This is a genomic window from Ruminococcus sp. BSD2780120874_150323_B10, from assembly GCF_015553695.1.
Classification (GTDB): domain Bacteria; phylum Bacillota; class Clostridia; order Oscillospirales; family Acutalibacteraceae; genus Ruminococcoides; species Ruminococcoides intestinale_A.
In genome coordinates this window covers 1-57,671 of record NZ_JADNHD010000003.1, presented here as the reverse complement: position 1 = coordinate 57,671, position 57,671 = coordinate 1, and the positions used below count along the sequence as shown (strand labels likewise).

The 57,671-nt window shown below is 42.1% G+C and carries 51 protein-coding genes, 1 pseudogene and 1 other annotated feature (1 of these 53 running past the window's edge); of the genes and pseudogenes, 34 read left to right on the top strand and 18 right to left on the bottom strand.

Annotated elements, in window-relative coordinates; translation table 11 throughout:
- From I2E21_RS02860 to ppdK, 9 genes are all read right to left on the bottom strand, one after another.
- A protein-coding gene (locus tag I2E21_RS02860; protein ID WP_044996211.1) for a hypothetical protein crosses the window boundary here: on the bottom strand, positions 1-453 show its 5' portion. Its footprint begins 255 nt before the window's first position; only the first 453 of its 708 coding nucleotides appear in the window; the start codon lies at positions 451-453; its stop codon lies off the left edge, out of view.
- Complete coding sequence (locus tag I2E21_RS02855; RefSeq protein ID WP_226840188.1) at positions 446-592, bottom strand: hypothetical protein; 147 nt, start codon at positions 590-592, stop codon at positions 446-448. The genes I2E21_RS02860 and I2E21_RS02855 overlap by 8 nt, the downstream gene beginning before the upstream one ends.
- Complete coding sequence (locus I2E21_RS02850) at positions 582-878, bottom strand: hypothetical protein (protein WP_330575006.1); 297 nt, start codon at positions 876-878, stop codon at positions 582-584. Before I2E21_RS02850 ends, I2E21_RS02855 begins: the two co-directional genes overlap by 11 nt.
- Positions 865-1,167: a hypothetical protein gene (locus I2E21_RS02845; RefSeq protein ID WP_025577646.1), complete on the bottom strand. Its 303-nt coding sequence runs from the start codon at positions 1,165-1,167 to the stop codon at positions 865-867. The genes I2E21_RS02850 and I2E21_RS02845 overlap by 14 nt, the downstream gene beginning before the upstream one ends.
- Before the next feature lie 145 nt (positions 1,168-1,312).
- Positions 1,313-5,455, bottom strand: coding sequence for a SpaA isopeptide-forming pilin-related protein (locus I2E21_RS02840; RefSeq protein WP_195410362.1), 4,143 nt, complete (start codon positions 5,453-5,455; stop codon positions 1,313-1,315).
- A gap of 189 nt (positions 5,456-5,644) precedes the next feature.
- Positions 5,645-6,592 (bottom strand): ParB/RepB/Spo0J family partition protein, encoded by a 948-nt coding sequence (locus tag I2E21_RS02835; RefSeq protein ID WP_025577642.1) that lies wholly within the window; start codon positions 6,590-6,592, stop codon positions 5,645-5,647.
- Complete coding sequence (locus tag I2E21_RS02830; protein ID WP_025577641.1) at positions 6,546-7,373, bottom strand: AAA family ATPase; 828 nt, start codon at positions 7,371-7,373, stop codon at positions 6,546-6,548. The genes I2E21_RS02835 and I2E21_RS02830 overlap by 47 nt, the downstream gene beginning before the upstream one ends.
- Positions 7,374-7,498: 125 nt before the next feature.
- Positions 7,499-7,678: a hypothetical protein gene (locus I2E21_RS02825; RefSeq protein WP_025577639.1), complete on the bottom strand. Its 180-nt coding sequence runs from the start codon at positions 7,676-7,678 to the stop codon at positions 7,499-7,501.
- Positions 7,679-7,929: 251 nt separating this feature from the next.
- Positions 7,930-10,557, bottom strand: coding sequence for a pyruvate, phosphate dikinase (gene ppdK / locus I2E21_RS02820; protein WP_195410361.1), 2,628 nt, complete (start codon positions 10,555-10,557; stop codon positions 7,930-7,932).
- Positions 10,558-10,873: 316 nt separating this feature from the next.
- Between ppdK and I2E21_RS02815 the strand changes: the two genes are divergently transcribed.
- The 8 genes from I2E21_RS02815 (at position 10,874) to I2E21_RS02780 (ending at position 21,178) form a co-directional block, all read left to right on the top strand.
- The gene (locus tag I2E21_RS02815) at positions 10,874-11,626 is read left to right on the top strand and encodes a sugar phosphate nucleotidyltransferase (protein WP_186936042.1); all 753 of its coding nucleotides are present in this window, start codon (positions 10,874-10,876) and stop codon (positions 11,624-11,626) included.
- A gap of 45 nt (positions 11,627-11,671) precedes the next feature.
- Positions 11,672-12,631 carry a ribose-phosphate pyrophosphokinase gene (locus I2E21_RS02810; protein ID WP_195410360.1) on the top strand — a complete coding sequence of 320 codons (960 nt, stop codon included), beginning with the start codon at positions 11,672-11,674 and terminating at the stop codon, positions 12,629-12,631.
- Positions 12,632-12,795: 164 nt separating this feature from the next.
- Positions 12,796-14,082 carry a hypothetical protein gene (locus I2E21_RS02805; protein WP_195410359.1) on the top strand — a complete coding sequence of 429 codons (1,287 nt, stop codon included), beginning with the start codon at positions 12,796-12,798 and terminating at the stop codon, positions 14,080-14,082.
- Positions 14,083-14,106: 24 nt separating this feature from the next.
- On the top strand, positions 14,107-14,703 hold the full coding sequence (gene pth / locus I2E21_RS02800) for an aminoacyl-tRNA hydrolase (protein ID WP_195410358.1): 597 nt from the start codon (positions 14,107-14,109) through the stop codon (positions 14,701-14,703).
- Between the two features lie 89 nt (positions 14,704-14,792).
- Positions 14,793-18,239 carry a transcription-repair coupling factor gene (gene mfd, locus I2E21_RS02795; RefSeq protein ID WP_195410357.1) on the top strand — a complete coding sequence of 1,149 codons (3,447 nt, stop codon included), beginning with the start codon at positions 14,793-14,795 and terminating at the stop codon, positions 18,237-18,239.
- Positions 18,240-18,379: 140 nt separating this feature from the next.
- Entirely contained in the window at positions 18,380-19,579 is a 1,200-nt protein-coding gene (locus I2E21_RS02790) for a hypothetical protein (protein ID WP_195410356.1), read from the top strand.
- 101 nt (positions 19,580-19,680) lie between these two features.
- Positions 19,681-20,427, top strand: coding sequence for a hypothetical protein (locus I2E21_RS02785; protein WP_195410355.1), 747 nt, complete (start codon positions 19,681-19,683; stop codon positions 20,425-20,427).
- A gap of 517 nt (positions 20,428-20,944) precedes the next feature.
- Positions 20,945-21,178: a hypothetical protein gene (locus I2E21_RS02780; protein WP_195410354.1), complete on the top strand. Its 234-nt coding sequence runs from the start codon at positions 20,945-20,947 to the stop codon at positions 21,176-21,178.
- Here I2E21_RS02780 and I2E21_RS12525 read toward each other — a convergent pair.
- Positions 21,123-21,911 carry a YdcF family protein gene (locus I2E21_RS12525; RefSeq protein WP_195410353.1) on the bottom strand — a complete coding sequence of 263 codons (789 nt, stop codon included), beginning with the start codon at positions 21,909-21,911 and terminating at the stop codon, positions 21,123-21,125. The genes I2E21_RS02780 and I2E21_RS12525 overlap by 56 nt on opposite strands.
- A gap of 147 nt (positions 21,912-22,058) precedes the next feature.
- On the opposite strand from I2E21_RS12525, the gene I2E21_RS02770 reads away from it, so the two are divergent.
- Complete coding sequence (locus I2E21_RS02770) at positions 22,059-22,736, top strand: DUF1361 domain-containing protein (protein ID WP_195410352.1); 678 nt, start codon at positions 22,059-22,061, stop codon at positions 22,734-22,736.
- Between the two features lie 604 nt (positions 22,737-23,340).
- On the opposite strand, the gene I2E21_RS02765 is transcribed toward I2E21_RS02770, so the two are convergent.
- The gene (locus I2E21_RS02765) at positions 23,341-24,882 is read right to left on the bottom strand and encodes a 4Fe-4S dicluster domain-containing protein (RefSeq protein WP_195410351.1); all 1,542 of its coding nucleotides are present in this window, start codon (positions 24,880-24,882) and stop codon (positions 23,341-23,343) included.
- Between the two features lie 223 nt (positions 24,883-25,105).
- On the opposite strand from I2E21_RS02765, the gene I2E21_RS02760 reads away from it, so the two are divergent.
- From I2E21_RS02760 to I2E21_RS12430, 6 genes are all read left to right on the top strand, one after another.
- Positions 25,106-26,584 carry a DUF1720 domain-containing protein gene (locus I2E21_RS02760; protein WP_195410350.1) on the top strand — a complete coding sequence of 493 codons (1,479 nt, stop codon included), beginning with the start codon at positions 25,106-25,108 and terminating at the stop codon, positions 26,582-26,584.
- Positions 26,585-26,936: 352 nt separating this feature from the next.
- The gene (locus I2E21_RS02755; protein ID WP_186936027.1) at positions 26,937-27,719 is read left to right on the top strand and encodes a polysaccharide ABC transporter; all 783 of its coding nucleotides are present in this window, start codon (positions 26,937-26,939) and stop codon (positions 27,717-27,719) included.
- 2 nt (positions 27,720-27,721) lie between these two features.
- Positions 27,722-28,453, top strand: coding sequence for an ABC transporter ATP-binding protein (locus tag I2E21_RS02750; RefSeq protein WP_022235570.1), 732 nt, complete (start codon positions 27,722-27,724; stop codon positions 28,451-28,453).
- A gap of 10 nt (positions 28,454-28,463) precedes the next feature.
- The gene (locus tag I2E21_RS02745) at positions 28,464-29,666 is read left to right on the top strand and encodes a CDP-glycerol glycerophosphotransferase family protein (protein WP_195410349.1); all 1,203 of its coding nucleotides are present in this window, start codon (positions 28,464-28,466) and stop codon (positions 29,664-29,666) included.
- A gap of 7 nt (positions 29,667-29,673) precedes the next feature.
- Complete coding sequence (locus I2E21_RS02740; protein WP_195410348.1) at positions 29,674-30,684, top strand: stealth family protein; 1,011 nt, start codon at positions 29,674-29,676, stop codon at positions 30,682-30,684.
- 78 nt (positions 30,685-30,762) lie between these two features.
- Entirely contained in the window at positions 30,763-33,063 is a 2,301-nt protein-coding gene (locus I2E21_RS12430) for a CDP-glycerol glycerophosphotransferase family protein (protein ID WP_195410347.1), read from the top strand.
- A 566-nt stretch (positions 33,064-33,629) separates the two neighbouring features.
- Here I2E21_RS12430 and I2E21_RS02730 read toward each other — a convergent pair.
- Positions 33,630-34,583 carry a DUF6591 domain-containing protein gene (locus I2E21_RS02730; protein WP_195410346.1) on the bottom strand — a complete coding sequence of 318 codons (954 nt, stop codon included), beginning with the start codon at positions 34,581-34,583 and terminating at the stop codon, positions 33,630-33,632.
- Positions 34,584-34,877: 294 nt separating this feature from the next.
- Between I2E21_RS02730 and I2E21_RS02725 the strand changes: the two are divergent.
- Positions 34,878-35,369 (top strand): annotated as a pseudogene (locus I2E21_RS02725) (transposase); the annotation flags it as partial.
- Between the two features lie 340 nt (positions 35,370-35,709).
- On the opposite strand, the gene argS reads toward I2E21_RS02725, so the two are convergent.
- From argS to murI, 3 genes are read right to left on the bottom strand one after another with little or no spacing between them, the layout of a single operon-like run.
- The gene (argS, locus tag I2E21_RS02720; protein ID WP_195410345.1) at positions 35,710-37,446 is read right to left on the bottom strand and encodes an arginine--tRNA ligase; all 1,737 of its coding nucleotides are present in this window, start codon (positions 37,444-37,446) and stop codon (positions 35,710-35,712) included.
- A complete protein-coding gene (locus I2E21_RS02715) occupies positions 37,430-37,891 on the bottom strand; it encodes a DUF1934 domain-containing protein (protein WP_195410344.1) in 462 nt (153 codons plus the stop codon). The genes argS and I2E21_RS02715 overlap by 17 nt, the downstream gene beginning before the upstream one ends.
- A 15-nt stretch (positions 37,892-37,906) precedes the next feature.
- Positions 37,907-38,725 carry a glutamate racemase gene (gene murI, locus I2E21_RS02710; RefSeq protein WP_195410343.1) on the bottom strand — a complete coding sequence of 273 codons (819 nt, stop codon included), beginning with the start codon at positions 38,723-38,725 and terminating at the stop codon, positions 37,907-37,909.
- Positions 38,726-38,904: 179 nt separating this feature from the next.
- On the opposite strand from murI, the gene I2E21_RS02705 reads away from it, so the two are divergent.
- The 8 genes from I2E21_RS02705 to rplL all read left to right on the top strand — a co-directional run bounded on the left by I2E21_RS02705 (position 38,905) and on the right by rplL (position 43,337).
- On the top strand, positions 38,905-39,690 hold the full coding sequence (locus I2E21_RS02705) for a hypothetical protein (RefSeq protein WP_195410342.1): 786 nt from the start codon (positions 38,905-38,907) through the stop codon (positions 39,688-39,690).
- Between the two features lie 156 nt (positions 39,691-39,846).
- On the top strand, positions 39,847-39,996 hold the full coding sequence (gene rpmG, locus I2E21_RS02700; RefSeq protein WP_022235557.1) for a 50S ribosomal protein L33: 150 nt from the start codon (positions 39,847-39,849) through the stop codon (positions 39,994-39,996).
- Between the two features lie 12 nt (positions 39,997-40,008).
- Entirely contained in the window at positions 40,009-40,287 is a 279-nt protein-coding gene (gene secE, locus I2E21_RS02695; RefSeq protein ID WP_022235556.1) for a preprotein translocase subunit SecE, read from the top strand.
- A gap of 37 nt (positions 40,288-40,324) precedes the next feature.
- Complete coding sequence (gene nusG / locus I2E21_RS02690) at positions 40,325-40,852, top strand: transcription termination/antitermination protein NusG (RefSeq protein ID WP_195410341.1); 528 nt, start codon at positions 40,325-40,327, stop codon at positions 40,850-40,852.
- Between the two features lie 112 nt (positions 40,853-40,964).
- On the top strand, positions 40,965-41,390 hold the full coding sequence (gene rplK / locus I2E21_RS02685) for a 50S ribosomal protein L11 (RefSeq protein WP_022235554.1): 426 nt from the start codon (positions 40,965-40,967) through the stop codon (positions 41,388-41,390).
- 54 nt (positions 41,391-41,444) lie between these two features.
- On the top strand, positions 41,445-42,140 hold the full coding sequence (gene rplA / locus I2E21_RS02680; RefSeq protein WP_022235553.1) for a 50S ribosomal protein L1: 696 nt from the start codon (positions 41,445-41,447) through the stop codon (positions 42,138-42,140).
- 33 nt (positions 42,141-42,173) lie between these two features.
- Positions 42,174-42,316 (top strand) — a sequence feature (ribosomal protein L10 leader region).
- A 39-nt stretch (positions 42,317-42,355) separates the two neighbouring features.
- Positions 42,356-42,910 (top strand): 50S ribosomal protein L10, encoded by a 555-nt coding sequence (gene rplJ / locus I2E21_RS02675; RefSeq protein ID WP_022235552.1) that lies wholly within the window; start codon positions 42,356-42,358, stop codon positions 42,908-42,910.
- 52 nt (positions 42,911-42,962) lie between these two features.
- Positions 42,963-43,337 (top strand): 50S ribosomal protein L7/L12, encoded by a 375-nt coding sequence (gene rplL, locus I2E21_RS02670; protein WP_186936003.1) that lies wholly within the window; start codon positions 42,963-42,965, stop codon positions 43,335-43,337.
- Positions 43,338-43,983: 646 nt separating this feature from the next.
- Here rplL and I2E21_RS02665 read toward each other — a convergent pair.
- From I2E21_RS02665 to I2E21_RS02655, 3 genes are all read right to left on the bottom strand, one after another.
- Entirely contained in the window at positions 43,984-45,189 is a 1,206-nt protein-coding gene (locus tag I2E21_RS02665; RefSeq protein WP_195410340.1) for an aspartate kinase, read from the bottom strand.
- Positions 45,190-45,210: 21 nt separating this feature from the next.
- Complete coding sequence (locus I2E21_RS02660; protein WP_195410339.1) at positions 45,211-46,440, bottom strand: homoserine dehydrogenase; 1,230 nt, start codon at positions 46,438-46,440, stop codon at positions 45,211-45,213.
- A gap of 97 nt (positions 46,441-46,537) precedes the next feature.
- On the bottom strand, positions 46,538-48,946 hold the full coding sequence (locus I2E21_RS02655; RefSeq protein ID WP_022235548.1) for a transglycosylase domain-containing protein: 2,409 nt from the start codon (positions 48,944-48,946) through the stop codon (positions 46,538-46,540).
- 287 nt (positions 48,947-49,233) lie between these two features.
- Here I2E21_RS02655 and I2E21_RS02650 point away from each other — a divergent pair, with 287 nt between their 5' ends.
- The 10 genes from I2E21_RS02650 (at position 49,234) to I2E21_RS02605 (ending at position 57,577) form a co-directional block, all read left to right on the top strand.
- Positions 49,234-49,554, top strand: a complete 321-nt coding sequence (locus I2E21_RS02650) for a hypothetical protein (RefSeq protein WP_022235547.1) — start codon at positions 49,234-49,236, stop codon at positions 49,552-49,554.
- A 232-nt stretch (positions 49,555-49,786) separates the two neighbouring features.
- Positions 49,787-50,737 (top strand): enoyl-[acyl-carrier-protein] reductase FabK, encoded by a 951-nt coding sequence (gene fabK, locus I2E21_RS02645; protein ID WP_022235546.1) that lies wholly within the window; start codon positions 49,787-49,789, stop codon positions 50,735-50,737.
- Positions 50,725-51,627: an ACP S-malonyltransferase gene (gene fabD / locus I2E21_RS02640; protein ID WP_195410338.1), complete on the top strand. Its 903-nt coding sequence runs from the start codon at positions 50,725-50,727 to the stop codon at positions 51,625-51,627. Before fabK ends, fabD begins: the two co-directional genes overlap by 13 nt.
- 14 nt (positions 51,628-51,641) lie before the next feature.
- Entirely contained in the window at positions 51,642-52,385 is a 744-nt protein-coding gene (fabG, locus tag I2E21_RS02635) for a 3-oxoacyl-[acyl-carrier-protein] reductase (protein WP_022235544.1), read from the top strand.
- A 14-nt stretch (positions 52,386-52,399) separates the two neighbouring features.
- The gene (gene fabF / locus I2E21_RS02630) at positions 52,400-53,626 is read left to right on the top strand and encodes a beta-ketoacyl-ACP synthase II (protein WP_195410337.1); all 1,227 of its coding nucleotides are present in this window, start codon (positions 52,400-52,402) and stop codon (positions 53,624-53,626) included.
- Between the two features lie 17 nt (positions 53,627-53,643).
- A complete protein-coding gene (gene accB / locus I2E21_RS02625; RefSeq protein WP_186935991.1) occupies positions 53,644-54,102 on the top strand; it encodes an acetyl-CoA carboxylase biotin carboxyl carrier protein in 459 nt (152 codons plus the stop codon).
- Positions 54,103-54,111: 9 nt separating this feature from the next.
- Positions 54,112-54,534: a 3-hydroxyacyl-ACP dehydratase FabZ family protein gene (locus tag I2E21_RS02620; RefSeq protein WP_022234170.1), complete on the top strand. Its 423-nt coding sequence runs from the start codon at positions 54,112-54,114 to the stop codon at positions 54,532-54,534.
- Between the two features lie 32 nt (positions 54,535-54,566).
- Positions 54,567-55,925, top strand: a complete 1,359-nt coding sequence (gene accC, locus I2E21_RS02615; protein ID WP_022234171.1) for an acetyl-CoA carboxylase biotin carboxylase subunit — start codon at positions 54,567-54,569, stop codon at positions 55,923-55,925.
- A gap of 6 nt (positions 55,926-55,931) precedes the next feature.
- The gene (gene accD / locus I2E21_RS02610; RefSeq protein ID WP_178587006.1) at positions 55,932-56,795 is read left to right on the top strand and encodes an acetyl-CoA carboxylase, carboxyltransferase subunit beta; all 864 of its coding nucleotides are present in this window, start codon (positions 55,932-55,934) and stop codon (positions 56,793-56,795) included.
- On the top strand, positions 56,795-57,577 hold the full coding sequence (locus tag I2E21_RS02605; protein WP_022234173.1) for an acetyl-CoA carboxylase carboxyltransferase subunit alpha: 783 nt from the start codon (positions 56,795-56,797) through the stop codon (positions 57,575-57,577). The genes accD and I2E21_RS02605 overlap by 1 nt, the downstream gene beginning before the upstream one ends.
- Positions 57,578-57,671: the final 94 nt, after the last annotated feature.

Sequence of the window (57,671 nt, the reverse complement as noted above, 5' to 3'; positions counted from 1 at the left end):
GATACCTTGTTCTGCTTTCTGGATATGCTTATTAAGCCATTCCTTCACATAGCAATAGCAGTAAAAATTATAGTCGCCTTTGGTGGGATTGCACCGAAGCAGAAAAGCGTGTTTCTCCGTATCCACACGGAAACCGTACTCCGTACAATAGTTACCCTTGATAGCACTTTCGGGAAAATGCCTTGCAAACGCACTCATATCATAGCGGTTATGCAAAAGCCCTTTATCCTCCCGTAAAGCATTGATGACCGTATCAAGGTCTGCCTTAAATTCGTCAGATTTCCATTGTGGTCTGGTATCAAACCAAGTGGTGTAAAAGCCATAGCCCGTCGTGGCAAAGTCACCACGCAGATGCCCGATAGTGCCTGTCTGCCCCTCAAGCTGCATACTTTGGGCATAGGTGTATTTCTGTTCTGTCGGGGTTAAAGGTCTTGTCTTTATTTCATTACTCATTCGGCTGCTCCTTTCTTTCCTTTTTCTCTTTCTGCTCGTCTAAAATCTTGCGAATACAGACATCGCAGAAAATAACTGACCCATCCTTATATCGGGGATAAGGACAGGTCGTGCAGTCATATTTTATTTTATCGCTCACGGTCATCACCGTTTTTCTGCTTCTGGGCAGGCTGATTATAGGGCATACGGCACTCTGACTGGTATCGTTCATTCAGCTTTTGCCGTGCATCATCAAGCTCATTCGTGTAATAACCCCAGAAATAATTTGAGCCTCCCTTGCAGTACCAACACACATAAGGGTTGGGTGAGTTGGGATTGTGACCGATGACAAGCTCTGTACTCCCGATAGTACAGCTCTCAATGATTTCATAGTTCTGATTGGAGCGTTTTTCTTCGTCCATAAGCACCTCTCTATTCTTTGGCATAACGCCGATAGGCTTTCTCGCCCGTGGCTCTCATTTTTTGAACAGGGCGGCTCCCTACAAGCTCTGGATACCGTGCCTGCAGCTTGCGGCGTGTCCTGCTGACGCTCTCAAAGCTCGGCAGACCGAGATATTTGTGCTGCGTCATTATCTCCGCAAGCGGCATTGCTCCTGCATCCTTCAAACAAGCATTACAAAGTGCAAGATACAGTACCATATCGTCATTTCTGGCATCTTCATTCTTTTCCAGAACAGCCCTGACTTTCTTTTCAATGGTTTTTAGGTTTCTCATCTTTACCTCCATAAAGGAAAGGGCGGCATCTTTCAGCCGCCCAAACAACTTACTTATTCTTTCTGTTACGGATATTCAGCCATACCGCCGCACCCACAATGAACACGACAAGCACGATTGCGATAATGGTTTTAGCGTCCATCAATTAGTCCTCCTTTTTCTTCTTTCTGTTCTTATAACCGACAAATCCGAGAACGCCCGCACCGACAACAGACAACGCCGCAAGGCTTACCCATAAGCCCAGATTGAAGTCATCGCCTGTTTTCGGGGTATCCCTGAACTCATTGTGCATCTGCACGATAGCCGTAGCGTTCACCTTTACCGTTGCCTGTTTATCGGCAGGAAGGATATATCCTGCGGAAGCCTTGTCGCTTACTTCGGATACGGTATAGTCGCCAATCCGCAAGCCCTCAATCACGATTTCCCCGTTCTTATCTGTCTTAAAGGTCTGGTCATAGTCCACGCCTGTCACACGGAAAGAGAAGCCCTCCACCTTGCCGTCAGAGGAAGTCTTTACGATTTTAAGAGAGCCTTTCTGTGCTGCATTGATAAAGCCAACACCCGCCTTGTTTTCCACTGTGTAGGTCTTTCCGTTCTCCTCGATGGATACGGCATAAACATCTTCATCAAGCACAAAGCCTGTCGGAGCTTTGGTTTCCTTTACCAGATATTTGCCGTAGCGGAGTTCACTCATCTGGTAAACGCCGCCGTCAAGTTCCTTCATTTCGCCAAGCAGCGTATCGTCTTTATCCAGTTTCCCATCGCCATTGGTATCGGAGTAAACCTCAAATACCGCACCAGACAGCTTGTTGTCGGGATAATCCTCATCAACCTTTGTCAAAGCGATATTGCCCTTAATGAAGTAGTTGACAAGTTCGATTTCCACAACTTCGTCCACCTTGCCAATAGTCACGGCGATTTCTTCCTCGGAGAGTACATATCCCTTCGGGCTTTCGATTTCACGGATTATCCAAGTTCCATACGGCACTTTGGCAAAAGAAAAACTACCATCATCTTTTGATGTGGTAGCGGCAATCGCATTTTCCTTTGTAAACTCGGTAGTTCCTGTCTTGAAGATACCGATAACTGCACCGCCCAGAGTTTTTCCGTCCTCATCAGATTTCTTACCGCTTACAGAGCCGTAAATAATGTCATTTGTGATAGCTTCGCCCTCGTTGGCTGTAATGCGGACAGTTTCGGTATCCTGTCCTGCGTATTCAAAAGTAACAGGGTATTTTGCATCGCTGACAATATATGCGGAGTTGGTCGAGATTTCCTGCACATAATAGCTGCCCATCGGCAGGTCGCTGATTGCTTTCCCGTGACCGCTTTCATCAAGGGAAATGACCTCAATCAGACCGTCCGCAGGAATGGTCTTTCCATCTGCGGCTGTGAGTTCCTCCGCCGCATACAAGCCAAAGGTCACATCAAAGATTTCCCCGTTCTTGCCAATGCCGTAGGCTTCATCAATGGCAAGGCTCTTGATGAGGTCGATTTCAACACGCTGTCTTTCATTATAGAAAGAAGTAGCCGTTTCCGTTACATCAACATTCTGTCCTGCATACACAAGCTCAACAGAATGGACTTTCTCGTTCAGCACCATTCCATACGGAGCTGTGATTTCCTTAACCTCATATTTTCCGAGATACAGTTCTTTGGATTTTACTGTACCGTCTTTTCCTGTCGTAACGGTATCCACAACCTCGCCCTTGTTTGCTCTGACCGTCCCGTCCAGAGTGACAATATCCTCGGCTGCGGTAATCTCATAGACTGCACCCTCAAGACCGCTGACAGAGAAAATCGGCTGATACAATCCCTTATCGCCTGCCACGGAGCTGAATACCTCGCCAGACTTTTCTACTGTAATTGTACCTTTCTGTGCCATATTGGAGCGTACTACCTCAATAACGGTAATGCCGCTTTCTTCCTCGGAATTTTCCTGCACCACATCAAAATAAACAGGCTCGGAATTTAAGACATACCCATACGGGGCTTGTACTTCCACAAGGGAATAGCCTTTGCCGTATTCCAATGTCTGCGGTGTGATTAGGTCGCCGTCTGCCGTAGTATAGAAGGTGTCAATGGTCGTCACTTCGGGATAAGTGAAAGTCATAGTCACAAGATTTCCATTCGGGTCGTAAATCTGGAAGCCTGCACCTGCATACGGGATTGTATTGCCTGTTTCTGCATCTTTCTTTACGATTTTGATATAGCTCTCAAAGTTAGCGTTGTTGATAAGGTAGCGGTAGGTCTGACCGTCCTTGCTGATAAACACATCAAAGTCTTTCATCAGTTCACGCCCCTCCCAACCAAAGGTCTGGCGGACGGTATAAATGCCATACGGCATATCCTTTGTCTGGGCAAAACCGTTCTCGTCACAGGTCAGCACATCACGCTCGGTTTCCTTTGCATTTTCATAGCTGCCTGCGGATTTGAGGAACACTTCAAATACCGCACCTTCTTCGGGTGTTTCAATCTGGGTTTCCCCGTTATCCGTATGCTTGATGAGTGCGATATTGCCTTTGATGACCTGTTCATTCACATCGTTTGCGGTACTGTTCAGCTCTACCGTGTATAGCTCTGGTTCTGCACCTACCTTGTGGATTGCGGTATCCAGAAGATACCCCTCGGACGGGCTGATTTCACGGACAGTCCAATCATTATCACAGATATAATACTTGGTCGTAAACTGACCGTTTTCATCAGTCGTGTAGGTGTCAATCAGTTCCTCACCTTTATAGATGCCGTAAACCGCACCTGCAAGGGAAGCGTCGCCCTGCGGAGAACCTGTTTCTGCATCGGTCTTTGTCACAGTCACTTGGAATTTCTTCAACACATTGTCGAAGCTGCGTTTTGTGACCTTGTTCCATTCAATCGGAGCTGTCTGGGAAGCAGGAACGACATAGCGGACTGCGGTATCCACTTCCTCAACCACATACGGGGTATCGCCACTGATAAGGACATTTTCAAACTTAGCCAGTCCGTTTTTATCAGTCACGGCATACTCGTCAACAGGCAAGCCGCTTAAAGATGTGCCATAAAGGTGGAATTTCATTCCCTCCACCAGATTGTCCTCGGAAGTCTTGACGATTTCCAGACTGCCACGCTTCAAAGTATTGCTGAAGGTCACAGTAGAGGTTTTTCCTCCGATAAGTGTGACGGTCTGGGTTTTCTGCGGCTCATAACGGTCAATAGACTGTTCTGTGACCGTATAAGTGCCAGGGAATAATCCCTCCACGGAGACAGAGCCGTCCTTTCCTGTCTTAACTGTTTTATTGAAGTTATCACCTTTGATTGTAAAAGAGATGCCCTCCACAACTCCGTCCTCAGAAGTCTTTTTGAGGGCAATCGTGCCTGTCGGCGTTTCGATATTGATATATGCAGACACGGTATCAGCATTCTCCACACCTGTTACCAAATCCTGCAAGTTCGGGTCGCCATAGGCAATGAGCTTTGCACTGCTGCTGACAGTCGGCACATTGTTCCTCTTTGCCGTAATGCGGACAGAACCGCTGATAGCTACGGTGGAGCTGATTGTCAGCTTATTTTCAGACTTCGATACACTCACATTGCTGTCAGAGCTTGAAAAGCTGTAATCGGAAAGGACGCCGTTGCTGTCCGTCAATGTGATGCTGTACTTTCCGTCCTTGTAGGCAAGCTCCTTTGTGATGTCATTCTTACCGCCCGACATAAAGCTCGGAATGGTGTTATGCTCACGCAGCATTGCAACAATCTGGTCATACACTGCCCTTGCTCCGCTGTTGGCATAATTTGAACCGAAGTGCAGGCTGTAAACGGTGGTGCTTGTCTGGTTATATGAGCCTGTGGCTTCACGGCAGCCTGTGACAAACTCCCATACGAGGGTCTGCGTGGCAAGCCATTTTTCATCATCACTTCCCGACAGATTATTTCGGTTGCCCTGATACCCATAGAGCAGGGCAAGCCCAACCGCCTTTTTCTGATTGGCTGAAAGGGCGTTCCAAGTATCAGAGGAAGCCTTTTTCAAGGTGTTTCCTGTTTTCAGCGGTACTCCCGGCTGAATACAAAACGCATTCTCACCGTCCACAAACATACGGTACTTATAATTTCCCGTTCCGCCTGCGGTATAGCCGCCGATATTCGCACTGGAATTGTACCTCATCGCATTGCCGTTGCTGTCATAGGTGTGGGAAAAGAAAATCGTCCCGATGTCACCCGCAGCAAACGCCGTCGCAGGCATTATGGATAATGCCGTGACCGCAGCCATTACAAAAGCCGCAGCCTTTTTGAATAATTTAGGGATTTTCATAGTTACCTCCTGTAATTTGGATTGAATATTTTGCCTTACTGACCGAAAAAAGCTGCCCGTTATGGACAGCCTAAAGTATTTCTTTTCTCGGATAGTTACTGGCAGTAGTTAGGGGGTGAGGTGTGGAGAGGGGGAAGCCGAAATAATGGCTATCCACTCAAATGGGCAGACCTCGCCCTCGATGTGTGGCTATCTCTCGTGAGCCTTGTTCCGCTGCAAGTGTCGGTTATAAAACTCTAACGCCTTGACAACAAAATCCGTTTCCTGCCCTCTGGGAACAGTCTTGGGAATGAGCTTGGTTATCCTCTCGTCACGGAAAGCAGGTTTTTCCTTCTGGTTGGGCTTTTCTTCCTCCATAATGGACTGGATAACCTCGGAAGTGAGCTTGCCGTCTTGGTTATACTTCTTCATTTTGATAGCCTGTGCCAATGACGGGGTAGCATCGTTGTACTCCATTGCTTCAAGCAGGGTGTATTGCTGTTCCTCGGTCAGATAGGAAATTTCAACCGCAGGACGAAAAGCAATCTGCCTTTCATCTACCATTTGCAGGATTTCGGGAACAAGCTCCGTTAGACGGATATAGCGGCGTATCTGGTCTTTGCTTTCTCCAACAAGTTCTCCTAATTCCTCATCAGAACGCCCTTTTGATAAATTAGTCGCCAATGGCGACGCATTTTCTTTTGGGGGTCTGCCTGCCTGTCGTTTCATAGCTTCCAACCGCATTTTATACGCAAACGCTTTCTCACTCGGCAAAATAACAGAGCGTTGGAGATTACTTTCCACCATGACAATAATGGCTTCATCACGGGTAAGCTCTTTGACCTCGCATTTCAGCGTTTCAAGTCCTGCAAGTTCACAAGCCTTTTTTCGCCTGTGACCACTGATAAGCTCATACCGTCCGTCCTCTTTTAAGCGAACTGTCGCAGGGGTCATTACACCGTTTCGCTTGATACTCTCAACAAGTTGTTCCATATCTTCGTCCATCAAAACCTTGAACGGGTGGTCTGGAAACTCGTCAATCTCCGATATGGGAATATCCCGTATCTTGCTTAGCTTTGCTTCCTCACGGCTTTCGTCCGTCTGAAAAAGGTCATCGTATGCGGTCAGCTCGATTTTGGTTTCTCTGCTTCTCGCCAATCTCTGCCACCTCCTTTCCTAACTGCTCATAGGCTGCGGCAACCTTGCCGCTTTTGTCGTAAGCAAAAATACTTTTGCCTTCTGCGGTAGCTTCCACCGCACGGATAGAATGAGGTATCTCGGTATCAAATACCTTGATTTTCTTACCGTATGCACTTTTGACCGTTGCCGTAATTTCCTTAGAAATGTTGGTACGGGGCATTACCATAGTCATTAAGATACCGTCTATCCGCAGCTTTGGGTTGATTTGCCGCTTGACCATTGATACGGAGCGAAGCAAAAGCTCCAGACCTTTAGCCGAGAGATAGTGGGGCTGTGTCGGGATAATCACGCTGTCAGCCGCCGCCAGAGCATTGATGGTTATCATGCCTAAGCTCGGCATACAATCAATAAGCACATAGTCGTAATTCTTTTTAACCTCATTGACATAGGTTTTCAGCACACGCTCACGGCTCATTGCATTGATTAGCCTTACTTCAAAGCCCGACATCTCAATGTTTGACGGAAGCAGGTCGACGCCCTCGCTATGGTGGATAATACCCTGTGAAACATCAAGCGTTTTATCGTCTATGATGTTCTGCATCACAGTAGAAAGCGTTATGGGAATATCGTCTGGTCTGTTATAACCCAGAGCCATCGTGAGATTTGCCTGTGCATCGGCATCAATCAGCAGGACTTTTTTACCCTGCTGCACCAGACTTACACCCAGATTGACCGCTGTGGTTGTTTTTCCGACACCGCCTTTCTGGTTAGTCAGAGCAATCACTTTGCAATTTGACATAGATGCGTCCTCCTTTCGCATAGATTTAGCCACTTTGTCAAGGTGGCTATGTAAACAGTACCAGAGAACGCAAAAAAGCCGCCTACTCTTAAAATCAATAAGAATAAGCGGCTTTGTAATTTGCCTTAGACATATTCAATTTTCATTCTCTTGGTCGGTGCATTTATGACCTTAAAAATAAGCTCGTCAACACAATCCGTATATCTGCCTTGCTGAATGAGCTGATTTTTTAACTCTACAAGGCTATGTATCAAAAGTTTTCTTTCGTGGCTATCCAAATACAGATGATTAAATTTCTCTCTCATAAGCACACCTCCACTTCTTTAGCTTCATTATATTGGAAAGTAGGGGAAAGGACAAATCTGCAAAAAGGGACAAAAAATAAGCGTACCACTATTTCTAATGATACGCTTATCTATTTAACTGTTAATCAAGGTCTATGAATACCCTTACAGTGGTATCTCTCCACTGATTTTTCCTTACATACTGTCCGTTAGCCTTTCGATAGGCTGCTGCCTGCTCGAAACTAAGCGGCAATTCAAAGGAAAGAGAACTCCTACCTATTTGCAATAGCAGCCTGAGCAGCAGCAAGTCTTGCGATCGGCACACGGAATGGTGAACATGATACATAGTCAAGACCAATCTTATGACAGAACTCAACTGATGATGGGTCACCGCCGTGCTCACCGCAGATACCTACGTGGAGCTTGTTGTTTACAGGCTTACCGAGCTTAATAGCTGTTTCCATAAGCTTGCCAACACCTGTCTGGTCGAGCTTAGCGAATGGATCGTTCTCGAAGATCTTAGCATCGTAGTAAGCGTTGAGGAACTTACCTGCGTCATCTCTTGAGAAGCCGAATGTCATCTGTGTAAGGTCGTTTGTACCGAAGCAGAAGAAGTCAGCCTCTGTAGCGATCTCGTCAGCTGTAAGAGCAGCTCTTGGGATCTCGATCATTGTACCAACTTCGTACTCAAGCTCGATGCCTGCAGCTGCGATTTCAGCGTCAGCTGTTTCAACAACCATCTTCTTAACATACTTAAGTTCCTTAACCTCGCATACGAGCGGAATCATAATTTCAGGCTTAACTGTCCAATCAGGATGAGCCTTCTTAACATTGATAGCTGCACGGATAACAGCCTTTGTCTGCATCTTAGCAATTTCAGGATATGTTACTGCAAGACGGCAGCCACGGTGACCCATCATTGGGTTGAACTCGTGGAGTGAAGCAATGATAGCCTTGATTGCTTCAACGCTCTTGCCCTGAGCAGCAGCAAGCTTCTCAATGTCAGCTTCCTCTGTAGGAACGAACTCGTGGAGTGGCGGATCAAGGAATCTGATTGTAACCGGGTTACCCTCAAGAGCCTCATAAAGAGCCTCGAAGTCGCCCTGCTGGTAAGGAAGAATCTTATCAAGAGCAGCTTCTCTCTCTTCTACTGTATCAGAGCAGATCATCTCTCTGAATGCAGCGATTCTGTCCTCTTCAAAGAACATATGCTCTGTACGGCAAAGACCGATACCCTCGGCACCGAGCTCACGAGCCTTTTTAGCATCAGCAGGTGTATCAGCGTTTGTTCTAACCTTAAGCTTTCTGTACTTGTCAGCCCAGCTCATAATTCTGCCAAACTCGCCTGCGATAGTAGCGTCAACAGTTGGAATAACACCGTCATAGATGTTACCTGTTGAACCGTCGATTGAAATGTAGTCACCCTCGTGGAACTCTTTGCCTGCGAGTGTGAACTTCTTGTTAGCTTCGTCCATGTTGATGTCGCCGCAACCTGATACGCAGCAAGTACCCATACCACGAGCAACAACAGCAGCGTGTGATGTCATACCGCCACGAACTGTGAGGATACCCTGTGAAGCCTTCATACCTGTGATGTCCTCAGGTGAAGTCTCAAGACGAACGAGAACAACCTTCTCGCCCTTTGCGTTCCAAGCCTCAGCATCTTCAGCTGTGAATACAACCTTACCGCAAGCAGCACCCGGTGAAGCACCAAGACCCTTGCCGATTGGTGTAGCAGCCTTAAGAGCAGCAGCATCAAACTGTGGGTGGAGAAGTGTGTCGAGGTTACGAGGGTCGATCATAGCAACTGCCTCTGCCTCTGTTCTCATGCCCTCGTCAACGAGGTCACAAGCAATCTTAAGAGCAGCCTGAGCTGTTCTCTTACCGTTTCTTGTCTGGAGCATATAGAGCTTCTTGTTCTCAACAGTGAACTCCATATCCTGCATATCTCTGTAGTGATCCTCAAGAGTTTTGCAAACAGTCTGGAACTGAGCAAATGCCTCAGGGAATGTTTCAGCCATCTGAGCGATTGGCATTGGTGTACGAACACCTGCAACTACGTCTTCGCCCTGTGCGTTTGTAAGGAACTCACCCATGAGCTTCTTTTCACCTGTAGCAGGATCTCTTGTAAATGCAACACCTGTACCGCAATCGTCACCCATGTTACCGAATGCCATTGACTGTACGTTTACTGCAGTACCCCATGAATAAGGAATATCGTTATCACGACGATATACGTTAGCTCTTGGGTTATCCCATGAACGGAATACAGCCTTGATAGCGCCCATAAGCTGCTCCTTAGGATCGTCAGGGAAGTCAACGCCGATTTTAGCCTTGTACTCTGCCTTGAACTGTGAAGCGAGCTCCTTAAGATCGTCAGCGTCAAGCTCAACGTCCTGTGTAACGCCCTTCTTAGCCTTCATTTCGTCGATAAGCTCTTCAAAGTACTTCTTACCAACTTCCATAACTACATCAGAATACATCTGAATAAATCTTCTGTAGCAGTCCCAAGCCCAACGAGGGTTGTTAGACTTCTTTGCAATAACTTCAACAACTTCTTCGTTAAGACCGAGGTTGAGGATTGTATCCATCATACCTGGCATTGATGCTCTGGCACCTGAACGAACCGAAACGAGGAGCGGATTCTCTAAGTCACCGAACTTCTTGCCTGTGATCTCTTCCATCTTGCCGATGTACTCGTTGATCTGACCCTGAATTTCTTCGTTAATCTCTCTGCCGTCCTCATAGTACTGAGTACAAGCCTCTGTTGTAATTGTAAAGCCCTGTGGTACAGGAAGTCCTAAACTTGTCATTTCTGCAAGGTTAGCACCCTTACCGCCGAGAAGCTCACGCATGTTAGCATTACCTTCTGAGAAAAGGTATACCCATTTGTTTGCCATTTTGGTAATCCTCCTAAAATAATAAATTATACGGCTGTGGCGAAAATTGTGTCAAAATTCGCCCGCTTGTATAAGCCTACACATAATTATAACAAAGTTTGTTCAAAATAGCTATAGATTTTTTAAAATTTTTTCCTATAAAATTCAATTTTATACTTCATCAATATTGTATAAATCGTTTAAATTTACCCCTAATGTTGTTTTTTTGTAAAATACTCTTGAAATTTGTATTTTTTATGCGATAATATTAATATGTCTTGTTGTGTGTACATATTAAAGTAAACACACAAATTACAGAATACCAAGGAGATTACATATGAGTAATTGTGCGATTATTCTTGCGGGCGGCGAAGGCAAGCGTATGAAAAGCGACAAGCCGAAAACACTTTCGCTCGTACTTGGCAAGCCTATGCTTGAGTGGGTTATTTCTTCACTTAAAAAGGCAGGCGTTAATGACATCTGCATTGTAAAGGGCTTTAAAAAAGAATGTATAGACGAATTTGTGTCAACACTTGATTTTAAGGTTGAAACGGTTTATCAGGCAGAGCGACTCGGTACAGGCCACGCAGTAATGATGGCTAAAGACTTTCTTGAAAGTCACAAAGGCGACAGCGTGGTGATTTTAAACGGCGACGCACCTTTTATGGACAGCAAAACCATTGAAAAGTCACTTGAACAGCACATAAACACTCAATCAAGTGCAACTGTAATTTCCGCAATGGTTGACGACCCTACAGGCTATGGCAGAATTGTCCGTGACGAAAACGGCGACGTAAAGTCAATCGTAGAACAGAAAGACGGCAGTGAAGAAATCCTTAAGATTAAGGAAGTAAATTCGGGCGGTTTCTGGTTTGACGCAGAAAAGCTTTTGTCTGTGCTCGGCAGAATTTCATCCGATAATAATGCAAAGGAATATTATTTGCCCGACGCATTAAAACTTTTGCTTTCGGACGGCTGTAAGGTAGGCGCTTATACCGCAGAGTGCAGCGACACAGTGCTCGGCGCAAATGATCCCGCACAGCTTGAGGAGCTTAACAATATTGCAAAAGACAGGGGATATACCTGTTAAGATAATAGTAGAATACAAACTATAGAGTAAAAAGGAGCGATTACAATGAATTTTCACGGAAAAGACATTAAAATCTTTACCGGAAGCTCAAATGTAAATGTAGCCAAAGGAATTGCAGGCAGCCTTGGAGTTCCGCTTGGTAAGAGCGAATGTACTCAGTTTTCTGACGGTGAAATAGCGGTTTCTCTTCAGGAATCTGTAAGAGGCAGCGATTGCTTTATCGTTCAGTCAACTTGCACTCCGGTAAATGACAATTTAATGGAAATGCTTATTATGATTGACGCCATGAAGCGTGCTTCCGCTGCAAGAATTACAGCAGTTATGCCTTACTTCGGCTATGCAAGACAGGACAGAAAAGCTAAGGCAAGAGATCCGATTTCGGCAAAACTTTGTGCTGACATCATCACATCAGCAGGTGCCGATCGTGTGCTTACAATGGATCTTCACGCAAACCAGATTCAGGGCTTCTTTAATATCCCTGTTGACCACCTCTATGGTTCTCCTATCCTTGCTAACTATATGAGAGAGAAAATCGGCGGAAACTTTGATGAATACATCGTTGTTTCTCCTGACCTCGGTTCGGTTACCCGTTCAAGAAACTTTGCGTCTAAGATTGGCACAGGTCTTGCTATTATTGATAAGAGAAGACCAAAGGCTAATGTTTGCGAAGTTATGAACATCATCGGTGACGCAAGAGGCAAAAAGGTTATCCTTGTTGACGATATGATTGACACAGCAGGCACACTTTGCAACGCAGCAAACGCTATAGTTGAAAAGGGCGGTGCTACTGAAGTTTATGCTTGTGCTACACACGCAGTTCTTTCAGGTCCTGCTATCGAGAGAATTAAGAACAGCGCAATCAAAGAGGTTGTTCTTCTTGATACAATCCCTGTACCACAGGAGAAGATGATTGACAAGTTCACAATTCTTCCTACTGCTCCTACATTTGCAGAGGCTATCGCAAGAATTTACAATGACAAGCCATTTACACCTGCATTTGGTTAATGAAATAAAAATTAAATAGCGATTATACAGGCGGGTTTCAAATAACCCGCCATTTCGCCGTTAAAAAGGTTTTGGGTTGTAACGACAAACAAACTAAATTTATATATAAACACAAACCATAGTTTATTAGCAGTTATTCAGACTGCACGAGGTATAATAAGAAAATGAGTTTTTTTAATTTAACATTTAACAATAACGAAAATACAGAAATCGTTGATAAATTTATTGACGAATACGCTCAATGGCACAATACGGGAAAAACTCCCGATATGGGCTCTCTTGATGTAAACTACACTCTTGAACTTCAGAAAAAAAGACTTGATGAAAATAATGTCAGAAAAGAAGTTGTGTTTGATACAAAAGAAAGCTCGTTTAAGCAGGCGCTCAAGTGCTTTACCGTCACCGACAGAGGCGACTACAAAAGTGATGTTGCCTGTAAAGACTATAAGGTGACAGAAACCTTTTTTGTAAATAATAAAAAGAAAAAGAAAAGAAAGAATAAACGCAACTTTTATGCTACCATCACAAGACTTTTAAATCAAAATGCAGGCGGTGCGGTTGCGTGCCCAAACTGCGGGGCTATCAGTGATGTGCAGGACTTACTTACAGGCTGTAAAAGCTGCGGAACAAGATTTATTATTGACGACTTATTTCCTAAGGTTACAAACTTTTATCACATTAAAGACGAGGCAGACCTAATCAGAAAAATACTAAAGCCGTCAATGCTTATATGCGTTCTTGGTATGATAGCCACCGTTATGAGCTATTCTTTGATTTCTAATATTAATAACGGAAACATAGTGCAGGGCAGCGATGACTTTGTATTTCAGATTGTGCAGTGCGTAATTGTAGGATTGATTTATGGCGCTGTTTCGGGTTATATTTTGTGGGCGGCTTTTATACTCATATGGATGATGATTGGCGCAATAAAAAGCCTGTTTTTGCTCGGTCCTCATGTAAGGGCAAAAACTCAACTGCCAAAGGTTATGCGACAGATTGACCCTAACTTTTCGTATGAGTTTTTCATAGGTAAGGTTATAAATCTTATGAAACTTATGATATTCAGCGATGACTACACCAACCTTGCGGCTTATGACGGCAAGCCTATGCAAAACACCTTTAAAGACATTGTGGACATTAGCTATGACGGTACGGTAAGGTATAATACGCTGAAAACAGACGGTAACTACTGCTATGTAGATATTACCGTATATACAACAGTAACAAAGGTTGACGGCGGTGCTCTCAAAAGTTCAAAGGAAAAATTCAGGGTTGTCGTTTGCAAAAATATACACGCAATAGCAAATGCAGGTTTTTCTATAAAGAATGTAAACTGTCGCAGTTGTGGCGGCAGCTTTGATGCCACAAGAGAGCATAATTGCCCATATTGCGGCACACCGTATCACCTTGGCAATGACGATTGGGTTGTTGTTGATTTTAAGCGAGAATAATAATTTTATATAAGGAAGGTATTTATGTTTGGTAAGAAAAAGAGTTTTGGCGGCGGAGTTGAGCTTTTAGTAGTAGGACTCGGGAATCCCGACAAAAAGTATGAAAATACCCGTCACAATGCAGGTTGGCTTGCGATTGAAGCAATAGCCGAGAGCCTTGACTGCAAGGTTGACAGAGTAAAATTTAAAAGCTATGTCGGCGAATGTAATATAGCAGGCAGAAAAGCAATGCTTATGAAACCTACCACATATATGAACAACAGCGGTCAGGCAGTGGTAGAGGCGATGAATTTCTACAAAATTTCGCCTGAAAATGTGATAGTATTATTTGACGATATATCCCTCGATGTAGGCAAAATGCGTATCCGTTCAAAGGGCAGTGACGGCGGTCAGCGAGGTATGAAAAGCATTATTTACCTCAGCGGAAGTGATATGTTCCCACGCATCAAAATAGGAATCGGTGCAAAACCTACACCGGAGTGGGATTTAGCGGATTGGGTGCTTTCAAGATTTTCCGACGATGAACAGAAGAAACTTGCGCAGGTATTTGAAAATGCCGCAAAAGCCGTTGAACTTATGGCAGACGGAAAAATCGACAGAGCAATGAATTTGTTTAATTAACATTTTTATAAAACAATGTTGAAAAAATCGGTAATTATCCCAATTTTTGATAAATAAAAAGTGAACAAAAAATTAAAGCAAGATGAATTATGAAATTTTTAGTTGATGTTTTTAAAAACAGTGAGGTTTTTAACTCACTCGAAAAAGCTGTTGTGCGTGGCGGCAGTGTTTGCGCTACGGGACTTTCCGCCGTTCACAAGGCACATATTATCTATTCGCTGTGTTGCCGCAAGAGCACCACAGCCTTTTGTGTTGCCTCCGACGAGCGAGAGGCGCAGACAATCTGCAATGACCTTGCAAGTATGGGTATGCGTGCTTATTTTTACCCCGAGCGTGATTTTAATTTCAGAGATATTCAGAGCGCCTCAAGAGAGTACGAACACGCAAGACTTAAGGTACTGCTCAAACTCATTGACGGCGAATGTGATGTAGTTGTCAGCTGTATTGATGCAGCGTCGCAGTTCACAGTGCCAAAGGAATTTTTGAGGGATTGTGTTCTGACTTTAAAAGAAGGCCTTGAAATCAGTATAGAAAAAGCCGTACGAACACTTACCCTGCTCGGATACGAGCGTTTTGATGCGGTAGAGGGCAGCGGTCAGTTTTCTGTAAGAGGCGGTATTCTCGATTTCTTTATGCCTGATGCCGAAAATCCTGTTCGTGCGGAATTTTGGGGTGATGAAATCACCGACCTTTCTTTCTTTGATATTGATACACAGCGAAGAGGGGAAAAGGCAGGCGAAATCCGTCTTTCGCCGTCTGCGGAGGTAATTATTGAGGACAGAACGGCGCTTGCCGACAAAATAGAAAATCTTGCAAAAGGCGTGCGAGGCAAAAAAGCTCCGCAGGTTAAGGAAACACTGCTTTCGGAGGCGGACAGCATCAGGTCGGGCGCAATGCTTTCAAATACCGACAAGTTTATTCCGCTTTTATATGATAAAGCCGAAACCTTATTTGATTATCTCGACAGAGATACTTTGATTTTCACTTCGGAGTTTAACAATATTTCAGAGCGTGGCAGAGCAATGGACTTCAGAAATGAAGAAACCGTAAAATCCGCCTTTGAGGACGGCATTCTTTGCAGAGGTCTTGACAAGTATTCACTCACTTTTGCGGAATGTGTTGATATTTTTACTTCTCACGGCATTGTTATGCTTGAGGGCTTTGTGCACGGTTCAACAACAATTCCGCTTAGAAAAATAGTATCGTTTTCCGCAAAACAGCTTTCTGTATGGAACGGTTCATACAAACAGCTTGAGGAGGACTTAAACGGTATGCTCACTGCAGAAAGCTGCGGTGTTGTGCTTGCGGGAACGGACAAGGCGGCAAAAAACCTTTGTGATTCGCTTAGAAATGACGGTATTCCCGCACAGTATGCCGATAAGTTGTCGGAAATAAAGAAAAACGCATTATTTGTATTGCCCGGTACTTTGAGCGCAGGCTTTGAATATCCGCTCGAAAAATTCTTTATTATCACACAGGGGCATATTTCGTATGTGCCGAAAAAGAAAGCAAGAAAGAAAATATCAAAGGACAGCCGGGAGGTTTACAGCCTTTCGGAGCTTTCGCAGGGCGATTATGTGGTACACAGCGTTCACGGTATAGGTATTTTCGGCGGTATCCGTAAAATTGATACCCACGGAATTGTAAAAGACTATATCAAGATTGAGTATGCAAAGGGCGATGTTCTTTATGTGCCCGTAACTCAACTTGATATGGTTGCAAAATATATCGGCCCGTCCGAAAACAGTCGTGTAAGGCTTAATAAGCTCGGCTCGCAGGATTGGCAGAAAGCAAAGTCAAGAGTAAAAGCATCTGTAAAGGACATTGCAAAGGAGCTTATTGCACTTTATTCCGCAAGAATGAAAGCAAAGGGCTATGCTTTTTCACAAGATAACGAATGGCAGCACGATTTTGAGGCTAAGTTTGAATACGAAGAAACTCCCGACCAGCTTAGGTGCTGTGATGAAATCAAGACGGATATGCAGAAAACCTCACCGATGGACAGACTTTTGTGCGGTGATGTAGGTTTTGGCAAAACAGAGGTGGCACTGCGAGCGGCATTTAAGTGCGTTGCGGATTCAAAACAATGCGCATTGCTTTGCCCGACAACAATTCTTGCGTGGCAGCATTACCAGACTGTGTGCAAGCGCTTTGAGGGCTATCCGATAAGAATTGAATTGCTGTCACGATTCAGAACGGCAAAACAACAGAAAGAAACTATAGAAAAGCTAAAGCGTGGAGAGGTAGATTTGGTGGTCGGCACGCACAGACTTGTGCAAAAAGATGTGGAGTTCCGTGACCTCGGACTTGCAATCATTGACGAGGAACAGCGCTTTGGCGTGGCACAAAAGGAACGCTTTAAGGAGCTTTGCAAAAATGTTGATGTTCTTACTCTTTCGGCTACACCTATTCCAAGAACTCTCAATATGGCAATGAGCGGTTTAAGAGATATGAGTGTAATCGAGGAAGCGCCACGAAACCGTCAGCCTGTACAGACTTATGTTCTTGAACATGACGATGCGGTAATTAACGAGGCTATCCGCAAGGAACTGAGAAGAGGCGGACAGGTTTTCTACCTGCATAACGATGTTGCGACTATTGAATCCTGTGCCTCAAGAATTCTTGAGGCTGTGCCCGAGGCAAAAATAGCCATAGGTCACGGCAAAATGAAAGAGCACGAACTTAGCGAAGTATGGCGAATGATGATTGAACAGGAAGTAAATGTATTAGTATGCACCACTATAATAGAAACGGGTGTTGACCTGCCGAACGCAAATACGCTAATTATAGAAAATGCGGACAGAATGGGACTTTCACAGCTGCATCAGCTAAGAGGACGAGTAGGCAGAAGCAACCGCAGAGCCTATGCTTATCTTACATTCCGCAAAAACAAAGTGCTTACAGAAATTCAGCAAAAGCGCCTTGCCGCTATCAGAGAATTTACCGAATTTGGCAGCGGATTTAAAATCGCAATGCGAGATCTTGAATTAAGAGGCGCAGGAAACATTATGGGTGCTCAACAGCACGGACATATGGAATCTGTCGGATACGATATGTATCTTAAGCTGTTGGGCGAGGCAGTAAGCGAAGAAAAGGGCGAAGCCGCACAGTCTGCCGACCTTGATTGTCTTATTGATATTTCGGTAAATGCGCACATTCCGGAGAGCTATGTAGAAAGCCTTACTCTCCGACTTGATGTATATCGCAGAATCGCCGATATACGCAACAAAGAGGACAGCCTTGATGTTAAGGACGAACTCAAAGACCGTTTCGGCGAAATTCCCGAATCCGTGCTCGGACTTATTGATATTGCGCTTATAAGAAACTGTGCAAACGCAATGGGTATTTACGAAATCAGGCAGACGGATACCAATGTTTTACTGTTTGTCAAAGAGATAAAATCGCCGAAGGTTATAGAACTTCTTTCAAGGCTCAACGGCAGAGCAATGCTGTCTGCGGGCAACAAACCGTACATTACAATAAGATGTGGCGGCGGTTCTTCGCTTGATATGCTCAAAAAAGTATTTAAAATCTGATAGTTGTCTGAAAATTTTGCCGAAAAAGCAATAAATTTTAGAAAATATATAGACAATACAAATTTTTTTGTGTATAATCATAAAGTACGCACCCTGTCATTTTACGGGTGAAATAGAATTTTTTAAGGACGGTAAATATTATGAAACCATATGCAAAGATCGGTTCATTGTTGCTTGCACTGATTATTGCTGTTGCAGCGGTTGGCTGCACTCCAATCAGCCTTAATGCAGAATGGGCTTACAGGACAGATAAAGTAGAATTGCCAATCGGCGTTTACAGCTACTCGCTTAAAACAGCTTACTCACAAGCTCAAAATTATGCGTCGAAACTTGCTTCATATGACGAGGCTTCCGATTCATGGCTTGACCTTGAGATTACAGACGATGACGGCGACAAGGCGATTGCAAGAGATTGGATCAAAAACGAGGCAGAAACAATGTGTCTTAATTACATTGTGACTGACAACCTCGTTGAGGAGCTCGGCATTGATATGAGCGGCGCTACCGCAGATTCGGCTAAAAAAACAGCCGAGGAATATTGGACAGTAGGTCCTTACGCTTCATACGGCTACTATATGCCTTATAAAGACCAGTACGAGCCTTACGGTGTTTCTTTTGAAAGCTTTGAATATTGCACAACACTTTATAACACAAAATACACAGCAGTATTTGAAAAGCTTTACGGTGAGGGCGGTTCAAAAGAGGTAAAGGATGACGAATTTATTTCATACTTTACAGAAAACTATACAGACTATAAGTACATAAAAGCAAATCTTTATGAGTCAACAACCGACGAGTCAAACAACAGCAAAGATGCAGCGCTTTCCGACGAAGACGCAAAGAAGATTACAGACGAGTTTGACGGTTACGCAAAGGAACTTAATAACGGTACTTCTTTTGACGATATTGTAAATAAGTACAAGACAGCTAACTCACTTACAGACGATCCGTCAACATCAGCTGTAGAAAACCTTAAAAGCAGTTCACTCGGCGATGAGCTTAAGACAGCTCTCGGCGAAATGAAAGCGAACGAGGCTAAGACAGTTAAGGTAGGTTCAGGCAATACAGCGGTTTACTACCTTATCTATAAGGGTGACATCAACTCAGACATTGACAGCTATGTTTACGATTCAACACAGCGCAACAAATTGCTTGCAGATATGAAAAAAGACGAGTTTGCAAAGTATGTTGATGACCTTGCTCAAAAGACAGATTGCGAAAAGAACCAGTCTGTACTCGACCAGTACAAGCCTGAGCTTTACTTTGTAAAGCCTGAAAGCTCATCAGCAAGCTCAAGTTCTTCAAGCTCAAGTTCTTCAAGTTCATCTTCTTCAAAGTAAAAGTTTAAAAATCAAAATGCCACACAGCCTTTGTGTGGCATTTAGTGCAGATATTTTCAACCGATTAATAACCTTTTAAATATATGAAAGGAGTCAACAGTATGAAAAGAAAAATAATTGCTTTAATTTCCGTACTTGCACTCAGTTTTTCTGTATTTGCTTTTTCGGTAAGTGCGGTTGAAGGCGAAGAAAGCGGCGGAGAAATTATTGAAACCGAGCCTGCTCCCGAGCCGGAACCGACATATGAGCCGGAACCCGAGCCGGAGCCGACATACGAACCGGAACCCGAACCGACATATGCTCCCGAGCCGGAACCGACATATGCTCCCGAGCCCGAACCGGAGCCTACAGAACCTTATTATGAAGAGCCTACTTACAGTTATGATGATAAGCCATACTACAGCGACGGCGACGATGTATATGTAGGCGGCGGTCAGTCAACATATACTGTACCCGAAACCACTGCGCCTCCTGCACAGATGTATTCTGTAAGCAAAGATACTATTGACGATAAAACGCTTTCACAGAGCGATTGGAACGATATTTCCGCAAATCTCAAAAACGCATCTCTTACCGACAGCGACGGCGATGATTTCAACTTTATCAAGAAAAACACAAGTAAATCCGATAACGGACATTGGATGCTTTATGCAGGTATTGTGTGCTTGATTTTAAGTGTTGCAGGTATTGTTTACTTTATTATTGCTACAGTAAAGAGCCGTGGCAGATACAAATTTGCTCTAGCAACAGGTAAAGCAGGCAAAACCAAAAAGAGAAAATTTGACACCGCAGATGTAGAACTTCCAAAGCAGGATGTATCAAAAGGCGGTACAAAATTTAAGCATTAATTAAAATTTTATCCCGATAAAGTGCGACTTTATCGGGATTTTTGCTTTAATTTGGGTAAAATAACAGTTGAGAGATAGACTTAAAAATTTAGGTCAAGCCTTTTTAAAGGCTTGCGGGTTTGGGCAGCGCCCATAAAATTTTTCAATATAACAATTTCTCGGACGCAAACAGCTTGACTGTTTGCGTGCTGAAACTAAGTTTGTTAAAACAGGCGGTAGCCATTAAAAAAACCTATATTTTTTAATGAAATAACGAATTTCTTTTATTATTGCTATCGCTTTTAAAGACTAACGCCGTTGTGTTCAAGCCGCCAAACAGTGAGCTGTTCGGCTATCGTTAGCTTGCATAAGCGGAAAGTATTTGTGGGCTTTGCCCACACCCACGACCTTTGAAAAGGTCGACCAAATTTTTATAATTTTTAAATTTAATTTTCATCTCAACATAAAAAATAGAACTGTGAGCATAAAATACAAAAATCCGCAAAAAATATAACCACCCGGAAAGGTGGTTAATTTTATGAATAAAAAAGAAAGCAAACGCAACGAGCGGTATCCTATTGAACTGCCGTCACGCAACAACGGTTTTGAACATTCACCGATTGTAGATGTTACCGATAACGAAATTTATCCGTATGAACTCAATTCAAGGCGAAATGCGGTATATCAGCCCAATGAAAATATTTCAGAGGTTGTGGCTACCGAAATAGAACCTGATTCGGCAGTGCAAACCATTCACGGACGGCAAATGTAGGAATAAAAACGGGGAAAGTGTCGGCATTTACCGAGCCGACACTTCCGCTCAGTCCCTGTTTTTTTGTAATTATCTGCGCCCTCAACTGGTGAAAGCCGTCTGTAACTATAGCTTTGTTTTCGTTAAGTCCGTTTGCTTTAATTATTTCTTCGGAAAATGCAATATTTTCGCCTGTATTTACCGCTTTGTCTTCTATATAAAGCCTGTCCGGAGAAATCCCTGCCTCGACAATGCAGTTGTACATAGCCTGTGCCTCACTCATCGGTTCATTACTGCCCTGTCCGCCTGTAAGTACAGCTTTTGCATCAGGATTTTCCTGCAAATATCTAACGGCGCTGTTTATTCTGCCTGTAAGCATCATACTCGGGCCGTTCTCGGTAACTTGAGCGCCAAGTACGATTGCGGTTGCATTTTGTTTTGGCTGTTGTATGCAGGCAAATGTCATCAGACCCGTAACAATCAAACCGTAGCAAAGAAGTGCGGTAAAGCAAAAATTGATGCCGTACAGAACAATTTTGCCGAATATATTTTTCTTGAGTTTTTCTTTTAATGATTTGTATTTATTGCGTGTGCCGAATGCAAAAATCAGCCACACACACAGCAATCCGCCTACAAGATTGCCGATATTGACAATTCCCCACAGAGCGCCCGATACAAACAACAATAAAAATACAATGGCAATTAAGGTAATTATAACTCTGAATATTTTAAAAGCTTTGTTTTCTTTTTTCACAGCTTATCAACTCTTTTCGTAAATAATTATAATTATTTTAGCATATAAAGCACAAAAAGGCAATAACTTTTAACTTTGCTTGCAAAATTTTATTGATACCGCAGTGAAAGCGTGATATAATAACTTATTATGCAAGGCGGTGACAATATGAAGTCTGTATTTGCGGGAAACAAAGCGAAGTTTGCTTATTTTTCCTTTATATTTATAATAATTTCAACGGCTATGTATACATTTTATGCCAAAGAACCGCATTGGTGGTATATTGTATGGAATGATATTCTTGCTGTAATTCCGCTGTTTGCGGCAATGCTGTGCGAACATTATTTCAGTAAGAAAAAAGCTGTTCCTGCTGTAATATTTGGATTTTTGTGGTTATTATTCTTTCCAAATTCGCCGTATATGATGACGGATTTAAAATATACAAGCTATTTTAAAGAGTCCGCTTATCTTGAATATGAAAAAATCGGAACGAATGTGACCGCTTGGCTTATGGTGCTGAACTTGACGGTTACGGTTATACTCGGGCTGCTGTTCGGAATGATGTCAATGCGAATAATTCATAAAATAATAAATAAGCGTTTCGGAAAGGCGACGGGTGTTGCTTTTTGTACAATTACGATTTTACTCAGTTCGTTTGCAATTTATATCGGTAGATATGCAAGAGTAAATTCGTGGGATATTGTTCGCCCGATTTTCTTAATTGAAAAATCGTTCAACTCACTGTCGGAATTTTCACCGATTTTTATAGCTTTATTCTGTATAGCCACGGCGATGCTGTATGTGCTTTATTATGCATTTGATAAATTTGTAATAAAACACGATTGATAGACGGTTTTTTGAGAATTTTTAAAAACTACGGTTAATTATATTTATTAAAATAACCGACAAAAACTGCTGTTTGAGTGACAAACCCAAACAGCAGTTTTTATGTTATGTTCTGAATATTTGATATATTGATAAATTGTGGTTTAGCGGAGTGTCGGTCGGGCATTGAAATTTAGCTAACGCTAAATTATCCTCCCAAAAACAAAAAAGTTTACTCAATTTTTTCAAAAATTGCGGGTTTGGGCAGCGCCCATAAAATCTTCCGATACAACAATTTATCAGGCGCAAACAGCCACGCTGTTTGCGTGCTAAAACTAAGTTTGTTAAAACAGGCGACAGCCATTATAAACGGAAATGCCAAAAATATAGGCAACGCATTGCGTTGCCTATGAAGATTAAGTATGTTTTCTTTTATTGCTCTCGCATTGACTTTCGCCGTTGCGTTCAAGCCGCCAAACAGCGAGCTGTTTGGCTATCGTTAGATTGCGTAAATGAAAAGTATTTGTGGGCTTTGCCCACACCCACGACCTTTGAAAGGTCGACCAAACTTTTATAATTAATTGGCAAATCAATTTGCTAAACCATAATTTACCCAACTTTAAAATCATTCATTATTTTTATGAGAAAACTCATTGTAGAGATTTTCAAGTTCGGGCAAAATGTCTACATACGGAGATTCGCAGGCGGTTTCAAATGGACTGCTCTTTTTACTCTTCAGATTTTCTGCGGCAGATTTTTCGGGTACATTTATTGTGCCTGCACCTGCCACACAGCCGCCCGGACAAGCCATACCCTCAAGTAGGTATCCGTTATATTTGCCTGCTTTCGCCATTCTTAACAATTTCATACACTCGTCAAGTCCCTGTGCGTTTGCAATTTTTACTTCACGCTCGGGGTTCATTCTGTGTATTGCATTTACAACCGCTTTTGCAACACCGCCGCTTACGGCAAAACCTCTGCCGTCCGCACTTGAGAAAGAAAGCGGTTTTTCATCGGGTTCAAGCGCCGCAAAATCTACCTCTTTGGCGGCAAACATTCCCGCCACTTCTTCAAAAGTGAGCACAAAATCAATGTCACTTCTTATACTTCTGCGGCTTGCCTCAAGCTTTTTAGCCGCACAAGGGCCGATAAATACTACTCTGCAACCCGGGTGATCCTGCTTTGTAAGTCTGCCTGTAAGTACCATAGGGGTGAGAGCCATTGAAATGTAAGACGCAATGTCGGGAAATGTCTTTTTAGCCATAACGCTCCATGCGGGACAGCACGAAGTAGCCATAAACGGCTGTTTGGCAGGCACTTCTTCCATAAAGTCTTTTGCCTCTTCAACAGTGCAAAGATCGGCTCCCACGGCAACCTCTACAACATCTTCAAAGCCGAGTGCCTTGAACGCATTTCTTATTTTTGTTGCGGGAAGTCCTGCAAACTGACCTGCAACGGCGGGTGCAACTGCGGCATAAACGGGAGTATCACTCTGTAAAGCCTTTATTGTTTGGAAAATCTGGCTTTTGTCAACAATTGCGCTGAACGGACAGCTTACAAGGCACATTCCGCAGCTTACGCATTTGTTGTAGTCAATATCCGCTCTGCCGTGTTCATCGCTGTGAATTGCTTTCATACCGCAGGCGGCTGCGCAGGGGCGCTCCTGCTTTATAATTGCATTGTAAGGGCACGCACTTTGGCACTTGCCGCATTTAATGCATTTTTCTTCGTCAATAAAAGATTTGCCGTGCACGATTGAGATAGCGCCTTTCGGGCAAACCTCGGTACAAGGGTGTTCAAGACAACCTTGACAGCCGTTGCTTACGAACACACGCTTTTCGGGACAGCTGTGGCAAGCGAACTTAATAATATTAATCAGCGGCGGTTCATATACCTTTTCGTCAATCATACTTTCTTCAACGCCTGTCGAAATAGGCGCTTGTTCATCTGCCGACAACAGGTTAAGTCCCATGGCAAGGCGCAGTCTTTCACCTACAATGGCACGCTCAAGGAAAACGCTTTCTCTGTAAGTGGAAATCTCGCCCGGGATAATTTTGTAAGGCAGACTTTCAAATTTAGAATAATCACCGCCCTCGTACGCAAAACGAGCAACTTCGGTAAATATCTGCTGACGAATTTTAGTCTTTGAAGAATACAATCCTCTCATAATTAAAACTCCCATTATTTCATATTTTTTCTGTTTAATGCAAAAATTCAATTATTTTGCAAGTTTATTCGATACATTTCAATAAAATTATACAACAGCGGCTAAAATATTTCAACAACAATTTTGTAAATTTAATAGCAAAATATTCTAAAAATGCATTGACTTTTGTTTATTTTTGATTTATTATAGCAGTGTATAAACATAAATATAGGAGAACTTTATTATGAAATGTCCAAACTGCGGATTTGATTGCGAGGGCAACTTTTGCACAATGTGCGGAGCTTCGCTTAAATCACAATCACCACAAACCGAAAATAAACAGAACCCATATATAAATATTGAGAACAAACAACCCTTAAACAATTCTGCATCGGCAGTGCAAAACCAAAATAATACAAATTATGCCAACACTGCACAGCAGAATAATTTTCAAAATGTACAGGCTCAACCGCAGCAAAGTAATTTTTCGGGTACACAGCCTCAACAGCAGACGAATTTTTCTTATTTTCCACAGCAAAGACCAAACGGTTTTGTAAATGTTCCCGTACAGGGGCAGAACGGAGTTGCGCCTATTCCCACACAATCGCCTGTACCTAAAAAGAACAGCGGCAGAACAGGTAAAATTGTTGCCGCCTGCATACTCGGCGGAGTAATTTTGGCAGGTGTGGTAATTGTAATAGTGTCTGCCATAGTAAACAGTCTCGATTTACAACTGTCGGAACCCACAGATGTTGATAAAATTGACTCTACTCAATACAAAGTAGGAGAGAAAGCCGAAACATTGTTTGGCGGCATAACAATGACCGATATTCAAACAGGTTCTTTTTCGTTAGAGTCAATGACATCCTCATATGATGCTCCGAAAGAGTATAAGTTTGATTTTTATGTTGAAAATACCACAGACGATGATTTCACAATATCTTTCGATGATTTTAATGTTACCGTCAAGGACAGCAGTACGAATTATTCGTTTACAAATATCAGCGTTGACGGAAATCCCGATAAACTCACAATAAAGCCGCATACAAGCGACACATTTACCATATATCGCTGTGATTCAAATCGTAAAGAGGACGGCAGTTTGAAGATAAACTATAATTATGAGTGCGGCGATAGTAAAGGCAAGGTTGTTTTTACAAAGAACTGCGATAAAATTTACAGCAGTTTATTTGAAGAGGCAGATACCGATTTCGGTACTGTAAAAATAACTGATGTAACAAAGCCGAGCACAAAATATATTTATGATACCTATATTAAGGGCAGTAACCTGCAAACGGGCGGCGCTACATTAGATGAAAGCGATTTTGACGACAGCGTTGCTTATGATACGGAAACCTTTGCGATATATGAATTTACCGTTAATGCCGATAATTTCAGTAACAGCGGCAAAAAAGTATATTTAAAGGAAATTTCAGCGTCTGAAGACACAGATGCGGACATAGTTCCTTATGACGGACTGTCTTCCGATTATATTGTTCCGATTGCGGTTGTAAGCGATAATTATAAATATTTTATCAGTGATTATGATTCTCAAAGTTTGAATTTAATGATTGACAGTGATAAAACAACTACATTTAAATACATAGCGGCTATCAGAAAAGACAGCGATTATTATTTTAATATGAGCTTTAAGTTTGACAACGGAAACACCGTAATTACAGAAACAAGCGTTGACGAACTTGAAGAAAATATCAATAATTAATGTAAATTGAATAAAAAATAAATGACCGTAAATCCGATAAAGATTGCGGTCATTTTTTAATCGGGCACAGAGTTTTTAACGTTATATTATAATTATGTTAAAAACTCTGTGCCGAATTAAATGTAACAATATTGTAAAGTATAATTTGTATAATAATTCTTTTTTTAAGACATTGTAAGTATTATGTGTATAATATGCAAATTCTTTAACAGAAAAATTGCAGAAAAGCTCTCAAAATTCGTCACACGAAAAATACACAATACTTGAAATATTGACAGTATAATGATATAATTCAAGATAGGTTATTATGTGTCAGAATGAAATTTTATGATTTGGAAGTGAGTTATTAAAGATGAGCAGATTTTTTAAGGACATCAAAAAATTCTTTAACTACACGGTATTTTCTTCAAAGGCGGAACTTAAGTCCGAAGTAGCGGGCTCTTTCTTGAGCTGGCTGTGGTGGATTCTTGATCCGTTCTTCTTTATGCTTGTGTATTCGTTTATCGCAATCCTTGTATTTAAGAGCGGCGAGCCGTATTTCCCGGTATTCGTATTTATCGGTCTTAACTGTTGGCAGTTCTTCAGCAAGGTTGTTAAAAGCTGCGTAAAAGTCGTGCAGTCCAAAAAGATGATTGTCACGAAAGTTTATATACCTAAGCACATATTTATTCTTGAAAAAATCGGTGTTTACGGTTTTAAGATGCTTGTATCCTATGCTCTTACGGTTCTTCTTATGATTATTTACCAAGTGCCTTTAAGCTGGAGAATGTTCTGGGCATTGCCGATTATGGCCCTTTTGGTGGTAATCACATTTGCCTGCAGTACAATTATGCTCCACTTCGGTGTATTTGTTGAGGACTTGCTCAATGTAATTACCATTGTTTTGCAGCTTGGTTTCTACATTTCAGGTATTTTCTATTCAATCGAAAATAAACTTGACGGTATTTTGGGTGAGCTTTTGATTAAATGTAATCCGATAGCTCTTATTATCTGCGATTTAAGACGAGTGCTTATTTATAATCAGGATCCACACTGGGTAGCATTGCTTGCGTGGTTTGTTGTTGGCATCGTTATCAGTGTTATTGGCATCAGAACGATTTATAAGCACGAAAACAGCTATGTAAAGGTGATTTAATTATGGGAGAATCAGCAATTTCAGTCAGAAATGTTAAAATTAAATACAGATGTTTTAAAAAGGTTTCGCTTTTAAAGTCTATTTTTGCACCGAGAAAGAATAAGAAAATTGAGTATTTTGAGGCTGTAAAGGGTGTTTCTTTTGAGGTTGAAAAGGGTCAGATTTTGGGTATTGTCGGCAAAAACGGCAGCGGTAAATCTACACTTCTTAAGGCAATCGCAGGCATTTTTTCACCTGATGAGGGCGAAATCGACCTTCACGGTCATTCGATTTCCTTGCTTTCAATCGGCGTAGGCTTTCAGAATAAATTAAGCGGCAGGGAAAATATTTTCCTTTCGGGTATGCTTTTAGGCTTTGAAAGACCGCAGATTGAAGAAAAACTCGACGAAATCATAGAATTTTCCGAACTCGGTGACTTTATTGACCGCCCTGTAAAGACATATTCAAGCGGTATGTATTCAAAGCTCGCTTTCTCAATTACAGCTATTCTTGAAACCGAAATTATGCTTATTGACGAGGTTTTGAGCGTTGGTGACGCAAAGTTTAAGAAGAAGAGCTACGAAAAAATGCGTAGCCTTATTATGAATAAAGACAGAACGGTTGTTATTGTATCTCATAGCTCAGACACACTCAGAAAGCTTTGCGACAATATTCTTTGGCTGCACGATGGCGTAGTAAAGATGCAGGGCACTACCGAAGAGGTGCTTCCTTTGTACGAAGAGTTTATGTCTTAACGGTGGCGGTATGTCAAGATTTTTTGAAAAACTCAAAGATGTAAAACCGAGAGATATACTGCATATTTTTCTGTTTATATTTGCCTTGCCGATTGCACTCGTGTATAAAATTTTCAGAAAAGATTTATGGCTTGTGTGCGATAACGGAGTGGAGGCAACGGACAACGGATTTTGTTTTTTTGAATATGTGTGCAAAAATCACCCCGAGCAGGACTGCGTTTATGCGGTGTATAAAAACAGCGTTGATTACGAAAATGTCAAAAAAACCGGCAAAACCGTAAAGTACGGCAGTTTTGCTCACTGGATTTTATATCTTACCGCAAAGGTAAACATCAGTTCTCAAAAGGGCGGAAAGCCGAATTATGCCGTATGCTATCTGCTTGAGGTTTACGGAATTTTGCGCAACAGCCGTGTGTTTTTACAACATGGGGTAATTCTTACAAATATTGATTTTCTTTATTATAAAAACACAAAAATGAGTATGTTTGTCACCAGCACATACAGGGAATGGGAGTATGTAAACAATAATTACGGTTATCCCGAGGGCACTGTAAAATTACTCGGACTTCCCCGCTGGGACAAGCTTCACGATTTTAAAACAGTGCCGAATCAGATACTTATTATGCCGACATGGCGTGACTGGATCGGTACAGACGCACTTTCAAAAAGCATTGAAGATGATAAAAAGGCTTTTTGCGAGAGCGATTATTTTAAAAATTGGAGTAAAATAATCAACAGCAAACGACTTGAAGAAATTTGCGAAAAGTACGGCTGTACTGTTATGTTTTACCCGCACAGGGATATGCAGAGATTTATCGACTGCTTTTCAAAGAGCAATCCGTACCTTACAATCTGCAAATATCCCGAATATACCGTGCAGGAGCTTATGAAAAGCTCGGCATTTATGATTACCGATTACTCAAGCGTGCAGATTGACTTTGCTTATATGAAAAAGCCGCTTGCGTATTTTCAGTTTGATTATGAAAGATTTTCGGAGCAGCACTACGGTAAAGGTTATTTTGACTATACCGAGGACGGATTTGGCCCTGTTTATAACGAAGAACAGGGACTTATGAACTATATAGAGCAGATGGCACAGCGTTCGTTTGCGAACACAGAGCTTTATTTAAACAGACACAAGGAATTTTTTGACTTGTACGATACGGAAAATTCAAAGAGAAATTACGAGGCTGTCAAAGAAAGATGGCCGTGAGGTATGTATGGAAGAGAAAAACACAAACCCGATTGATTTTGTAATAATTTGGGTTGACGGCAACGATAAGCAGTGGCAGGCGGAAAAAGCCAAGTATGACGGCAAAACGGTCACCAATGCCAACAGTGAAGTTCGTTTCAGAGATTGGGACAACTTGCAGTATTGGTTCAGAGGTGTGGAAAAGTTTGCCCCTTGGGTAAATAAAATTCACTTTGTCACCTGGGGACATCTGCCGAAGTGGCTTGATACAACAAACCCAAAACTTAACATTGTAAATCATAAAGATTACATTCCGTCAAAGTATCTTCCTACCTTTAATTCACATACTATTGAGCTTAATTTGCACCGTATAAAGGGACTTTCGGAACAGTTTGTGTATTTTAATGACGATATGTTTATTACCGCACCGACTAAACCGGAGGACTTTTTCAAAGACGGTATGCCTTGCGACACATTTGCGCTTGACTGCATTTGTTTTAATAAGGACAGCGCAGGTTTCTTTAACGGTGCGGATGTTTCTATCATTAACGACCATTTCGATAAGGAAAAAGTCTTTAAGCGTGACTGGAAAAAGTGGTATAGCGGTAAGAACGGAATGAAAAATCATTTAAAAACGACGCTTTTGTTGCCGTGGCATTGGTTTCCGGGCTTTTACTATCAGCACACTCCGTCAAGTTTTATGAAAGCGACTTTTGAAGAAATTTGGAAAAAAGAATACGATGCGCTGGATTCTACCTGTATGGATAAATTCAGAAAAACAGGCAATGTAAACCAGTGGCTTATGAAGTTCTGGCAGTTGGCGGCAGGCAATTATACAGTCCGCAGGGACAGCTTTGCATACTGCTATCATGTCAAGGAGTATAATTATCCCGATTTGTGCAGGGATATTCCTTTACAAAAGCATAATATGATTTGTATTAACGATACAGCCGAAACTACGGATTTTGAGGTGAAAAAGCAGGGCGTCATTGATGCATTTGAAAAACTTTTGCCTGAAAAATCAACTTTTGAGCTGTAATTTCAGTTTATTTAATTTGCATTTTGCGGTTTCGGTAAAATTACCGAGGCATAAACCATATACTAAAGGAGTAATTTGATGGGTAGAAATTTTATATGGCTGTTTGGCGAAAATCTTGCCGCAACCTCAAATAATAACTCATATTATTTTTGGAAACAGGTAGTACGCCGCAGGGACGGTATAGACAAGTACATTGTGCTTGAAAAAAATGCCGCCAATAAAGAAACCTACGCCTCTCTTTCTGACAAAGAAAAGAGTTTTGTTGTTTGGAAAAACACAGTAAAGCATTTTAAGATTTACTTAAATGCCGATATGTACTTTGTTTCTTTGAGTTACAAGGATATTACTCCTACAAAGCTTGGTTTTTTTAAGACAGACTTTTTCATAGAAAAGCCTCTTATTTACTTACAGCACGGCACGCTTGGCATTAAAGCTATTGAATATAAGGGCTATGGCTACAATAATAATATGTTTCGTTTTTTGTATTACAACAAGAACATTAAGCCCACTCTTATGGATTACAATAAATTCAAAGATTATCAGCTTTACTACGGAATTTATCCGCCACGCTACATTGAGCTTGTAAAGCGCCACAAGGCATACCATGCACAGCCGCAGAACGGCAAGAATATACTTTGGTTTATGACATGGAGAGAGTACCTTGGCGACAACTATATGACACAGATGCTTATGCATCAGATTAAGGGTGTGCTTTCAAGCCAAAAACTTGCCGATTATCTTGATAAAACAAATTCCGTTTTTACGGTTTGTTTGCACCAATTTTTTGATGAAGAGAAAATCGAAGAATTCAAGGAATGTGCAAAGACAGACAGAATCAAGTTTATTCATTCGCACAAAACAGATGTGCTTGACGAACTTGCGAAAAATGATGTTCTCATTACAGACTATTCTTCGGTAGGCTTTGACTTTACGGTGCTCAATAAGCCTGTAATTTTGTATCAGCCTGATTTGAAGAATTACCTTGCAAAGCGTAACCTTTACTGCGAGGTAGAGGAGCTTGAGCAGTGCTCTTACACAAAAGCAAGACAGCTTGTTGACGCTATTGCCGACGAAACCTATACGATAAATCCGTTCTTTAAGTCAAGACTTCCGGAAGAGATTGACTATGACTTTATTGAGAGCGGTGCTCATATTGACAGAATGTATGAGGAATTTTCTGCAATTCAGAAGAATAAGGTAACATTCCTCGGCTATAACTTCTACGGTGTAGGCGGTACGGTTTTTGCTACCCGTTCGCTTGCGGAGGCTTTGCTTGAGAAAAACTATCTTGTAGAGCTTTTGTCGCTAAAGTGCACCGCAAAGCCAAAGGAAATGCCTTACGGATTGCAGCTTACAGCATTGTATAAGGCAAATTCACGCAGAAAGATTGAACTTTTAAAGCGTGGCTTCTTTAGATGGAAAGGGCTTTACGGTCACCTTGACTGCGATTGCAGCAGACAGAATCTTTCTCCGTATGCAGGTATGGCAATGAGAAAGAAACTTGAGAATATAAACAGTAAGACTGTAATTTCAACAAGAGAATCTCTCCACCTTTTCCTTAATGACGCTACATCGGAGAAAATTGAGGAGAAAATCTATTTCTTCCATTGTACAGCCGCACTTGTAAATGAGCTTTTCCCCGACATTGTTAATAAAATGGAGAAAATCGACATCGGCAAGGCTGTATTTGTAAGTGAAGAAAACCGTCAGCTTTACCTTGATAAATTTAATTTTAAAAACTATAAGGATTATATCGTGCTCGGCAATACTCTTGAGTCAAGCCGAAGTGTGGCAAGAGAGGACATAGGAGCGGAAGAAGAGGACGATAATAAAAAGAAAGTTGATGTGCCGGAGCGTGATTACTTCCTCGGTATGTATTTGCTCAGAATCAGCCATGAGCGTGAGGCTGACATTAACAATCTTATCGGCTTTGCCAAGTATCTTAAAGAGCAGAATGTTGATGACATTGTAATTGATGTTTACGGTACGGGCGACTATCTTAACGAATTTCTCGATAAGATTTTTGATAACGAGGTTGAAGATTATATTTGTTATTGCGGCGAAACTTCTAATCCGAAAAATCAGATGAAAAATCACGATGCGGTTGTTGACTTTACTCTCAACCATTCATTCGGTATGCCGTATATTGAGGCTATCCTTAACGGAAAGATGGTTTATTGTACAGAGAACACAGGTTCAAGGGAAGTTCTTAACGGCATTGACGGTTGTATCTATACTTCATATGAGGACTTGCTCGATAAGATTCGTAAGTTCCCACAGGTTACAGATGACCAACTCAGAAGTAACTATGATAAAATCAGTAAGGTATATTCAAGAGAGGTTCTCGGCGAGAAATTTGTTGATTTTCTTGAAAAATAATTAATAATTAAACGGCAGCACTTTGAAATTAAATTCACAAGTGTTGCCGTTTTTGATTGAAATAAGGTTCTTTATCAAAAGTTGGGGTAATTTATGGTTTAGCGGAACAAATCAGAAAAGCAATTATAAAAGTTTGGTCGACCTTTTCAAAGGTCGTGGGTGTGGGCAAAGCCCACAAATACTTTCCGTTTATGCAATCTAACGATAGCCAAACAGCTCGCTGTTTGGCGGCTTGAACACAACGGCGAAAGGCTTTGCGATAGCAACTAAAGAAAATATACTTTATTTCATAGTCAGCGCAATGCGTTGACTGTTTTTGTTTATATGGTTGCCGCCTGTTTTGTTAAACTTTCTTTCACGCACACTGACAGCAAGCAGTCAGTGCATAATAATTTGTTATAACATAAGATATTATGGGCTCTGCCCAAACCCGCAAGCCTTTAAAAAGGCGTGACCTAAATTTTTAAATTATTTAGCTTCAACAGTGCGATAAACCATAATTTGAAATATAAAATTAACATAATTAAAAAAAGGAACCTTGTACAAGATTCCTTTTAGTGTATTGTTTATTCTGACGGAGCATCAATGGTTACGGTCATATAATCGTCATCTTCTTTGTATGAAAGATATACATTATAGCCGTCTTTATCATCTGCGGAATAATAGCCCTCATAACTGCTTTCGTCAACGGTAAAGCCGAGTTGCTTGCATTTGTCAACATATTCGTTAAATTGGTCTAAAGATAAACCGTAAGCCTCAAATCCAAAAGAATCTTCATTATCTATGGATTTCTTTACCACCTTTACATCAGGCTTAGGAATTTTTGTGCCGAGTTCCGATGTGGTCCAATAATATGCCTCTTCGGTATTTTCATCTTCTGAATATTTTTTAGTGCTGAAATCATAATATGAAGTGTAGATTTTATTGTCATTAATGTATTTTATGGTAGCAACATCGGGTTCAACCAAATTAAAGTGATTTATGTCTTTTAAATAATAAATACCGCTGTAATAATAGCAGTTTATATTTTTTGCGGATTCTCCGGGTTCAACAATTTTTTCGGTTTCTGCGTGCATAGAAATATCCCTTTGTTTTAATTCGGAAATATCATCATCACTCATTGAAAATTTATCTTTAATCTCGTTGTAGAAATTTTCCTTGTCCTCTTCCGTTACCGAGCCTTTTTCTTTAAATGTCATTTCAAAATCCGTAACTGTATATTTTGAATTGTTTGTATAGTCTAAAAGAACATATTTTTCACCGTCAACAATTCCTTGATCCACATTCCATGCAATATCATCAATTTTAATTGTTTCTCTCTTCTTTGCCGGTTGTTTTGTCTGTGATACAGCAGATGCATCATCGCTTGTTTGACTTGCAACGCCCTCACTGCCTGTCGAAGCCTGCGGTGCTCCATTGTCGGAGCATCCGGCAAAAACTATTGTAGCAGACGCCGCAACAATAACAGCTATAAATGTACATAAATTTTTCTTAACGGTATTTTTCATAATTATGACCATTCCTTTCCGCCTTGCTACAAGGCGCAAAAATAAATGAAAGCAACTTGTAGTAAAGCTATGTAAAAATTGTTAGAATGTACTTGAGAAAGCAAACACACTACAGTGCACGAAGAGGTGAGTAGGCTCAGCGTATACTGAACTGAATATTTATGTGTGTCTGATGCTCTTTCAAGCACAATTAATTAGGGCATTGAACCCTGTAAACTTATCTTTGGAGAGATATACTACTCAATCTTTCAGTGAGCATCCAGTTCCTGTTTGTTTCCTCAAAATATTAATTTTGAGGGATGTGTTGTGTTAAAAATCGTTTATCCTGTTTGCTGTGGAATAGATGTCCACAAAACCTTTATCTATTGTTGCATTGCAACTACCGACAACAAGGGTATTACCACCTACAAAAGCAATCGTTTTTCGACTTTTACTAATCAACTGAAACGATGTGCAACTTGGCTCAAAGAGAATGATTGTAAGGATGTTTGTATGGAATCCACGGGCAAATATTGGATTCCTGTTTACAACACTCTTGAATTGTCCTGCAATATTGTTTTGACTCACCCCAAATATGTTAAAGCAATTAAGGGAAAGAAAACTGACAAAAGGGATGCCAAATGGATTGCTGACCTTTTTAAGCATGATTTAATTAACGGTAGCTTTATTCCTCCGGCTGATATTCGTCAGTTAAGGGATTTAACCCGTTATCGAAACAAGCTAACTAATTTTATTGTCGGTGAGAAAAACCGTGCGCAAAATTGCCTGACTGTTTCCAATATCAAATTAGATGATGTTTTCATTTTATGGCTTGACTTTTATTTGCAGGACTCCTTAATGTAAATCCGTTGACATTATTATATAAAAATAAAAATAAAAAAGTGTATGCTGTCAGCATACACTAAGAAAATAAAAAAACTTATTTGATTGATAAAACTTAAATCTTTGGATTATGGCTTAGCACACGATTTAAGCCAAATAATTAAAAAAAGGTCGACCAAACTTTTATAATTGCTTGGCAAAGCATTATGCTAAACCATAATTTAGCCCAATTGTTGATAAAGAACCGGCTTATAAAAATTAATTCTAAAATTAGTTCTAAGGAGATTTTCTTATTTTATCGGTATCAATTATAAAATTACATACTCTCCGGGCAAGAGATGTTGAACATTGTAAGAACATTCTTGATTACAACCTTTACGCTTTCGCAAAGTGCAAGTCTTGCCTGTGTGAGTGCCTCGTCTTCGCCTTTAACACGGCAGGCATTGTAGAACTTGTGGAAAAGTGTTGCAAGCTGTGTTACATAGCGGGTAATCTTGGTTGGGTCATAGTCCTTAGCCGCACTCTCAATCTCATTTGTATATGATGCGAGGTGGTGGATAAGCTCCTTTTCTTCGGGCGCTGTGAGAAGTGCAAGCTCCGCATCTGTACATTTGCGTGGGTTAATTCCGTCTTTTGCAAGCGCCTTTATGATACTGCAAATTCTTGCGTGTGCATACTGAACATAATATACAGGGTTCTGGTTGTCCTGTGCAACCGCAAGGTCAAGGTCAAAGTCCATCTGTGTATTTGCCTCACGGGTGTTGAATAAGAATCTTGCGCTGTCAACAGGTACTTCCTCAAGGAGGTCGCCAAGCTGAATTGCTTTACCTGTACGCTTGCTCATTCTTACGATTTCGCCGTTCTTAACGAGTTTTACAAGCTGCATAAGCACAACATTGAGTTTGTCGCCGTCATAGCCGATAGCGTCCATTGCACCTTTCATACGCATTACATGACCGTGGTGGTCTGCGCCCCATATATCAATAAGAGTTGTAAAACCTCTGTCAAATTTATTTTTGTGATAAGCAATGTCGGCTGTAAAGTAAGTAGGGTTGCCGTTCTGACGGATGAGTACATCGTCTTTTAATTCAAGATTGTCAATGTATTTTTGAGTTTTGCCCTGCTTTAAGAGTTTTTCTGTAAGTACCTGCTTGTTCTTGTACCATACAGCGCCGTCCTGCTCATATGTAAGTCCTTTTTCCGTGAGTGTGTCAACAACCGCCTTTACAGCGCCGCTCTTATGAAGTTCACTCTCAAAGAACCACTTGTCATAGGTAATGTTGTATTTTGCCATATCGCTCTGCATTTTGCTGATGTTCTTAGGAAGAGCAAAGTCTACAAGAGCCTTTTTGCGCTCCTCAGCCGATACATTTACAAGGCTGTCGCCGTTAATGTCGGCGTACTCCTGCGCAAGCTCTGTGATATCTGCGCCCTGATAACCGTCCTCGGGGAATACGATTTCGTCACCCTTAAAAATTTGAAGATAACGGGCCTCGAGTGAGCAGCCGAACTTTTCAATCTGATTGCCTGCGTCGTTTACATAAAATTCACGCCATACATTGTAGCCTGCCTTATCAAGAACAGCGGCAAGACAGTCGCCGAGTGCGCCGCCTCTTGCGTTACCCATATGCATAGGGCCTGTAGGGTTTGCGGATACGAACTCTACCATTACCTTTTCGCCCTTGCCAAAATCCGAATTGCCGTAGGTTTCCGGATTTTCAAGTACGCTGTTTACTACTGCGGAATAAAATTTTGAACCGAGGAAAAAGTTGATGAATCCCGGACCTGCGGTTTCAAATCTTTCGCACATTGTACCCTCAAGGTCGAGGTGTGATGTGATAGCCTGTGCAATTTTAAAAGGAGGCATACGGAAAGCCTTTGCGCCAGCCATAGCGGCATTTGTTGCAAAGTCGCCGTGTGATCTGTCGGCAGGTGTTTCTATAATAAAATCGGGTAATTCTGCCTGTGGCAGGTTACCCTCTGAAATTGCCTTTTCAATGGCAGAATTAATTGCAAGTTTAAGCTTGCCGATTGCTTCAGCATAAATGTTCATTGTTTTCTACCTCTTTCTTCTTTTCAATGTCTATTTTAAATCGGTTTTCACTCACAAGGTCCGAGTTGAAGTCAAGAGTGTAGATAACCTCAAGTGAACCACCGTTTTCGTTAAGATTGTTGTTCAGCGTTTTTGTAAACACACCGATTGAAAGCGTGCCCGCAATGGTTTGGTACATACACTGATGTCTTTTGCCTTTTTCAAGTATAAGTTGAGAACTTAACGGTCCTTTGCGTGAAATCGTAACGGTTTCGTCCTCCACCTTGACAAGGTTGTTAAAAAACTTATCGGGCAAATCCTCGTCATATTCCTTGTAATTTATAAAGAAATGACCGTTTTTCATCATATATTTGCCCTCGGTAAGCACCTCTATGCGGTCGTCCTGACCGTCAACTTGCTGTTCGCCGACAATCGAAATCATATAGGGATTTTTATCTTTTTCCATAAATTCCTCCGATTATCAGTATTTCTCAATGTTTATCTGAGTTACTGTGTGCTCCATATTTTTGCCAAGGAATAACTCCGCAACGCTTTCAAAGCCCTCGGGAGTGTCGCTTACAAAGAATGATGAAGCGCCTTGCTCGGTGCTGTTGTTGAGAAGATTATTTTCTCCGAGCACCTTTTTGGTGTATAAAGCGGTTTCGTAGCCGGAGTCAATAAGCTCAATGCTGTTGCCGATTACGCTTGAAATCGCATCTGCAAGCAACGGATAATGAGTACAGCCCAAAATGAGTGTGTCAATATCATTTTCCACAAGCTCCGTAAGGTAATGCTTTATTGTGAGGCGAACAATCTGATCGTCTTTATGTATAAATCCGTTTTCCACAAGCGGAACAAAGAGAGGGCAAGCCTTTTCAAATACCTTAAATTCGGGATTTAACTTTTCAAGACGAGCCTTGTAGTTATGTGTGCTTATTGTAGCGGCTGTGGCTATAACGCCGATTCTGCCTGTTTTTGTCTTTTTTGCAGTAGCAAAGGCAGTCGGATTTATAACGCCTGTGTAAGGAACAGGCAGGTTGCTTTCGAGCTTTTTGCCTGCAACAGAACTAACCGTACCGCAGGCGGCAACAATCATTTTTACATTATTCTCAAGCAAAAAATTTGTATCCTGAAAAGCATATTTTGTAATGATTTCTCGGCTTCGGTTTCCGTAGGGAACTCTGCCCGTATCGCCGAAGTATATTATATTTTCATTTGGAAGAATGTGCAGAAATTCTCTTACCGCACTCAATCCTCCAAGCCCGGAGTCAAACACACCGATGGCATTAGCTGAAGACATATTAAAACCTTCTTTTCGTTATTGCATAAAATTATACCTCTTAATAATAACATATAAAGGCATCGGTTTCAAGTTAAAACAAAAAAATAATGCGTGCCGTTGCCCTTTTCTGTAATTGACAAGTGCACATATTAACTGTATAATATATTGGTGAATACATTTAGAAAGGATGTATGACTTTGGAAATAAAAAATGCTTTTGAATATATTGCAGGTAAGGTTGAGGCTCAGCTTGCTCCTGCCGGATATACAAGACAAAAGGTAGCGGCCGACGACAAGCAGGAAATTGTAGCGCTTTTTACAAGCGAAAATGTTGCTTATTCGGTAGTTTATTACAAAGAAAAAACTCATATGGTGCTGCGCACCTGTACTATGACAGAGGAAGGCCCTGATAACGAGTGGAAAACTCTTGCCACATGGATGCTTGACGAAGAAAGCACACAGAAAGATGTCGAGAGTATTTCAAACGACTTTATTGAGGGCGTTTCGGGCGCTGTTGCCGTTAAGCGTGCAAAGCAGATTAAGCAGAAAAAGAAAAAGGACGATGACGGCAATGCGGATCCAAAGTTCCTTGCAAAGCGCTTTGTAGCTGTTTTCCCTGAACTTAAAGAGGAAATCAAGTACGAAGAGGACGGATATTTTCCGTTCAGAGGCGCAACTTTCGCAAAAGAAAAGATTGCTCCGAAGATTGTTGATTATGTAAAATCAGCAACAAAGCCGCAGCTTGAAAAACTAGTTGGTATCTTTAATCTTCAGTACAACAACGGCGATGTTGACACACGCGCAATTATCACCATAGTATTGCTCAATGCACTTGATGATGAGCAGTTCAACAAAGTGTTTGAGTATTTAAGCGATGACCTGAAAAAGGCCGCAAAAGCCGCAAGAAAATACAAGGGCAAAAAGGTTAAGCCCGAAAAGCCGAAGAAAAAGAATGTTTCTAAAGCATCGACACTTAATGATTAATCTTATATAAAAGCAGAAATACTGCGATTTTTTGCGAAAAAACACTTGACTTAGTGTTTTGTATATGATAGAATAGTTATACCTCTGAAAGGGGCTTTATTTTTCTGCCCTATTGAGGGAGGCTAAAATATTCCGAAAAAACCGGGAGGTGCCGTTATGAGAGTTAAAATCACATTGGCCTGCACAGAGTGCAAACAGCGTAATTACAACACAATGAAAAACAAGAAAAACAGTCCCGACAGACTTGAAATGAACAAGTACTGCCGTTTCTGTAAGAAACACACTCCGCACAAGGAAACAAAATAATGGAGGTTTAAAATGGCTGACAAAAAGGTTGAAGCTAAAAAGGCTGACGCTAAGAAAGCGGATGCCAAGAAACCTGCTAAGAAAAACAAACAGAATGTTTTTCAAAAGCTTTTTAAGTACCTCAGTGCGTGCAAGGGTGAACTCAAGAAAATTACTTGGCCTTCACCAAAGCAGACTACAAAGAACTTCGGTATTGTTATCGGCGTAATTGTAGTTGTGGGACTGTTCATTTTCGGCCTTGACAGAGGACTTTTCGCTCTGCTCGGCTTAGTTATGAACACTTCAGCTTAATCTCTGTTATTACTAACTTACGAAAGGAAGAAAGTAAATGGCAGATCAAGAAGCAAAATGGTATGTAGTGCATACTTATTCCGGCTACGAAAATAAGGTAGCAGCTGACTTAATGACAACTGCAGAGAACAGAAATCTTCAGGATATGATTGTTGATGTTAAAGTACCTACAGAAATCGTAACCGAAACCGTCGGCGACAAAACAAAAGAGGTTGAAAATAAAATTTATCCTTGCTATGTATTTGTTAAGATGGTTTACACTGATGAAACGTGGTATGTAGTACGAAATATCAGAGGATGCACAGGATTTGTAGGACCGGGATCTAAACCTGTTCCACTTACAGATGCTGAGGTTTACAGAATGGGCGTTGAAACCCGCTCTGTAAAGGTGAACTACTCGGTGGGCGATTCAGTTCGTATTATCGATGGTCCCCTTGATGATTTTGTCGGTGTGGTTGAGGAAATCGACCCTGACAAAAACTATGTCCGTGTCATTGTTTCAATGTTCGGACGAGAAACTCCGGTTGAGCTTGAGTTAGGTCAGGCTGAACTGCTTGAGGATTAATCGCAGATAATTTGCCTTACGGCTTATTATTGGGAACAAAATGTTCCCTGTGGGAGGGAACCTACATAGTGGTGTCCCGCAATTTACCACGAATTTTGGAGGTGCAAACACAATGGCTCAGAAGGTAGTTGGCTTAATTAAGTTACAGATACCTGCCGGAAAGGCTACTCCGGCTCCGCCTGTTGGACCTGCTCTTGGTCAGCACGGCGTAAATATCGTTGCGTTCACAAAGGATTTTAACGAGCGCACAAAGAATGACATAGGTCTTATTATCCCTGTTGTTATCACAGTTTATGCAGACCGTTCATTCACTTTCGTTACTAAAACTCCACCGGCAGCAGTTCTTCTTAAGAAGGCTTGCGGCATTGAGAGTGGTTCTGGCGTACCAAACAAGACAAAGGTAGCTCAGATTACTCGTGAGCAGATCACAAAGATCGCAGAGCAGAAAATGCCGGACCTTAACGCAGGTTCTCTTGAAGCTGCAATCAGCATGGTTGCAGGTACTGCAAGAAGCATGGGTATTACAGTAGTTGACTAATTATCCGGGTGGGAGGGAATTCCCGATTGACCACCTATCAATGGAGGAAAACTGATGAAACACGGTAAAAAATATGTTGACGCAGCTAAGCTCGTTGACAAATCAAAATTATACGAACCAGGCGAGGCTCTTGAAACTGTTATCAAGACAAGCACCGCTAAGTTTGATGAAACCGTTGAGCTTCATGTAAAGCTCGGTGTTGACAGCCGTCACGCTGACCAGCAGGTTAGAGGCGCTGTTGTACTCCCTAACGGTACAGGTAAAAATGTTAGAGTTCTTGCAATTTGTAAGGGCGCTAATGAGGAGCTTGCAAAGGAAGCAGGTGCTGACTTTGTAGGTGCTGAGGATATGACTCAGAAGATTCAGCAGGAAAACTGGATGGACTTTGATGTTCTTATCACAACTCCTGACTGCATGGGTCTTGTAGGTCGTTTAGGTAGAATCCTTGGCCCTCGTGGTCTTATGCCAAACCCAAAGGCAGGTACTGTTACTCCTGACATTGCTAAGGCTGTTAAAGAAGCTAAAGCAGGTAAGATTGAGTACCGTCTTGACAAAACAAACATCATTCACTGCCCAATCGGTAAGGTAAGCTTTGGCGCAGAAAAGCTCGGCGAGAACTTCGATACACTTATGGAAGCTATCGTAAAGGCTAAGCCAGCTGCTGCAAAGGGTCAGTACATTCGTTCAGTTGCCATTGTATCAACAATGGGACCAAGCGTTCGTATTTCACCTGCTAAGTTTGGTGTTTGATTATAATTACTTTAATGTTTACACCTTTGGTGTGAATATAAATTCGCTGTTCTAAAGACAGCAGGTGCAATATGCATAAAGGTTATACCGCCTGCCGAGGAAGATGCAATTTTACATTATTTTTGTATTTTTGCGGCAGTCCGAGGTCTAATCGGACTGCCTTGTTTTTTAAGAACTTTAGATACTGCGTTTAAAAAATTTTGGAGGTGAAATAATTGCCAAGTCAAAGTGTTTTAGAGCAGAAGAAAGTCATCGTTGAAGAACTTACAGCAAGACTTAAGAACTCTGTTACAGGTTTAGTTGTTTCATACGAGGGTATCAATACTGAGGACGATACAAAGCTTAGAAAAGAACTTCGTGAAAACAATGTACACTATTCAGTAGTTAAGAACACACTTTTATCTCGTGCTTGTGATGAAGTAGGTCTTGAGGGCATTAAGCCTGTTCTTGAGGGTACAACAGCTCTCGCTACAAGCGACAGCGAATACGCTGCTGCTGCAAGAATCCTCTGCAACTATGCTAAGGATCACGATAACTTTAAGGTTAAGTCAGGTTACCTTGACGGCGCTGTTATTGATATGGATACAATCACAGCTCTTTCAAAACTTCCTACAAGAGATGTACTTCTCGCAAATGTACTTGGTGCATTCCAGGCACCGATTGCTTCTTTCGCAAGAGCTATTCAGGCTGTTGTTGATAAGGGCGGTGTTGAGGCTTGTTTAGCAGCCGCAACAGAAGAGGCTCCTGCTGAGGAACCTGCTGCAGAATAATCTGCAATATTAACTTAAATTTTACAACTTATTATATCGGAGGTAAATTAAAATGGCATCAGAGAAAATTACTGCTATTATTGAAGAATTAAAAGGCCTCACAGTTCTCGAGCTTTCAGAGCTTGTACACGCTGTAGAGGATGAGTTTGGTGTATCAGCTGCTGCTGCAGTTGCTGTTGCAGGTCCTGCAGAGGCTGCTTCTGCTGCTGCTGAGCAGACAGAGTTTGATGTAGTTCTTAAGAGTGCTGGCGGCAACAAGATTGCTGTTATCAAGGCCGTTCGTGAGATCACAGGTCTTGGTCTTAAGGAAGCTAAGGCTCTCGTTGACGGCGCACCTAAGACTCTTAAAGAGGCTGTATCTAAGGACGAGGCTGATGAGATCAAATCTAAGCTCGAAGCAGCCGGCGCTGAAGTTGAAGTTAAGTAATTTAATTTCCAAAGTTTTTTATCCCGACGGATTTATCCGTCGGGATTTTTTGTTTGGCTTTTTATTAAGATTTCTTTATCAAAAATTAGGTAATTATGGTTTAGCTTAATTTATTGCAATGTTAAAATGCATAACTAAAAGATTTGGTCGACCTTTTTAAAGGTCGTGGGTGTGGGCAAAGCCCACAAATATTTTCTGCTTACGCAAACTAACGATAGCCAAACAACTTGCTGTTTGGCGGTTTGAACACAACGGCGAAAGCCTTTGCGAGAGCAATAAAAGAAAATACACTTCATTTTCATAGTCAACGCAATGCGTTGACTATGCTTTTAGCGTTTCTGCTTATAATGGCTGTCGCCTGTTTTGCCAAACTTAAGTGCAAGCACGCAAACAGCGTGGCTGTTTGCGCACGATAAATTGTAGTATCGGAATATATTATGGGCGCTACCCAAACTCGCAAGCCTTTAAAAAGGCTTGACCTAAATTTTTAATTATTTCACTTAAGTTGTGTGATAAACCACAACACCCACAACCTGACCAAACTTTTATAATTATTTTGCTAAGTGTTCTATTAAAAACTTAAAAAGATATAAAATAAAAGCTCCTCAAAAACGAGGAGCTTTTGATATGCATATAAAACTATAAATTAATCAAAGAACTTAGCGTGGATAGCCTTAACAGCCTTATCTGCGTCGTTTTCGTCAATAAGAACAGAAACCTTGATTTCGCTTGTGCTGATCATCTGGATGTTTACCTGTGCATCGTAAAGAGCCTCAAACATCTTTGTAGCAACGCCTGCGTGGCTTTCCATACCTGCGCCGACGATTGAAATCTTAGCTACGCTCTTGTCAACGAGGATTTCTGTACCGTCAAAGTTCTCAATGTAATCTTTGAGAGCCTCGGCAGCTTCGGCACCTCTTGACTTAGGAACTGTAAAGCTGATGTCTTTCTTGCCGTCGTGACCGATTGACTGAAGAATAATATCTACATTGATATCCTTAGCAGAAAGTTTTGAGAAGATTTTAAAAGCAAGACCTGGCTCGTTAGGAATACCTGTTACAGAAATTCTTGCAACATCTGTATCTTTAGCAACGCCGCTGATTAACATTTTTTCCATTTTTGTTTTCTCCTTTACTATTGTACCCGATGCTCTTGTCATACTTGAGAGGACTTCAAGCTCGATGTTATATTTTTTAGCCATTTCAACTGAACGGTTGTTGAGTACCTGTGCGCCGAGTGTAGCAAGCTCAAGCATTTCGTCATAAGAAATTTCTTTGAGCTTTCTTGCGTTTTCAACTTTTCTTGGGTCGGCTGTATAAACGCCTTCTACATCTGTGTAAATCTGACAAAGGTCAGCGTGCATTGCAGCTGCAATAGCTACGGCGCTTGTATCGGAACCGCCTCTGCCGAGAGTTGTAATATCGTCTGTTTTAGCAAGACCCTGGAAACCGGCAACAACAACAATTCTCTTTTTGTCAAGTTCATGACGGATACGGCTTGGGTCAACCTTTTTGATTCTTGCGCTTGTGTGAATGTTGGTTGTTTCAAAACCTGCCTGCCAACCAAGAAGTGATACAGCAGGGTAACCAAGCTTTTCGATAGCCATTGCAAGAAGTGAAATAGAAATCTGTTCACCTGCTGCAAGAAGCATATCTTTTTCTCTTTTTGAACCATTTGGATTAATTTCTTCGGCTTTTGCGATAAGATCGTCTGTGGTGTCGCCCTGTGCAGAAACAACAACTACAACATCGTTGCCCTTAGCGTATGTTTCTGTTACGATTTTAGCCACATTCATTACACGCTCAGCATTTGCTACGGAGCTACCGCCGAATTTCTGAACTATCAAACTCATGTCCTTTTACTCCTCTTTCAATTATAAATCACCTATGCGGATTTTTGAAATAACCTTTGCACCTCTGCTTTCGAGTGCTGCGATTTTTTCAATAATTTCACCATAGGGTAATTGCGCTGTTACAAAGGCAATCTCGCCCTCTGGGCTGTCAGCCTTTTCAATTTTATCTATACAGCCGAATACTTCCTGAGCAAGCTCGAATGTTGTGTTTGCTCTGATGTACATTGCTGTTACCGACTCCTCATAAGGAAGAATATTGTCGCCGTTGCCGTCTGCCCAGAACAAGAACTTTCTTGTCTTTAAGTGTTTGCAGCAGTCAACTACATCGGCTACAACTGCACTTGCTGTTGGGAGCTTACCTGCGCCCTTGCCGTAGAATACTACATCGCCTGTGCAGTCGCCTCTTACCATAATGCCGTTGAACTCATAGTCAATGTTAGCAAGCTGGCTTTTGTTTGGTACAAACATAGGAGCAACGATTATATCAATCTTGCCGTCGTCGAGGCGCTTAACTCTGCCGATAAGTTTAATAACGCAGTTGTAAGCCTCTGCATATTTTACATCTTCAAGAGTAATCTCGGTGATGCCCTCTGTATGTACAGATTTCGGATAAACATGCTTACCGAAAGCAAGGGAAGCAAGAATACAGATTTTGCGGCAAGCGTCGTGACCTTCAATATCTGCGGCAGGGTTTCTTTCGGCAAAGCCGAGATCCTGTGCAAGTTTGAGGGCAGCGTCAAACTGCATACCGTCCTCAATCATCTTTGTGAGGATGAAGTTTGTTGTGCCGTTTAAAATACCTGCAATTTCATCAACAATATTTGCTACAAGGCACTGACTGATTGGGCGAATAATCGGAATACCGCCGCCAACCGATGCCTCAAATAAGAAGTTTACATTTTCGTCTTTTGCAATCTGTAAAAGCTCTGCACCGTGAGCCGCAACTAACTCTTTATTTGATGTTACTACGCTCTTGCCGGACTTAAGGCACTTCTTTACAAAGTCATATGCAGGGTTAAGACCGCCCATAACCTCAACAACAACTCTTACTTCTCTGTCGTTTAAGATGTCGTTAAAGTCCTTTGTAAATCTGTCGGCCAAAGGGCTGTCGGGAAATTCACGCAGGTCAAGAATGTGCTTTACATAAATTTCTTCTCCGATGCTTGCAAAAAGCTTCTGTTTGTGTGTTGTAAGAATTTCGGCTACGCCTGAGCCTACAACGCCGTGGCCCATTATTGCTACTGAAATCATATTCTAAATCCTTTCCTTTCAGTTTGGAATTTATAACTCCCTTATGTATTTAATGAAGAACTGCCTGTAAGCAGACAGTTCTTCAAGATAAACTGACTTAAGCTCCCGGAGCAGATACATTTCCTCCGCTTTCTTCAGGCTTAGGCTCTTCGCCGCCCTGGCTTTCGGCAGATGAGGTATCTCCGCCGCTTTCTTCAGGCTTAGGCTCTTCACCGCCTTGGCTTTCGGCAGAAGAAGTATCTCCGTCGCCACCGCCTGAGTGACTTTCGTCACCGGAATAAGAGCTGTCTGAATAATTAGATGATGAATCGTAATTATAATCATCGTAATTATCGGAATCGCTTGAGTCGTAGTAACCGTCCCAACCGCCGTTTGAAGGCATATTGTCCTCTGTGTAATAACCTACATATTTGCCTGAAACATTTTCGGTTGATACAATAAGACCCGAATAAGGGCTGTACTGTGCTTCAATAAGGTTAGACGGGAATTTGAAGTCCTTGTGCTCCATACCGCTTAAGTACGAGCTCATAACCTTGTTGAATGTGCTGGTTGCCACTGTTGTATTTGAAATTGTGTGTGGGTTGTCAAAACCTGTCCAAATTGCAAGAGTTGCATAAGGTGACATACCGCAGAACCATGAGTCCTTGTCGGCATCGGTTGTACCTGTCTTACCGATAATATCCCAACCGCTGATTCTTGCCGAACCTGCGTTTGTATTGACTGAATTGGTTACATTGTAGTGGAGAAGTCTGTTCATAATAGCGGCTGTTGTCGGAGAGTAAGCCTGCTTTGGAACAGCGTTTCTGTTGTCGATAATAATATTGTCTTCGGAGTCTGTGATGTAGTAGTAGGTATATGGGTTGTAGTAAAGACCGCCGTTGCCCATATAGCTGTAAGCTGATGCCATTTCACGGACTGTAACACCGCCTGTAAGACCGCCGATTGAAAGACCGCCCGAGTTGTAAGCGTCCTCTTCGCTAAGGTGTGAAAAGCCCATTTTTGTAACTACCTGTTCGTAAGCCACGCTTGGACCGCCAATCATTTTCATAGCCTGTGCGGCTGTACCGTTTGAAGAAATTTCGATAGCGTCAGGCAAAAGCATTGTGCCCTTGTAACCTGCGTACCAGTTTTTAGGACCCGATACAAGTTCGCCGTATTCGTTGGTTTCGTACTTTTCAAGAGGTGCGTCCTCAATTTGAGATGAGAAGTAAAGCATCTTGTTGTCGATTGCATAAGGATAAACTACAACAGGCTTGATAGAAGAACCCGGCTGGAGAGATGACATTGTCGCTCTGTCCCAGCTTAAAGCCTCTGTCTTTTTGTTTGAGCTGCCTACGGTAGCGATTACTCTGCCGTCAAACCCCATAAGCGTCATAGCTATCTGTAATTCGGGGTCGTTGCTTTTGTCAATGTTTTGAGCTGCATTTTCCATCATTTCCTGTGCTCTTATATCCATAGCGCAGTAGATTTTAAGACCCTCTGTGTAAAGCTTATCGGAAGCAGCGTCTTCACTGATGTTGTAGTATTGTGCAAGGTCCTTTTGAGCGTCATAGAAAAGCTCGTCGATGTACCAGTTCTGAATGTAACCGTCGTCGTTGTCGTCTTCATCGTCACGATCGCTTGTGTAGCCTACAAAAGTCATATTTGCAGACTCTTTCATAGCGGCATCATATTCGTCCTCGGTGATTTTGCCCTGGTCATACATTTCGTTTATGATGATTTCTCGTCTGATTTTATTGTTTTCCGGATAAGAAAGAGGATTCCATTTTGAGGGGTTTTGAGTAATGCCTGCGATAGCCGCACATTCTGCGATAGAGCAGTTTTCAATACTCTTGTCAAAATAAAGCTGTGCTGCCGACTCAACGCCCTGACAGTTGTTGCCGAAGTTTACAACATTGAGGTAAGCCTCAAGAATTTCGTCCTTTGTATATTCGTTCTCAAGCTTGAGCGCTTTGCAGATTTCACGCATTTTTCTTGTGAGAGAAACTTCGTTGTCGTCTGTTATATTCTTGATAAGCTGTTGAGTAATTGTAGAACCGCCGTAAGAATCTGTGCCCGAGGCAAGACTTACTACGGCAGAGAGGGTTCTTGTCCAGTCAACTCCGTGGTGGTCGAAGAAACGCTTGTCCTCAATGGCAACAACGGCGTCTTTCATAGCCTGCGGAATCTTTTGGTTGTCAACCCAAATTCTGTTTTCTGTGCTGTAAAGAGTTTGATACTGTTCAAACTTGCCGTCTGAATTTTGTACCATAATAAAACTTGTCTGGTTAAGCGATTTTGCTCTGAGGTCAATGCCTGTCGGTTCGGACGCAAGGCTCGCAATGTAAATTCCGAGCGAAATAACTGCGATAAGACCCGCAACAACGCATACCGAGAAAATCGTAAAAATAAATTTACCGAGCGCCTTGAAAAATCTTTTTATCGGATTTACCTTGCGAACGGCAGGGTTAATCTCCGGCTGAATATCTTTATATTGACTGATGTCTGTTTCACGCTTGTTACGCATAATTTCTCCTTCTTTGACAAAAACAAAGTTAATCTCTTAAATTTTATCCAAAAACAAAAAATATCAGTTAATGATTATTATACCACTTGAGAATAAAAAAATAAATATATAAAGCCAAATTTTTCTTAAAAAATAAGCCTTTTACAAAGAAAAATTTTATATAATATAATGTAATATATGTATAATAATACAAATAAGCGGAAATATATAGTTAAAACAGTTAAAAATAAAGCTGAATTTATTGCCGAGAAAGTATTGAATTTAGCAAATTACAGGGAGTTTTTGATGTGAAAAAGCTTATTTGTGCAACAGGAATCATATTAATAGCTTGTGCGGTAACGGGAAATTTATTTACCGCAGGTACAGATGCGTCGGCTCAAACCGTACAGCAGAGCAATACCGAGAATAAGTGTGAGGAAGATGTTTTTATCCTGAAAATAGAGGACGGCTATCTGAATGTTTATTATAAAGAAAGCGGTAATATTTACCTGAAAACGGGAACTATGTCCTCAAATTTGCCGAAAAGCGATGTAATGCAACTTGAAAAAGGTGTTGAAATTACAGGGAAGGAAGCGCTTAGAAGAGCAGTGGAGGACTATTGCAGTTAAAGATTTTTAAAAGTTATTAATAAACTATGTGGATTGCCAATAAAAATAGAAAAGATTAAAATTGCTTGTTGATGTAAACTACACTATTTTGCATTATGTGTATTGACAATTTATGTAATTTGCGGTAGTATTTAAACAATAGTGTAAAACTGCAATTATGAACAAATGTTGTTTTGCGTTATGCTCAAAAACACAAAGCAGACGCAGAAACACAAAAAAGGAGAATGTACATATGATTTCTACCGTTATTGATAAATCACTCGGTCTTGAATTTCCTATTTTTCAGGGCGGTATGGCTTGGGTAGCAGACGCTTATCTTGCAGCCGGTGTTTCAAACGCAGGCGGTCTCGGCCTTATTGCCGCAATGAATTCAAACGGAGAACAGCTCCGTGCCGAAATTAAAAAGTGTAAAGAACTTACAGACAAGCCTTTCGGTGTAAATATTATGCTTATGAGTCCGTTTGTCGAAGAGGCGGTTCAGGTTGTTATCGAAGAGGGCATAAAGGTTATTACAACAGGCGCAGGTAACCCCGGTAAGTATATGCAGAGGTGGCTTGATGCAGGTATTAAAGTTATCCCTGTAGTTCCGAGCGTTGCTCTTGCAAGAAAGATGGAAAAGTTAGGTGCATTCGCAGTTATTGCAGAGGGCGGTGAGTCAGGCGGCCATGTAGGCGACCTTACCACAATGGCTCTTGTTCCGCAGGTAGTTGACGCTGTAAACATTCCTGTAATTGCAGCAGGCGGTATTGCAGACGGCAGACAGATTGCTGCGGCATTTATGCTCGGCGCTGTAGGTGTACAAGTAGGCACAAGATTTTTGGTTGCCACAGAATGTACAATCGCACAGGAGTACAAGGACAAAATCATAAAGGCAAAGGATATTGATACAGTTGTAACAGGTAAAAGACTCGGTCATCCTGTTCGTGCTATCCGTAATTCCTTTACCCGTGAATATACAAAGGCAGAATACAACTCATCGGAAGTAAGTGACGAAGAACTTGAAAAGATGGGTGTCGGCAGATTAAGACTTGCTGTAAGAGAGGGCGATGTTTCGCACGGTACGGTTCTTGCAGGTCAGGTTGCCGCAATGGTAAAAAAAGAACAGCCTGCAAGAGAAATCATTACAGAAATGTTTGCTCAGGCTGAAGAAGTATTGAATGGAGCTACAAAATGGGTAAAATAGCATTTGTTTTTTCAGGCCAGGGCGCACAGTACAGCGGAATGGGCAAGGAACTTTACAATAATTCTCCTGCCGCAAAGAGCGTATATGATATGGCAGACGGTATCCGCAAAGGTACATCTGCACAGTGCTTTGAGGGTACAACAGAAGAACTCTGCAAAACAGTAAACACACAGCCTTGTGTATTTACGGCAGACCTTGCTGCTGCGAGATTCCTTGAAGAAAAGGGTGTTAAGGCTGACTGCGTTGCAGGCTTTTCACTCGGCGAAATTGCGGCTCTTGCCTTTTCGGGTATTCTTTCGGACGAAGAAGCTTTTAAACTTGTTTGCAAGAGAGGCGAGCTTATGGATAAGGCGGCGACCGAAAATCCGGGTGCGATGGCTGCCGTAATGAAAATTACTCCCGAAAAAGTTGAAGAAGTTTGCAAGGGCTTTGACAAGACATATCCTGTAAACTATAACTCGCCTGCACAGACAGTTGTTGCTACAACAAACGAAAATGCAGAGCCTTTCTGCGAGGCTGTAAAGGCTGCCGGCGGCAGAGCAAAATTGCTTGCGGTAAGCGGTGCTTTCCATTCACCGTTTATGGCAGATGCGGCAAAGGGTCTTGCGGAGTATATGCAGGACATTGAGTTTGCACAGCCTAAAGTAACAATTTATTCAGACTATACAGCAAAGCCGTACGAGGGTGACTACAAGGAACTTGTAAGAGCACAGGTAGAAAATCCCGTAAGATGGCAGACAATTGTTGAAAATATGATTAAAGACGGTGTTGACACATTTATTGAAATCGGTGTCGGCAAGACTTTAACAGGACTTATCAAGAGAATTGACAACAGCGTTAAGGCTTTCAAGGTGGAAACACCCGCTGATTTTGAAGCACTTGACCTTTGATTTTGGAGGATATTATGAAATTTGAAAACAAGACAGCCGTTATTACAGGCGGTTCAAGAGGTATCGGTCTTGCAATAGCTAAAAAACTTGCAAGTCAGGGCGCAAACATTGCTATTCTTTATGTTGGCGATGAGAGCGAGGGCATTGCCGCAAAAGAGGCTCTTGCAGAGTACAACACAAAGGTTGAGCAGTATTTCTGCGATGTTTCCGATTTTAACGCATCAAAAGAGGTTGTTGACAAGGTAATCGAGAACTTCGGCGGAATTGATATTCTTGTAAATAACGCAGGTATCACCCGTGACAAGCTCGTTCTCAATATGGACGAAAAAGACTTTGACGCAGTAATCGGCGTAAACCTCAAGGGTACATTCAATATGATTAAGCATACCTACAAGCACTTTATGAAAAAACGCTACGGCAGAATTGTAAGCACTTCTTCTGTTGTAGGTATTATGGGTAATGCGGGTCAGGCTAACTATTCGGCATCTAAGGCAGGCATTATCGGTATGACAAAGTCTGTTGCCAAAGAGCTTGCGGGCAGAGGCGTTACTGTTAATGCCGTTGCTCCGGGTTACATCGGCACAGATATGACAAACGCACTTTCAGACAAGGTAAAAGACGCTATGAAAGCACAGATTCCTGCAAAGCGTATCGGTACACCTGAAGATGTTGCAAATGTAGTTGCGTTCCTCTGCTCTGATGACGCCGCCTATGTAACAGGCGAGGTTATCAAGGTTGACGGCGGACTTGCAATGTAATCGGAGGTGCTTTAATGAGAAGAGTAGTAGTAACAGGTATGGGTGCAATCACCCCTGTAGGTAACGATATAGATACAATGTGGGCAAATATGCTCGCAGGTGTAAACGGTGTTGAAAAAATCACATCATTTGATACTTCTGACCTCAAGGTTCACCTTGCAGGTACTGTAAAGAACTTTGAGCCGGAAAAATATATTGAAAAAAGAGAGTTAAGAAAGCTCGATATTTACTGTCAGTACGCTATTGCGGCAGCACAGCAGGCTGTAGACGACAGCGGAATCCTCGGTAATATTAACGAGGAGCGTTTCGGTGTGTACATCGGCGCAGGTATCGGCGGACTTCACTCATTTGTAAACAATGTAACTGCACTCAACGAGGGCGGCCCGAGAAAGGTATCTCCTTTCTTTATTCCGATGATGATCGGTAACATTGCCACAGGTAATGTAGCTATCCGCTTTAAAGCAAAGGGCGTTTCACTTTCGGTTATGAGCGCTTGTGCAACAGGTACACACTCAATCGGCGAGGCTTTCCACGCAATTAAGGACGGTTATGCAGACGCAATCATTGCAGGCGGCACAGAGGCGGTTATTGCTCCTCTTACAATCGCAGGCTTCCAGAATATGAAGGCTCTTTCTACAAACGAAGATCCCGAAACAGCATCACGCCCGTTTGATAAAAACCGTGACGGTTTCGTAATGGGCGAGGGTGCAGGTATGCTCGTACTTGAAGAATATGAGCACGCAAAGGCAAGAGGCGCTAAGATTTATGCTGAATTTGCAGGTTACGGCAATACTTGTGACGCTCACCATGTTACAGCTCCCGACCCTGAGGGTGCAGGACTTGCAAGAGCAATCAAAATTGCTATGGCAGAGGCCGGCACAACCGATGACGATCAGCTTTATATCAATGCTCATGGTACTTCAACCCACTTAAACGACCTTACCGAAACAATGGCGTTCAAGTCGGCTCTCGGCGAAAAGGCTTACGATGCAAATATCAGCTCAACAAAGTCAATGACAGGTCATATGCTCGGCGCAACAGGCGCAATCGAAGCTATTGTTTCTGTTCTTACTCTCCGTGACGGTATGATTCCGCCAACAATTCACTTAAATGAGCAGGACGAAGAACTTGACCTTAACTACACACCGAACAAGGCAGTTAAGCGTGATGTAACAGTTGCCGCATCTACAAACCTCGGTTTTGGCGGTCATGACGCTTGCGTAGTATTTAAGAAAATCTGATTCGGAGGGCTGTATTTATGTATTCTAAAAACGATGTTAAAGAATTTATCGAAATGCTTGAAGGCTCATCGCTTTCGGTACTTGAAATAAAAAACGGTGACGGTTCGGCTATCCGTCTTGAAAAGGCAATTTCTGCCGCTCCTGCCGTTGTAATGCAGGCAAATGCTCCTGCATCGGTTAACGAATCGGCTCCTGTGGCTGCTCCTGCAGCACCTGCCGCTCCGTCGGCTCCTGTTGCCGAGGGCAAAACAATCAATTCTCCTATTGTCGGCGTATTTTATGCCGCTCCGTCACCTGACAGCAATCCTTATGTTTCTGTGGGACAGAAAATTTCAAAGGGTGACACAATCTGCATAGTTGAAGCTATGAAGTGTATGAATGAAATCCAGTCAGAGCTTGACGGCGAGGTTACAGAAGTTCTTGTTAAGGACGGCGACCTTGTTGAGTACGGTCAGCCTCTGTTCAGAGTTAAATAAGGAGTTACAATGAATCAGGAAGAAATCAAAAAGATATTACCGCATCGTGACAATATGCTGCTTGTTGAAGAGGCAGAAAAAATCGACGATGTTACCTCAAAGGGAAGATATACAATCAAGGGCGACGAGTTCTTTTTACAGGGACATTTTCCGGGCAATCCTGTTGTTCCGGGTGTTATTCTCTGTGAAATGATGGGACAGTCGGCTTGTTGCCTGCTTGCGGGCAAGGTTGAGGGATGCACACCTTTCTTTACAAAAATGAACAATGTAAAGTTTAAAAATCAGGTAAAACCCGGCGATACACTCGAAAGTGTATGTACTCTTACAAAGAGCAAGGGTGTGTTCTATTTTATTGATGCAAAAGGTTATGTTGACGGCAAGCTTTGCGTAAGTGCCGAGCTTTCTTTTGCTCTTATTCCAAATAATAAGTAACTTATTGCAAATTTTCTTTTGGAAGTGATAAAATGTTTTCAAAAATACTTATAGCCAACCGAGGAGAAATTGCAGTAAGAATTATTCGTGCTTGCCGAGAAATGGGTATCAGTACAGTTGCAATATATTCTGAGGCGGACAAAAACGCAATGCATGTTCAGCTCGCTGACGAAAGCTATTGTGTTGGCGGCAGCAGAGTTGCCGACAGCTATCTTAATATGCCTGCTATACTTACCGTTGCCATTGAAAGCGGCGCACAAGCCATTCACCCCGGCTATGGTTTGCTCTCGGAGAATGCAAAATTCGTTTCTCTTTGTGAGCAATGTAACATAAACTTTATCGGCCCTACATCAGAGATGATAAAATTACTCGGCGATAAGGACAATGCAAGAAAAACAATGCGTGCGGCAGGTGTTCCCGTAACACCCGGCTGCGATATTATAGAAGACCCCGTAAAAGCAAGGGAAGAAGCCGAAAAAATCGGTTTTCCGCTGCTTATAAAGGCTCGTTCGGGCGGCGGCGGAAAGGGTATCCGCAGAGTAGACTGCATTGAGCAGTTTGACGAGGCTTTTGCGGCGGCGTCTTCGGAGGCACAGTCTGCTTTTGGTGACGGCGCATGTTATATGGAAAAGTTCATTCACCCCGTAAAGCATATAGAGATGCAGCTTTTGAGCGACAAATACGGTAATACTATATGTCTGGGTGAAAGAGAATGTTCAGTCCAGCGTAAAAATCAGAAGATGATTGAGGAAAGCCCAAGTCCTGCGCTTGATGACAGAACCCGTAAGGAAATGATGAAAGCGGCTGTAAAGGCTGCAAAGGCTGTAAATTATGTCAATGCAGGTACTGTTGAGTTTTTGCTTGATATGAATAATAATTTCTACTTTATGGAGATGAATACCCGTCTTCAGGTTGAACACGGTGTTACCGAGATGGTAACAGGTCTTGATATTGTACAGTGGCAGATAAGAATTGCGGCAGGCGGAAAACTTACAAGAACCCAGGACAGCATTTTTACACACGGAAATGTTATTGAGTGCCGTATTAATGCAGAAGACCCGGAGCACGGTTTCAGACCGAGCTGCGGAAGAATTAAGCGTTTGCATATACCGGGCGGTTCTTTTGTCCGTTTTGATACAGCTGTATTTCAGGATTATTTTATTCCGCCTTACTATGATTCGATGATCGGCAAGCTCATTGTTCAGGCAAGAAGCCGTGAGCTTGCGATAAGAAAGATGAAAATGGCTCTTTCGGAGCTTACCATTGACGGAATTGACATCAACCGTGACTTGCTTGCCGAGATTTTGTCGGACGAGCAGTTTGTCAGCGGAGAATATACTACTGACTTTATGCTTGATTTTGAAAAAAAGCATAAGGACGGAAAGAAGTAATAGGCTATGGATTTATTTGCTTTTGTAAAACCGAAAAATGAGCTTGAAAGCAGACCCGAGGAGCAGACCAATGTACCGTTTGTTCCCGAGGAAATGTGGACAAAATGCCCTAAGTGCGGCACTATGCTCCTTACAACAGATATGGAAGAAAACTTCCGTGTCTGCACAAAGTGCGGTCATCATTTCAGAATGAATGCAAAACAGCGTGTGGCACTTCTTGCCGATGACGGCAGTTTTTGCGAGCATGACGCCAATATGGCAAGCAAAAATATTCTCGATTTTCCAGGCTATGACCAAAAGCTTGAAAAAGCAAGAGCCACAGGTTCAAAAGAATCCGTAATGTGCGGTGAATGTAAAATCGGCGGTATTGACGCAGTGCTTTGCGCAATGGATTCCGATTTTATGATGGGCAGTATGGGTACGGTAACAGGTGAAAAAATCACCCGTGCTTTTGAATATGCTACCGAAAACGCACTTCCGGTTATAGTTTGCACTGTATCGGGCGGCGCTCGTATGCAGGAGGGTATTCTTTCCCTTATGCAGATGGCGAAAACTTCCGGTGCGGTTAAGCGCCACAGCGACAGCGGACTTTTATACATAACAGTTCTTACCGACCCTACAACAGGCGGTGTTACTGCGTCTTTTGCTATGGAGGGCGATATTATCCTTGCCGAGCCCGATACTCTTGTAGCTTTTGCAGGCCCGAGAGTAATTGAGCAGACTCTCCGTCAGAAACTCCCAAAGGATTTCCAGACATCGGAGTTTGTAATGCAGAAAGGTTTTGTTGACGCTGTTGTAAGCAGAAACGCCCTGAAAGCTACACTTGTAAAATTGCTTAAGATGCACGGATACGGGGAGGTGTCGGAATAATGTCTGCTTATGATAAAGTTATGGCGGCGAGAGATGCCAATAAAATTACAACTGTTGATTACATAAATCATATGTTTGGCGACAGCTTTTTTGAACTGCACGGCGACAGGAGATATTCCGACGATAAGGCAGTTGTGGCAGGCCTTGCTATGTTGCACGATATGCCTGTAACCGTAATCGGAATTGAAAAGGGCAGAAATACAAAAGAGCGTATGGAGCGCAATTTCGGACAGGCTCATCCGGAGGGCTACAGAAAAGCTCTAAGACTTATGAAACAGGCTGAAAAGTTCCACCGTCCTGTTCTTTGCTTTGTAGATACCAGCGGTGCTTACCCGGGAATCGGAGCGGAAGAAAGAGGTCAGGGACAGGCTATTGCCGAAAACCTTATGGAGATGATGACTTTAAAAACACCCGTGCTTACAATTGTTGTGGGTGAGGGCGGCAGCGGCGGTGCGCTTGCACTTGCTGTTGCAGATGAAGTATGGATGATGGAAAATTCTGTTTATTCCGCAATTTCTCCGGAGGGTTGTGCGTCTATCCTTTGGAAAGACAGTTCCAAAGCTCCGCAGGCCGCAGAGGCACTCAAACTTACTGCGCAGGATTTATTTGACTTGCATGTAATTGAGCGTATTATCAGAGAGCCGAGGGCAGAGGATGCCGCTATGTTTGAGAGTCTAAAGCTCTTGATTCAGAGAACTTTTGAAAAAAATCTTGCACTTACCGACGAAGAACTTACAAATGCCCGTTATGAAAGATTCAGAAGAATAGGTGCCGATTTATAATTCTAAGTATAACCGTCTGTGGTGACCCCCAAAAGTTAGATTTGAAAGCGTAGTGGCTTTTAGCTGCTACGCTTTTGTTATGCAACTAAGGCAT

Coding starts and splice junctions, on each gene's coding strand:
- pth (WP_195410358.1), top strand. CDS start 14,107: ATGTTTGGTAAGAAAAAGAGTTTTGGCGGCGGAGTTGAGCTTTTAGTA.
- I2E21_RS02850 (WP_330575006.1), bottom strand. CDS start 878: ATGCCAAAGAATAGAGAGGTGCTTATGGACGAAGAAAAACGCTCCAAT.
- fabF (WP_195410337.1), top strand. CDS start 52,400: ATGAGAAGAGTAGTAGTAACAGGTATGGGTGCAATCACCCCTGTAGGT.
- I2E21_RS02815 (WP_186936042.1), top strand. CDS start 10,874: ATGAGTAATTGTGCGATTATTCTTGCGGGCGGCGAAGGCAAGCGTATG.
- I2E21_RS02605 (WP_022234173.1), top strand. CDS start 56,795: ATGTCTGCTTATGATAAAGTTATGGCGGCGAGAGATGCCAATAAAATT.
- I2E21_RS02845 (WP_025577646.1), bottom strand. CDS start 1,167: ATGAGAAACCTAAAAACCATTGAAAAGAAAGTCAGGGCTGTTCTGGAA.
- I2E21_RS02825 (WP_025577639.1), bottom strand. CDS start 7,678: ATGAGAGAGAAATTTAATCATCTGTATTTGGATAGCCACGAAAGAAAA.
- I2E21_RS02730 (WP_195410346.1), bottom strand. CDS start 34,583: ATGGTCATAATTATGAAAAATACCGTTAAGAAAAATTTATGTACATTT.
- fabG (WP_022235544.1), top strand. CDS start 51,642: ATGAAATTTGAAAACAAGACAGCCGTTATTACAGGCGGTTCAAGAGGT.
- fabK (WP_022235546.1), top strand. CDS start 49,787: ATGATTTCTACCGTTATTGATAAATCACTCGGTCTTGAATTTCCTATT.
- rplA (WP_022235553.1), top strand. CDS start 41,445: ATGAAACACGGTAAAAAATATGTTGACGCAGCTAAGCTCGTTGACAAA.
- I2E21_RS02765 (WP_195410351.1), bottom strand. CDS start 24,882: ATGAGAGGATTGTATTCTTCAAAGACTAAAATTCGTCAGCAGATATTT.
- I2E21_RS02760 (WP_195410350.1), top strand. CDS start 25,106: ATGAAATGTCCAAACTGCGGATTTGATTGCGAGGGCAACTTTTGCACA.
- I2E21_RS12430 (WP_195410347.1), top strand. CDS start 30,763: ATGGGTAGAAATTTTATATGGCTGTTTGGCGAAAATCTTGCCGCAACC.
- I2E21_RS02785 (WP_195410355.1), top strand. CDS start 19,681: ATGAAAAGAAAAATAATTGCTTTAATTTCCGTACTTGCACTCAGTTTT.
- fabD (WP_195410338.1), top strand. CDS start 50,725: ATGGGTAAAATAGCATTTGTTTTTTCAGGCCAGGGCGCACAGTACAGC.
- I2E21_RS02780 (WP_195410354.1), top strand. CDS start 20,945: ATGAATAAAAAAGAAAGCAAACGCAACGAGCGGTATCCTATTGAACTG.
- accB (WP_186935991.1), top strand. CDS start 53,644: ATGTATTCTAAAAACGATGTTAAAGAATTTATCGAAATGCTTGAAGGC.
- rplK (WP_022235554.1), top strand. CDS start 40,965: ATGGCTCAGAAGGTAGTTGGCTTAATTAAGTTACAGATACCTGCCGGA.
- I2E21_RS02790 (WP_195410356.1), top strand. CDS start 18,380: ATGAAACCATATGCAAAGATCGGTTCATTGTTGCTTGCACTGATTATT.
- argS (WP_195410345.1), bottom strand. CDS start 37,446: ATGAACATTTATGCTGAAGCAATCGGCAAGCTTAAACTTGCAATTAAT.
- I2E21_RS02655 (WP_022235548.1), bottom strand. CDS start 48,946: ATGCGTAACAAGCGTGAAACAGACATCAGTCAATATAAAGATATTCAG.
- I2E21_RS02620 (WP_022234170.1), top strand. CDS start 54,112: ATGAATCAGGAAGAAATCAAAAAGATATTACCGCATCGTGACAATATG.
- I2E21_RS02740 (WP_195410348.1), top strand. CDS start 29,674: ATGGAAGAGAAAAACACAAACCCGATTGATTTTGTAATAATTTGGGTT.
- mfd (WP_195410357.1), top strand. CDS start 14,793: ATGAAATTTTTAGTTGATGTTTTTAAAAACAGTGAGGTTTTTAACTCA.
- rplL (WP_186936003.1), top strand. CDS start 42,963: ATGGCATCAGAGAAAATTACTGCTATTATTGAAGAATTAAAAGGCCTC.
- accC (WP_022234171.1), top strand. CDS start 54,567: ATGTTTTCAAAAATACTTATAGCCAACCGAGGAGAAATTGCAGTAAGA.
- I2E21_RS02715 (WP_195410344.1), bottom strand. CDS start 37,891: ATGGAAAAAGATAAAAATCCCTATATGATTTCGATTGTCGGCGAACAG.
- I2E21_RS02840 (WP_195410362.1), bottom strand. CDS start 5,455: ATGAAAATCCCTAAATTATTCAAAAAGGCTGCGGCTTTTGTAATGGCT.
- I2E21_RS02755 (WP_186936027.1), top strand. CDS start 26,937: ATGAGCAGATTTTTTAAGGACATCAAAAAATTCTTTAACTACACGGTA.
- nusG (WP_195410341.1), top strand. CDS start 40,325: ATGGCAGATCAAGAAGCAAAATGGTATGTAGTGCATACTTATTCCGGC.
- murI (WP_195410343.1), bottom strand. CDS start 38,725: ATGTCTTCAGCTAATGCCATCGGTGTGTTTGACTCCGGGCTTGGAGGA.
- secE (WP_022235556.1), top strand. CDS start 40,009: ATGGCTGACAAAAAGGTTGAAGCTAAAAAGGCTGACGCTAAGAAAGCG.
- I2E21_RS02810 (WP_195410360.1), top strand. CDS start 11,672: ATGAATTTTCACGGAAAAGACATTAAAATCTTTACCGGAAGCTCAAAT.
- I2E21_RS02745 (WP_195410349.1), top strand. CDS start 28,464: ATGTCAAGATTTTTTGAAAAACTCAAAGATGTAAAACCGAGAGATATA.
- I2E21_RS02665 (WP_195410340.1), bottom strand. CDS start 45,189: ATGAGTTTGATAGTTCAGAAATTCGGCGGTAGCTCCGTAGCAAATGCT.
- I2E21_RS02750 (WP_022235570.1), top strand. CDS start 27,722: ATGGGAGAATCAGCAATTTCAGTCAGAAATGTTAAAATTAAATACAGA.
- I2E21_RS02805 (WP_195410359.1), top strand. CDS start 12,796: ATGAGTTTTTTTAATTTAACATTTAACAATAACGAAAATACAGAAATC.
- I2E21_RS02660 (WP_195410339.1), bottom strand. CDS start 46,440: ATGATTTCAGTAGCAATAATGGGCCACGGCGTTGTAGGCTCAGGCGTA.
- rpmG (WP_022235557.1), top strand. CDS start 39,847: ATGAGAGTTAAAATCACATTGGCCTGCACAGAGTGCAAACAGCGTAAT.
- I2E21_RS02830 (WP_025577641.1), bottom strand. CDS start 7,373: ATGTCAAATTGCAAAGTGATTGCTCTGACTAACCAGAAAGGCGGTGTC.
- ppdK (WP_195410361.1), bottom strand. CDS start 10,557: ATGGCAAACAAATGGGTATACCTTTTCTCAGAAGGTAATGCTAACATG.
- accD (WP_178587006.1), top strand. CDS start 55,932: ATGGATTTATTTGCTTTTGTAAAACCGAAAAATGAGCTTGAAAGCAGA.
- I2E21_RS02770 (WP_195410352.1), top strand. CDS start 22,059: ATGAAGTCTGTATTTGCGGGAAACAAAGCGAAGTTTGCTTATTTTTCC.